The organism is Clostridium hydrogenum (assembly GCF_021432385.1).
In the GTDB taxonomy this organism is placed as follows: Bacteria; Bacillota; Clostridia; order Clostridiales; family Clostridiaceae; genus Clostridium_S; species Clostridium_S hydrogenum.
This window is the reverse complement of the sequence record NZ_JAEACT010000002.1, coordinates 2,098,600-2,156,270: the sequence shown is the minus strand read 5'-3', so window position 1 is coordinate 2,156,270 and position 57,671 is coordinate 2,098,600. Positions and strand designations below refer to the sequence as shown.

The 57,671-nt window shown below is 30.2% G+C and carries 53 protein-coding genes and 1 other RNA gene (2 of these 54 only partly in view); 50 read left to right on the top strand and 4 right to left on the bottom strand.

Features of this window, described 5'->3' with window-relative positions:
- The 3 genes in view from CUEA01_RS09760 to holA are tightly spaced (at most 2 nt apart) and all read left to right on the top strand, a layout consistent with a single transcriptional unit that may run on beyond the window.
- Positions 1–65 carry the final stretch of a hypothetical protein gene (locus CUEA01_RS09760; RefSeq protein ID WP_234121448.1) on the top strand. The gene continues 229 nt to the left of window position 1, outside the view, so 65 of the gene's 294 nt are visible here — the last part of the coding sequence; its start codon lies beyond the left edge, outside the window; it ends in the stop codon at positions 63–65.
- Entirely contained in the window at positions 62–1,807 is a 1,746-nt protein-coding gene (locus CUEA01_RS09755) for a ComEC/Rec2 family competence protein (protein ID WP_234121447.1), read from the top strand. The genes CUEA01_RS09760 and CUEA01_RS09755 overlap by 4 nt, the downstream gene beginning before the upstream one ends.
- 2 nt (positions 1,808–1,809) lie before the next feature.
- Positions 1,810–2,844: a DNA polymerase III subunit delta gene (gene holA / locus CUEA01_RS09750; RefSeq protein WP_234121446.1), complete on the top strand. Its 1,035-nt coding sequence runs from the start codon at positions 1,810–1,812 to the stop codon at positions 2,842–2,844.
- A 143-nt stretch (positions 2,845–2,987) separates the two neighbouring features.
- Here holA and rpsT read toward each other — a convergent pair whose 3' ends face one another.
- Positions 2,988–3,254, bottom strand: coding sequence for a 30S ribosomal protein S20 (gene rpsT, locus CUEA01_RS09745; RefSeq protein WP_234121445.1), 267 nt, complete (start codon positions 3,252–3,254; stop codon positions 2,988–2,990).
- Positions 3,255–3,618: 364 nt separating this feature from the next.
- Between rpsT and gpr the strand changes: the two genes are divergently transcribed.
- The 28 genes from gpr to CUEA01_RS09605 all read left to right on the top strand — a co-directional run bounded on the left by gpr (position 3,619) and on the right by CUEA01_RS09605 (position 33,195).
- Positions 3,619–4,605, top strand: a complete 987-nt coding sequence (gpr, locus tag CUEA01_RS09740; protein WP_234121444.1) for a GPR endopeptidase — start codon at positions 3,619–3,621, stop codon at positions 4,603–4,605.
- A gap of 56 nt (positions 4,606–4,661) precedes the next feature.
- Positions 4,662–5,747 (top strand): stage II sporulation protein P, encoded by a 1,086-nt coding sequence (locus CUEA01_RS09735; RefSeq protein ID WP_234121443.1) that lies wholly within the window; start codon positions 4,662–4,664, stop codon positions 5,745–5,747.
- A gap of 52 nt (positions 5,748–5,799) precedes the next feature.
- Complete coding sequence (locus CUEA01_RS09730) at positions 5,800–6,300, top strand: hypothetical protein (protein WP_234121442.1); 501 nt, start codon at positions 5,800–5,802, stop codon at positions 6,298–6,300.
- A gap of 322 nt (positions 6,301–6,622) precedes the next feature.
- Positions 6,623–7,720, top strand: coding sequence for a stage II sporulation protein P (locus CUEA01_RS09725; protein WP_234121441.1), 1,098 nt, complete (start codon positions 6,623–6,625; stop codon positions 7,718–7,720).
- Between the two features lie 419 nt (positions 7,721–8,139).
- Complete coding sequence (gene lepA / locus CUEA01_RS09720) at positions 8,140–9,948, top strand: translation elongation factor 4 (protein WP_234121440.1); 1,809 nt, start codon at positions 8,140–8,142, stop codon at positions 9,946–9,948.
- Positions 9,949–9,950: 2 nt separating this feature from the next.
- Positions 9,951–11,078, top strand: coding sequence for a radical SAM family heme chaperone HemW (gene hemW, locus CUEA01_RS09715; RefSeq protein WP_234121439.1), 1,128 nt, complete (start codon positions 9,951–9,953; stop codon positions 11,076–11,078).
- 184 nt (positions 11,079–11,262) lie between these two features.
- Positions 11,263–12,300: a heat-inducible transcriptional repressor HrcA gene (gene hrcA, locus CUEA01_RS09710; protein WP_234121438.1), complete on the top strand. Its 1,038-nt coding sequence runs from the start codon at positions 11,263–11,265 to the stop codon at positions 12,298–12,300.
- An 18-nt stretch (positions 12,301–12,318) separates the two neighbouring features.
- Positions 12,319–12,915, top strand: a complete 597-nt coding sequence (gene grpE / locus CUEA01_RS09705) for a nucleotide exchange factor GrpE (protein ID WP_234121437.1) — start codon at positions 12,319–12,321, stop codon at positions 12,913–12,915.
- 136 nt (positions 12,916–13,051) lie between these two features.
- Positions 13,052–14,905: a molecular chaperone DnaK gene (gene dnaK, locus CUEA01_RS09700; protein ID WP_234121436.1), complete on the top strand. Its 1,854-nt coding sequence runs from the start codon at positions 13,052–13,054 to the stop codon at positions 14,903–14,905.
- 179 nt (positions 14,906–15,084) lie between these two features.
- A complete protein-coding gene (gene dnaJ / locus CUEA01_RS09695; protein ID WP_234121435.1) occupies positions 15,085–16,209 on the top strand; it encodes a molecular chaperone DnaJ in 1,125 nt (374 codons plus the stop codon).
- Between the two features lie 36 nt (positions 16,210–16,245).
- A complete protein-coding gene (locus CUEA01_RS09690) occupies positions 16,246–16,422 on the top strand; it encodes a hypothetical protein (protein WP_234121434.1) in 177 nt (58 codons plus the stop codon).
- A 74-nt stretch (positions 16,423–16,496) separates the two neighbouring features.
- Positions 16,497–17,432, top strand: coding sequence for a 50S ribosomal protein L11 methyltransferase (prmA, locus tag CUEA01_RS09685; protein WP_234121433.1), 936 nt, complete (start codon positions 16,497–16,499; stop codon positions 17,430–17,432).
- A 17-nt stretch (positions 17,433–17,449) separates the two neighbouring features.
- On the top strand, positions 17,450–18,202 hold the full coding sequence (locus tag CUEA01_RS09680) for a 16S rRNA (uracil(1498)-N(3))-methyltransferase (RefSeq protein WP_234121432.1): 753 nt from the start codon (positions 17,450–17,452) through the stop codon (positions 18,200–18,202).
- Entirely contained in the window at positions 18,202–19,506 is a 1,305-nt protein-coding gene (mtaB, locus tag CUEA01_RS09675) for a tRNA (N(6)-L-threonylcarbamoyladenosine(37)-C(2))-methylthiotransferase MtaB (RefSeq protein ID WP_234121431.1), read from the top strand. Before CUEA01_RS09680 ends, mtaB begins: the two co-directional genes overlap by 1 nt.
- 51 nt (positions 19,507–19,557) lie before the next feature.
- Entirely contained in the window at positions 19,558–19,902 is a 345-nt protein-coding gene (locus CUEA01_RS09670) for a histidine triad nucleotide-binding protein (RefSeq protein ID WP_234121430.1), read from the top strand.
- Between the two features lie 119 nt (positions 19,903–20,021).
- On the top strand, positions 20,022–20,198 hold the full coding sequence (rpsU, locus tag CUEA01_RS09665) for a 30S ribosomal protein S21 (RefSeq protein WP_234121429.1): 177 nt from the start codon (positions 20,022–20,024) through the stop codon (positions 20,196–20,198).
- Between the two features lie 20 nt (positions 20,199–20,218).
- The gene (locus CUEA01_RS09660) at positions 20,219–20,668 is read left to right on the top strand and encodes a GatB/YqeY domain-containing protein (protein WP_234121428.1); all 450 of its coding nucleotides are present in this window, start codon (positions 20,219–20,221) and stop codon (positions 20,666–20,668) included.
- Between the two features lie 139 nt (positions 20,669–20,807).
- Complete coding sequence (gene yqfC, locus CUEA01_RS09655) at positions 20,808–21,110, top strand: sporulation protein YqfC (protein ID WP_234121427.1); 303 nt, start codon at positions 20,808–20,810, stop codon at positions 21,108–21,110.
- On the top strand, positions 21,100–22,233 hold the full coding sequence (gene yqfD / locus CUEA01_RS09650) for a sporulation protein YqfD (RefSeq protein WP_234121426.1): 1,134 nt from the start codon (positions 21,100–21,102) through the stop codon (positions 22,231–22,233). The genes yqfC and yqfD overlap by 11 nt, the downstream gene beginning before the upstream one ends.
- A gap of 76 nt (positions 22,234–22,309) precedes the next feature.
- Positions 22,310–24,373: an HD family phosphohydrolase gene (locus CUEA01_RS09645; protein WP_407929237.1), complete on the top strand. Its 2,064-nt coding sequence runs from the start codon at positions 22,310–22,312 to the stop codon at positions 24,371–24,373.
- Between the two features lie 3 nt (positions 24,374–24,376).
- On the top strand, positions 24,377–24,877 hold the full coding sequence (ybeY, locus tag CUEA01_RS09640; protein ID WP_234121424.1) for an rRNA maturation RNase YbeY: 501 nt from the start codon (positions 24,377–24,379) through the stop codon (positions 24,875–24,877).
- 160 nt (positions 24,878–25,037) lie between these two features.
- Positions 25,038–25,739: a diacylglycerol kinase gene (locus CUEA01_RS09635; RefSeq protein ID WP_234121423.1), complete on the top strand. Its 702-nt coding sequence runs from the start codon at positions 25,038–25,040 to the stop codon at positions 25,737–25,739.
- 70 nt (positions 25,740–25,809) lie between these two features.
- Positions 25,810–26,691: a GTPase Era gene (gene era, locus CUEA01_RS09630; protein ID WP_234121422.1), complete on the top strand. Its 882-nt coding sequence runs from the start codon at positions 25,810–25,812 to the stop codon at positions 26,689–26,691.
- Positions 26,692–26,734: 43 nt separating this feature from the next.
- Positions 26,735–27,478: a DNA repair protein RecO gene (gene recO / locus CUEA01_RS09625; protein ID WP_234122162.1), complete on the top strand. Its 744-nt coding sequence runs from the start codon at positions 26,735–26,737 to the stop codon at positions 27,476–27,478.
- 8 nt (positions 27,479–27,486) lie between these two features.
- Positions 27,487–28,041, top strand: coding sequence for a DUF4342 domain-containing protein (locus CUEA01_RS09620; protein WP_234121421.1), 555 nt, complete (start codon positions 27,487–27,489; stop codon positions 28,039–28,041).
- Between the two features lie 601 nt (positions 28,042–28,642).
- Positions 28,643–31,276, top strand: a complete 2,634-nt coding sequence (ppdK, locus tag CUEA01_RS09615; protein WP_234121420.1) for a pyruvate, phosphate dikinase — start codon at positions 28,643–28,645, stop codon at positions 31,274–31,276.
- Positions 31,277–31,766: 490 nt separating this feature from the next.
- Positions 31,767–32,480, top strand: a complete 714-nt coding sequence (locus CUEA01_RS09610; RefSeq protein WP_234121419.1) for a protein kinase family protein — start codon at positions 31,767–31,769, stop codon at positions 32,478–32,480.
- Positions 32,481–32,619: 139 nt separating this feature from the next.
- Positions 32,620–33,195 (top strand): hypothetical protein, encoded by a 576-nt coding sequence (locus CUEA01_RS09605; protein ID WP_234121418.1) that lies wholly within the window; start codon positions 32,620–32,622, stop codon positions 33,193–33,195.
- A 252-nt stretch (positions 33,196–33,447) separates the two neighbouring features.
- On the opposite strand, the gene CUEA01_RS09600 is transcribed toward CUEA01_RS09605, so the two are convergent.
- Positions 33,448–34,512, bottom strand: coding sequence for a CotS family spore coat protein (locus CUEA01_RS09600; RefSeq protein WP_234121417.1), 1,065 nt, complete (start codon positions 34,510–34,512; stop codon positions 33,448–33,450).
- Between the two features lie 349 nt (positions 34,513–34,861).
- On the opposite strand from CUEA01_RS09600, the gene dnaG reads away from it, so the two are divergent.
- From dnaG to CUEA01_RS09555, 9 genes are all read left to right on the top strand, one after another.
- A complete protein-coding gene (gene dnaG / locus CUEA01_RS09595) occupies positions 34,862–36,637 on the top strand; it encodes a DNA primase (protein WP_234121416.1) in 1,776 nt (591 codons plus the stop codon).
- 23 nt (positions 36,638–36,660) lie between these two features.
- The gene (gene rpoD, locus CUEA01_RS09590) at positions 36,661–37,770 is read left to right on the top strand and encodes an RNA polymerase sigma factor RpoD (RefSeq protein ID WP_234121415.1); all 1,110 of its coding nucleotides are present in this window, start codon (positions 36,661–36,663) and stop codon (positions 37,768–37,770) included.
- 134 nt (positions 37,771–37,904) lie between these two features.
- Positions 37,905–38,798, top strand: a complete 894-nt coding sequence (locus CUEA01_RS09585; RefSeq protein WP_234121414.1) for a PH domain-containing protein — start codon at positions 37,905–37,907, stop codon at positions 38,796–38,798.
- A 62-nt stretch (positions 38,799–38,860) separates the two neighbouring features.
- Complete coding sequence (locus CUEA01_RS09580) at positions 38,861–39,556, top strand: tRNA (adenine(22)-N(1))-methyltransferase (RefSeq protein WP_234121413.1); 696 nt, start codon at positions 38,861–38,863, stop codon at positions 39,554–39,556.
- Entirely contained in the window at positions 39,541–40,347 is an 807-nt protein-coding gene (locus CUEA01_RS09575; RefSeq protein ID WP_234121412.1) for a Nif3-like dinuclear metal center hexameric protein, read from the top strand. Before CUEA01_RS09580 ends, CUEA01_RS09575 begins: the two co-directional genes overlap by 16 nt.
- An 87-nt stretch (positions 40,348–40,434) precedes the next feature.
- Entirely contained in the window at positions 40,435–41,181 is a 747-nt protein-coding gene (locus CUEA01_RS09570; protein WP_234121411.1) for a zinc ribbon domain-containing protein, read from the top strand.
- Between the two features lie 64 nt (positions 41,182–41,245).
- An RNA gene (gene rnpB / locus CUEA01_RS09565) (RNase P RNA component class A) lies at positions 41,246–41,622 on the top strand.
- Positions 41,623–41,726: 104 nt separating this feature from the next.
- Positions 41,727–41,870, top strand: coding sequence for a hypothetical protein (locus CUEA01_RS09560; RefSeq protein WP_234121410.1), 144 nt, complete (start codon positions 41,727–41,729; stop codon positions 41,868–41,870).
- A gap of 714 nt (positions 41,871–42,584) precedes the next feature.
- Positions 42,585–43,151: a flavodoxin family protein gene (locus tag CUEA01_RS09555; protein ID WP_234121409.1), complete on the top strand. Its 567-nt coding sequence runs from the start codon at positions 42,585–42,587 to the stop codon at positions 43,149–43,151.
- A 301-nt stretch (positions 43,152–43,452) separates the two neighbouring features.
- On the opposite strand, the gene CUEA01_RS09550 is transcribed toward CUEA01_RS09555, so the two are convergent.
- Complete coding sequence (locus CUEA01_RS09550) at positions 43,453–44,550, bottom strand: GntR family transcriptional regulator (protein ID WP_234121408.1); 1,098 nt, start codon at positions 44,548–44,550, stop codon at positions 43,453–43,455.
- Between the two features lie 416 nt (positions 44,551–44,966).
- Here CUEA01_RS09550 and araD point away from each other — a divergent pair, with 416 nt between their 5' ends.
- The 4 genes from araD (at position 44,967) to tkt (ending at position 49,964) form a co-directional block, all read left to right on the top strand.
- Positions 44,967–45,671, top strand: a complete 705-nt coding sequence (araD, locus tag CUEA01_RS09545) for an L-ribulose-5-phosphate 4-epimerase (RefSeq protein ID WP_234121407.1) — start codon at positions 44,967–44,969, stop codon at positions 45,669–45,671.
- 13 nt (positions 45,672–45,684) lie between these two features.
- Complete coding sequence (gene araA, locus CUEA01_RS09540; RefSeq protein ID WP_234121406.1) at positions 45,685–47,151, top strand: L-arabinose isomerase; 1,467 nt, start codon at positions 45,685–45,687, stop codon at positions 47,149–47,151.
- A 19-nt stretch (positions 47,152–47,170) separates the two neighbouring features.
- The gene (fsa, locus tag CUEA01_RS09535) at positions 47,171–47,818 is read left to right on the top strand and encodes a fructose-6-phosphate aldolase (protein WP_234121405.1); all 648 of its coding nucleotides are present in this window, start codon (positions 47,171–47,173) and stop codon (positions 47,816–47,818) included.
- Between the two features lie 154 nt (positions 47,819–47,972).
- Positions 47,973–49,964, top strand: a complete 1,992-nt coding sequence (gene tkt, locus CUEA01_RS09530) for a transketolase (protein WP_235699827.1) — start codon at positions 47,973–47,975, stop codon at positions 49,962–49,964.
- 210 nt (positions 49,965–50,174) lie between these two features.
- Here tkt and CUEA01_RS09525 read toward each other — a convergent pair whose 3' ends face one another.
- Positions 50,175–51,098, bottom strand: coding sequence for a metallophosphoesterase family protein (locus CUEA01_RS09525; RefSeq protein WP_234121404.1), 924 nt, complete (start codon positions 51,096–51,098; stop codon positions 50,175–50,177).
- A 349-nt stretch (positions 51,099–51,447) separates the two neighbouring features.
- On the opposite strand from CUEA01_RS09525, the gene CUEA01_RS09520 reads away from it, so the two are divergent.
- The 6 genes from CUEA01_RS09520 to CUEA01_RS09495 all read left to right on the top strand — a co-directional run.
- Positions 51,448–51,777 (top strand): hypothetical protein, encoded by a 330-nt coding sequence (locus CUEA01_RS09520; protein ID WP_234121403.1) that lies wholly within the window; start codon positions 51,448–51,450, stop codon positions 51,775–51,777.
- Positions 51,778–52,418: 641 nt separating this feature from the next.
- Positions 52,419–53,618 (top strand): sugar ABC transporter substrate-binding protein, encoded by a 1,200-nt coding sequence (locus CUEA01_RS09515; RefSeq protein WP_234121402.1) that lies wholly within the window; start codon positions 52,419–52,421, stop codon positions 53,616–53,618.
- Between the two features lie 60 nt (positions 53,619–53,678).
- Positions 53,679–54,623, top strand: a complete 945-nt coding sequence (locus CUEA01_RS09510; RefSeq protein ID WP_234121401.1) for a carbohydrate ABC transporter permease — start codon at positions 53,679–53,681, stop codon at positions 54,621–54,623.
- A gap of 1 nt (position 54,624) precedes the next feature.
- Entirely contained in the window at positions 54,625–55,479 is an 855-nt protein-coding gene (locus CUEA01_RS09505; RefSeq protein WP_234121400.1) for a sugar ABC transporter permease, read from the top strand.
- Between the two features lie 114 nt (positions 55,480–55,593).
- On the top strand, positions 55,594–56,619 hold the full coding sequence (locus tag CUEA01_RS09500) for a glycoside hydrolase family 53 protein (RefSeq protein WP_234121399.1): 1,026 nt from the start codon (positions 55,594–55,596) through the stop codon (positions 56,617–56,619).
- A 22-nt stretch (positions 56,620–56,641) separates the two neighbouring features.
- Positions 56,642–57,671 carry the beginning of a glycosyl hydrolase 53 family protein gene (locus CUEA01_RS09495; protein ID WP_234121398.1) on the top strand. Its footprint extends 1,850 nt past the window's final position, so 1,030 of the gene's 2,880 nt are visible here — the first part of the coding sequence; the start codon lies at positions 56,642–56,644; its stop codon lies beyond the right edge, outside the window.

The window sequence follows — 57,671 nt, the reverse complement described above, 5'->3', positions numbered from 1 at the left end:
ATAGAGATGAAAAGTTATATGCATATACTGTTCCGGATTCACTTAATATAGATAGAGGAAGATGAATAAGCCGCTTGTTTTTTATTGTATAAGTGTTATAGTCGGTATTTTGTCATTTGTATTTTTAAAATACAATATTATTTTAGGTGCAGTAGTAGCTGCATCTTTTTTTATAATAATGTTTTTTACGCTTAGTAGAGAATTTTGTATTTTGTGTCTTTGTTTTTTATGTGTAGGGTTTATTAGTACTTATCAATATTTTAGCTTTAATATTTCGGAAGAGTGTAATATAAGCATAAGAATAGATAATAAAAATACATATTATTCTTCGGGGACTTATGGTGGAAGAAAATTTAATTTAGAAGGAAAAATAAGTACCGCCGAAACGGGCGATATAGTAGATATTAGTGGAAATTTTCATAGGAATATTGATTACGAAAATGGAATAATAGGAGATATAAAAATTACAAAAATAAAATGCGTAAAGAAAGATTTTATTTCCAAAATGTATGATTTTAGAAGGGAAATATATAAAGAATATTCATATGAATTAGGGGAAAAAAATGCAGGGTTTGTTATGTCTTTATGCTTTGGAGATACTTCATATTTAAATAATAGCTACAAAAATGATTTAAAACAATTAGGTATTATACATGCCGTAAGCGTATCTGGTATGCATATAGGATTAATATATGGAATTTTAGAGAGGTTTTTTGGAGTTTTTGCGGCAGTCATAACTTCTTTTATATATGTTATTTTTACAGGATGTCTTCCAGCAACTTTAAGATCATTTATAATGATTTTTATATTAAAAGCTTCATATAAATTATATAAAAAATATGACGCTTTATCGGCACTAGCCTTGTCAGCACTTATTATGCTTGTTGTTAAGCCATATTATATAACTAATATAGGTTTTATGCTTTCATATTTAGCTACTCTTGGAATAATTCTATTCTATAAAAAGCTTAAAAAGGTTTTATATAAGCTACCTAAAAAATTAAATGAAGATTTAAGTTTGACGTTGAGCGCTCAATTCTTTGCAGTACCTTATGCAGCAATGGTATTAAATAATTTTAGTGGAGGTTTTATTTTAGGAAATTTAATAATAGTTCCTTTTTATTCTGCAATTGTTATAATGGGAAACGTTGGATTGATTTTATGTAAGTTTAAGATTATATTTTCAATGCTTTGCAGTTTAATAAATATTATTTTAAAGTCTGTAGATGGATTAACATCAGATTTACTCTTAATTACTCCACCAATAATATATATAACAAGTTTTATGGCAATAACATTTACTGCAATATTGTGCTGTTTTATAGCCATAAGAAAGGGATATAGACAGTTAATTTATTTACCTATATTTTTTAGTGTTATACTTTTCTTTCAAAGTTATAATATAAATCCCAACATAAATTATTTGAAGTTAAATAATAAAGATGCACTAATTATAAATTACAGGGATAAATCTGTACTTATTACTGATAAAATAATAAAAGATAAAAATAGTATGTCAAGTAGGCTAGGAATTAATAAATATATATGTACGGGAAGTAAAGCTAAAATTATATATATAAGTAAAAAATATAAAATCTTAATTAAAAATTTAGATAAGGATATTTCTATTTATTACAGTGGAAAAAATATATTTAAAATTAATAAGGATAATATTATATACAGTAAAATATATTCCAAGGGATATGATATAATAAAAATGCCCGATTACAAAAAATATGAATATGCAAAAGTACGGGCTACTGCTTTTATAATTTTTGGAAGGGTTCTAGTTTTAAAGGGGGAATAGGTTTGGTCAGTTATATTGACTTTAGCAATGATATAAAAAATAGTAAATTTAAAAATGCATATATAATGTATGGCTTTAATGAGCAGCTTATAAAAGAATATATAGAAAAAATGGTTAAAAAACTTGTAAATAAAGATTTCGAAAGTTTGAATTATGAGACTTTCGATGGAAATACAGTGGATTTTTCTACAATATTCAATGCATGTGAGACACTTCCATTTATGGGCGGAAAGCGAATTGTAGTTGTTTATAGAGCAAACTTTTTAGGCGACAATTCTAAAAATGCAAATAAAAATGGAGATGACATAATAAAAGAATTAGAGAATTACATAAGTAAGATTCCAGAGCATTGCATTTTAATTATGTACTATGTTTTTGAAAATCAAAGGGAAAGGGTATCGAATAAGATAAGAAAATTTGAAAAAAAAGCATGTGTAGTCGAGTTTTCAAAATTAAAAGGAATGCAGCTTCAAAAAAAGGTAAAAGAAGTTTTTGATAATAAGGGTAAAAATATAGGTAAAACTGAACTTAGCTTTTTTTGCAGTAAGGTAGATGAAAATTTTGATATAATAAACAATGAAGTTGAAAAATTATGCTGTTATGTTGGTGATAGGGAGATAAATAAGGAAGATATAGATTTACTGATGCACCCTAAGGAAAGCAATGATATATTTAATTTGGTAGATTTTATTTCGCAGTCTAAGCCTGAAAAGGCAATAGAAGTATTAAATGAGATAATGTTTAAGGGAGAAAAAGCAAGTAATATACTTTATATGGTAGAGCGACAATTTAAGCTTATGCTTAACTTAAGAATAGGGATGGAAAAAGGGAAAAGTAAAGAGACCTTATCTAAAGAATTAAGATTAAATATATACATATGTGAAAAAATGATGGCGCAGTGTAAAAGCTTCAATGTAAATAAAATTATTAAAGCAATTGATTTGTGCTTAGCCACAGAAAAAGAACTTAAGAGTTTATCAGGTGAAGCTAAATTTAAAATGGAGCTTTTAATAATTAACATAGCAATATTAAGATAAGAAAGCTATGTTTTAAATAAGTGTGAAAATCAACACTTAGGCATCTTAAAGAAAATAACCGAAAGTTGGACTTATTATTTTTTTAAGATGTCTTATTTAAAACATAGCCTAAAAAAATAAAAACCGGGGAAACCCGGTTTTTACTATGCGCTTAAAGCGTTTAATTTTAAAGCTAATCTTGATTTTCTTCTAGCAGCTTTATTCTTGTGAATTACGCCCTTTGAAGCAGCCATATCTAAAGATACAGCAACTGTTTTGTAAGCTTTTGATGCTTCTTCAACATTTTTAGCTTCAACAGCAGCTTCAAACTTCTTTATGTAAGTTTTAAGAGCAGACTTAATCATTTTATTTCTTAAAGTCTTAGTTTCTATAACTTTTATTCTTTTTTTTGCTGATTTTATATTTGCCATTTTTTCACCACCTCAAGTTTTATACAATGTAGCAGCTTTGGGGAAATCTGCGTACGAGTAAATTCAACGTTTAACAACTGCCATTATAACATTAATAATAACTATTTTCAAGTCAAATTTGAAGTAAATTTATTTTTAAGGCATATTAAAAAAATAATAGGTCCAAATTGAGAGATAGTTTTGTGTAATGCAAGGAAGTGTAGCACGTTAATACTGGTTGTCTTAGCGTGTTATAGTGATGAAGTATTACGCAAAAATATCCGAAAGTTGTACCTATTATTTTCTTTAATATGCCTTAAATTTGTATAGTATAAAAAAATTAAGGAAAACTATATTATAACAATTATAATGTGGAGGTTATTTTATGTTTAATGTTAGAACAGATTTAGCAATAGAGGCAAAAGAAATATATTCAAAGCAAAGTAAAAATGATACCATAGAAGGGGTAATTGTAAGTAATAAGGAAGATGAAGAAATTAAAATTACAAGAGTGGATATTAAAGATGAAAAAGGAGAAAGGGCATTAAATAAGCCTCGAGGAACGTATATAACTTTAGATATACCTAAACTTACAAATTATGATCCTGAAGATGTTGAAAGAGTAAGTAGAATATTATCTAAAGAAGTAGGAGAGGTTATTAAGAATATAAAATTAGATGAAAGTATGACAACCTTAGTCGTTGGACTTGGAAATTGGAATATTACACCTGATGCGCTTGGACCTAAGGTTATTTCAAAGCTTATGATAACAAGGCATTTAAAACAGTATATTCCAGATAGCATTGATGAGGGGATAAGACCTGTATGTGGGGTTGCACCAGGTGTTTTGGGAATAACAGGAATAGAAACAGGAGAAATAATAAAAGGTATAGTTGAAAAAATAAAGCCTAATTTAATTATATGTATCGATGCTCTTGCATCTAGAAAAATGGAAAGAGTTAATGCTACAATACAAATAGGCAATACAGGTATATCACCAGGGTCAGGGGTTGGAAATAAAAGAATGGAAATAAGTGAAAGAACTTTGGGAGTACCTGTAATAGCACTTGGAGTACCTACAGTTGTGGATGCAGCAACAATGGCAAGTGATACCATAGATTTGGTTATTGATGAAATGATAAAAGAGTCGACTAGTGGAAGCAAATTTTATAATATGCTAAAAACAATAGATAAAGGTGAAAAAGAAAAAATGATACATGAGTTATTAGATCCGTATATAGGAAATTTAATGGTCACTCCAAAGGAAGTAGATATGATCATAGATACATTATCAAATATAATAGCAACAGCATTAAATATTGCACTTCAACCAGAACTTGAATTAAAAGAAATCAGCAAATATATTAGTTGAAATCACAGTAATAAATTTGCATCTCCTAAGTATATTTTAATAATGGAGGTGCTATTATGAATAAAAAATTAATATGCAAGAATAAAGTTATTGTAAAAATAAGTGTGCTTGCGCTATTGATAAATTTGTTTATATTTATGAACTCATTTAAAAATGTTAGCTTAAATGCAAGTAAGAATTACGATAAAACTAATATGTCATATATTCAGTTAATGAATTATTCAATCCCTTCATTAAAAGTAGTAAATTATAAAGAAGAAAATACAGATGAAAATAATTATTCCCTAAAAAATTTGTTGCTTCAGGTTATTGGCATTGATATATATCATCCTAAAAATGTAATATCAAAAGAATTGGCATGTTTTAGGTGGGATGAATTAGAAGAAAATCTTGCATATAATAACGATACCTCCAATAGCGTAGATAATTTTGATTTAAAAGATATAGATATATCAAAGATACCCTCTGATAGCTCAAATTCTAGCAAATCTAAGAATACAGTAGTAAATGTTTATAATCCTAGTTTAAAGAAAAAGCTTGATGAGTCAAAACCAGAAGTTTTAATATATCATAGCCATACTTTTGAAAGCTACAAGCCCTGCAAGGATGATTCTTCAGATCCAACGCAAAATGTATGTGCAGTCGGAGATGAGCTTGTTAAGGAGCTAGAACAAAATTATGGAATCGCCACAATTAACGATAAAACTGTTAACTGTGCTGATTATAATAAAAGTTATACAAGGTCAGGTGAACTTTTGGATAAATACTTGAAAAAGTACGGAGATTTTAAAATGATAATTGATATGCATAGAGATTCTACTCCCTGTGCAAATGATACTACTGTAGAGCTAAATGGAGAAAATGTATCAAAATTTATGTTTGTAATGCCTAGAAAAAATCCGCATTATAATAAAAATATGATTATAGTAAATGGACTAATTTCAATAACAGATAAATTATTCCCTAAATTGTGTAGTGGAATATACGGTTGCGATTATGGTATTAATTTTTATAATCAAGGTAAGAGTAATAATGCATTTTTACTCGAAGTTGGTTCAAACGTAAATACTTTAAACGAAGCAGAAGGCAGTGCAAAGTATATTGCAAGAGTAATAGCTGAATATTTAAATGGTAAAAAATGAATAATAAATTACAAAATAGTGCATCCTTATAATTAGGAGGTGCTTTTGTTTTATGGGGAAAAAGCTTAAAATTGCATTTTTAATTATAGTTGCAATTATCACTATATTGTGCTCATGTATAAACAATATACAGCTTAATAGAAATATATATTGCAATGACATGCACATAAAAAGAAGCGAACAAGAAGAAATGAATAGGTTGAATAATTATAATCTTGATGATATGGAAAAACATCTTGATTATTTAGAACATAAAGAGAATGAAACAGATAAAGAAGAAAGTTCTAGTAATGCTATAGATGTTCTTGAAAAAGTGTATGTGCCTAAATTTAGAATATTATTTAGTGATAATCCTATAGATTTAAGATTTGAAACAGCAAATTATAAAATCTATATTAATAATAAAATATTAGATACTATAGATGGCAAATGTAATAACATATATGATACATGTGCTTTATGCATAAACGATATGAACAGATGCATTGATGAAGTTGGAAAAGACATTTCTGCTTTTAAGGGAAAAATATACCAATACCTTGGAGTGAACTAATATAAAATTATTGAGAACCTTTATTCAGAGTACAGAGTACAGATGACAGAGTACAGTTAAGGATGATTTACCTTTCCTTACGTCAGCTAAATCTTAAACTTAAATGTTGTCAGCTTCGCTGAACAACATTGATAATATAGCGATTGCGTAAGCAATCAAAAAATAAATTATAAGATTTTCTGTAGCTTTGCTACAGAAAATCATCCTTCACTGTACTCTGTACTCTGTCAGTTGTACTCTGAAAAAAGGTTCGCAATATTTAATTAGTATGTAGTAATAAATTTGCATTTCCTAAGTATATTTTAATAATGGGGGTGCTAGCATGTATAAAAAAATGATAAACGAAGATAAAACTATTATAAAAATAAGTGTATTTGCGTTATTGATAAACTTATTTATATTTGTATGCTTTTTTAAGAATGTAAGCGCATATGCAAGTGAGAATTATGGTAAAACCAATATGTCGTATATTCAATTAATGAATTATTCAATTCCTTCATTAGAAGTGGTAAATTATAAAGAAGAAAATACAGATGAAAATAATTATTCGTTAAAAACTTTATTACTTGAGACTGTGGGTATAGATATATATCATCCTGAAAATGTAATATCAAAGGAATTAGCATGCTTGGGTGGAATAGATTTAAAGGACAAGCTTGTAGATAATGATACAGAAAATGATGTGGATAGTTTTAATTTAAATGATAAAGATGTATCTAAAAATTCTTCTGATAATCAAAATTCCGGCAAAGTGGCAAATGTATATGATCCTAGTTTAAAGCAAACATTAGATGAGTCAAAACCAGAGGTACTAATATATCATAGTCATACTTTTGAAAGCTATAAACCATGCAAAAATGATTCTACAGATCCCAAGAAAAGCGTATGTGAAGTTGGCGATGAAATTGCAAAGGAACTTGAAGAAAACTATGGTATTTCTGCGATTAACGACAATACAATTAACTGTACTGATTATAACAATAGTTATGCAAGATCAGGGGAGCTTTTAGATAGGTATTTAAAGAAATATGGAGATTTTAAGATGATAATTGATTTGCATAGGGATGCTAGTCCTAATGATTCTGCTTATTGTAAGGCTGCTGTAACTACAAAAATTAATGGAGAAGATGTTGCAAAGTTTATGTTTGTAATGACTAGGAAAAATCCGCATTTTGATAAAAATATGAGTATAGTAAATGGACTGGTTTCAATATCCAATAAATTATTTCCATCCTTATGTAGAGGTGTAGATTATTATGATTATGGTATTAACTATTATAACCAACAAAAAAGCAACAATGCATTACTGCTTGAGGTTGGTTCAAATATAAATACTTTGGATGAAGCAAAGGGAACTTCAAAGTATATTGCAAGGATAATAGCTCAATATTTAAATAGCAAAAAAGCTAATGCGAAGTAAGAGGATTTTAGCAGCATTAATGAATTTTGTTTACCAAGAACTCATTTATATGCTATAATTTATTTTGATTATTGACATGATAAAGTATATAGAGATAAATAGCTTGAAACATGGAGATTATAAATAACAAATGTATCCTTATAAATTAGAATTTGAATCAGAGTACAAAGTACAGAGTAGAGTGAAGAGTGATGTGACTTTCCCGCTGCCTAGGTAAAGCTTAAATTTAAATGTTGTAAGATTCTTTATACACCATATATGGTGTGACTGTGTAGTAATAGAAAAATAAGTTTTAAGATTTTTTGCAGCGTTAGCGGAGAAAAATCAACCATCACTCTACTCTCTACTCTTTACTCTCTACTCTAAGTTAAGTTTTAGTTTTTTAGCTTACTTATTTTACATAAATGGAGGGATTAAAAATGCAAAGTGAAAGACAAAAACATATAAGAAACTTTTGCATAGTTGCACATATAGATCATGGTAAATCAACATTAGCAGATAGACTTTTAGAGATTACAGGGACACTTACACAAAGAGAGATGGAACAGCAGGTCCTTGATAATATGGAACTTGAAAAAGAAAGAGGAATCACAATAAAATCGCAAGCAGCAAGACTGATTTATAAAAGGCCTTCAGATGGTGAAGAATATGTATTGAATTTAATTGACACCCCAGGGCATGTAGACTTTAATTATGAAGTTTCAAGAAGTTTAGCAGCTTGTGAAGGAGCTATACTTGTTGTAGATGCTACTCAAGGAATACAAGCACAAACCCTAGCTAACTGCTATTTAGCTGTGGATCATGGTCTCGAAGTGGTACCAGTAATAAATAAAATAGATCTTCCTAGTGCAAGGTCTGAAGAAGTAAAGGCTGAGATTGAAGACGTTATAGGAATAGAATCAGGAGATGCACCACTTATATCTGCAAAAACAGGACTTAATGTGGCAGATGTCTTGGAAGCTGTTGTAGAAAAGGTACCAGCGCCAAAAGGTGATGAAGATAAACCACTTAAGGCACTTATATTTGATTCATATTACGATAGTTATAAAGGAGTAGTTTGCTATGTAAGGGTTATAGACGGATGTATAAAACCTGGAACTATGGCAAAGCTTATGGCAACAAACAAAGAATACGATGTAACAGAAGTTGGAGTATTTATACCAAATTTCTTAGCTGTGAGTGAACTTAAAGCAGGAGACGTTGGATATATAACAGCATCAATAAAAAATGTTAGAGATGCAAGAGTTGGAGATACTATAACAGATGCTAAAAATCCGGCAAAAGAAGCCTTAGAAGGATACAGACCTGCTGTGCCTATGGTTTACAGTGGTATATACCCAATTGACGGTGCTAAATATGGAGAACTTAAAGATGCACTTGAAAAGCTTCAAGTAAATGATGCTGCGCTTAACTTTGAACCTGAAACTTCATTGGCACTTGGATTTGGTTTTAGATGTGGATTTTTAGGATTACTTCATATGGAAATAATTCAAGAAAGAATAGAAAGAGAATTCAATCTTGATATAATCACAACAGCTCCTTCGGTTGTATATAAGGTTACAAAGACTGATGGAACTTTGATTGAAATAACAAATCCTACAAATTTGCCGGAAAGCACAGAAATAGATTATATGGAAGAGCCAATTGTAAAGGCACAAGTTATAACTCCATCGGATTATGTTGGTGCAGTTATGGAATTGTGTCAAAATAAAAGAGGTACTTTTATAGATATGCAATATATAGAAACTACGAGAGTAATGCTAAACTATATTATGCCTCTAAATGAAATAATATATAACTTCTTTGATGATTTAAAATCGAGAACAAAAGGATATGCTTCCTTTGATTATGAATTAAATGGATACCAAAGAACAGAACTTGTTAAATTAGATATACTTTTAAATAGCGATATAGTTGATGCGCTTTCTATGATTGTTCCAAAGGAAAGAGCTTATGATAGAGGAAGAGCTATAGCAGAAAAGCTAAAGGAAATAATACCTAGACAGTTATTTGAAATACCTATTCAAGCAACTGTAGGAAGCAAGATTATAGCTAGAGAGACTGTAAAAGCAATGAGAAAAGACGTTCTTGCTAAATGTTATGGCGGAGATATTTCAAGAAAGAAGAAACTTCTTGAAAAGCAAAAAGAAGGTAAAAAGAGAATGAGACAGGTTGGAAGTGTTCAAATTCCACAAGAAGCATTTATGTCAATTTTGAAGGTGGATTAATTATGAAGAAATTAGGACTATACATACATTTGCCTTTTTGCATGAGAAAATGTTTGTATTGTGACTTTCCTTCTTATTCTTCAATTGAAAAATACATGTTAGATTACACAAAAGCATTAAGCGTTGAAATTGAGAACAAAGTAAAAGATAAAAAAGTTAGTACAATATTTATAGGTGGAGGTACCCCGAGTTATCTATCATTGGAGGCTTGGGGTATTTTAAAAAGCGCCTTAAAAAATATAAGTAAATATGAAGATTGTGAATTTACAGTTGAGTGCAATCCTGGTTCATTTGATGAAGAAAAGCTTGCTATAATGAAAGACATTGGTGTCAATAGGCTAAGTATAGGTCTTCAAGCATATCAGGATAAACTTTTAGAAAAACTTGGTAGAATTCATGATCTTCAACAATTTTTGGATGGTTTTCATCTAGCAAGGAGAATGGGATTTAATAATATAAATATAGATTTAATGTTTGCAATTCCAAATCAAACTTTTCAAGATTGGAAAGAAACTTTAAATGAAGTAGTTAAATTAAATCCAGAACATATTTCTTCATATAGTTTAATTATTGAAGAGGGAACTCCTTTTTATAATATGTATCAAGAGGGAAAGTTAAATTTGCCTGGTGAAGAAATAGAAATTCAAATGTATGAATTTACTATAAATTTTTTGAAAACTAATATGTATAATCAATATGAAATTTCTAACTTTGCAAAAGAAGGAAGAGAATGCAAACACAATATGATTTATTGGAGTATGGATGATTATATAGGATGTGGAGCATCTGCCCATTCATACTTTAATGGTAGTAGGAATAAAAACGAGAGCAGCGTGGAAAAATATATAGAAAAAGTTTTTGATAATATTGATCCATCGGTAGAAAGCTTTAAAAATTCTATTGAAGACAATATTGAAGAATTTATGTTTTTGGGACTTAGAAAAACAAATGGAATTAGCGAAGAGGATTTTAAGTTTAAATTTAGTAAAAGTATATATGATGTATATGGTGATTTGATTGACAAATACCAAAAGAAAGGCTTATTAAAGAAAGAAGAAGGCAGAATTTTTTTATCACAAAGAGGTATCGAAATATCAAATACAATAATGAGTGATTTTATATTAACATGAGATTTTAAATAAAACTGAGAAAAAATAAGCAAAACAGATTATGAAAGCGATAAATCAATTAAATGATTGAATTTCACATTTTAATTTAAATTCAAAAATATTGACAAATATAAATCAAGGTGTTATTTTATAAACATAGTCGTTAGCACTCAAACGAGGTGAGTGCTAATAAAGAGGTGATAAGATGGAAATGGAGGAAAGAAAGCTTAAAATTCTTCAGGCTATTATAAATGATTATATAAACACAGGAGAGCCTGTTGGATCTAGAACTATAGCAAAGAAATATGATTTAGGCATAAGTTCTGCAACAATAAGAAATGAAATGGCTGACTTGGAAGACATGGGCTATATAGAGCAACTTCATACGTCTTCAGGTAGAAGACCTTCTGATAAGGGTTATAGATTGTATGTTGATAAGCTTATGGAAATACCCAGAATATCACCTGAAGAAGAAATTTTGATTAAGACTAAAATAATTAATGAGGCAATTTTTGAAGTTGATAAAATCCTCAAACAAGCGATGTCATTGGTTTCAGAGATGACTAAGCTTACTTGTATAGTTAAGGCATCATCCTCAAATAAAAGTCATATAAAAGCTATACAACTTATTAAAGTAGATGTAAATAGCATTCTATGTGTAATCTTAACAGATACTGGAGCTATTAAAAATAGCATTATAAGAGTAACTAAGAATGTTAGTGCAGATGATTTAATGAAATTAACTGCGCTCATTAATGAAAGAGTTAAGGGATTAACTATAGAGCAAATAAATTTAGAAGTAATAAACAACTTAAAAACTGATCTTAGTGGTCATGAAGATATTTTTAGTTCTATAATTACAAATTTATATGCAATTTTAAAAGAATCTGATTCTTCTGAAGTGTATATGGAGGGTACAACTAATATCTTTAATTATCCTGAATTTCAGGATGTTGAGAAAGTACGAGAGTTTCTTTCACTAGTAGAAAACAATGATATTATTAGGGGATTATTTAATGGTTCAAGTGGAATTAATATTAGTATTGGAAATGAAAATCAAATTATAGAAGCTAAAGAATGTAGTGTAATTTCGTCAGTATATGGTATACAAGGTAGACCTTTTGGAGCAATAGGAGTCATAGGACCTACTAGAATTCCTTATTCAAATGTTATAAAAGTAATAACAGAAGTAGTTGAGCAAATTAATAATAATTTAAATAGATTGTATGACAATGATGAATAAAGATTAAGAGGTGAGCTTATGAAGGAAAATAAGAATGACAACATTGAAGAAAATGATAATATTGAAGAAAGTGAAGTAGAAGAAAACGAGGCATCTGAAAGTTCAGAAAATGAAACAAAAGAAGAATCTTCTAAAGAAAAGGAAATTGAAGATATGAAATTATTTGGTGCTAAACTTAAAAATGAAAATGAAAAATTAAAAAATGAATTAGATGCCATGAAGGAAAAAGTCCTTAGAATCACTGCTGAATATGAAAATTACAGAAAAAGAACTGTTAAAGAAAAAGAAGGAATATATACAGATGCTTGCAGTGATGTTATAAACGAGATGCTTCCAACTCTTGATAATTTGGAAAGAGCTGTTGCGACAGAAGGTAGCGTTGAGGATCTAAAAAAGGGAATAGATATGACTATAAGGCAGTTTAAAGGAGCTCTTACTAAGCTTGGAGTTGAAGAAATACCAGGCGAAGGACAGTTTGATCCTAATGTCCACAATGCAGTTATGCATATAGAGGATGAGAATTATGGAGAAAATGAAATAGTTGAAGTTCTTCAAAAAGGATATAAAAGACAAGATAAAGTATTAAGACACAGTATGGTAAAAGTCGCAAATTAAAATATATAAAGGGAAACTAATGTGAAACTTAATTTATGCATGTTCATAAATGACAATTTTGAAGATATTATGGTGCATGAATAAATTAATAGTTGAACTGGTTTCACCATAGGTAAACAATTAGGAGGTTTTATATATGTCAAAAGTAATAGGAATAGATTTAGGAACAACAAACTCATGTGTAGCAGTTATGGAAGGTGGAGAACCAGTAGTTATAGCTAATTCAGAAGGTGCAAGAACTACTCCTTCAGTAGTATCTTTCCAAAAAAATGGAGAAAGACTTGTAGGTCAAGTTGCAAAAAGACAGGCAATTACAAATCCAGATAAAACAATTATATCAATAAAGAGAGAAATGGGAACAGCTCATAAAGTATCAATAGATGGTAAGGATTATACACCACAAGAAATATCAGCAATGATACTTCAAAAGTTAAAGGCAGATGCAGAAGCTTATCTAGGAGAAAAAGTTACTCAAGCAGTAATAACAGTTCCTGCATATTTTAATGATAGCCAAAGACAAGCAACTAAGGATGCTGGAAAAATAGCTGGTCTTGAAGTTTTAAGAATAATAAACGAACCAACAGCAGCTTCACTTGCTTATGGTTTAGATAAAATGGATACAAACCAAAAAATATTCGTTTATGACCTTGGCGGTGGTACTTTCGATGTATCTATACTTGAACTTGGAGATGGAGTATTTGAAGTTAAATCAACAAACGGAAATACTCGTTTAGGTGGAGACGATTTTGACCAAAAAATAATGGATTACATTGCAGAAGAATTTAAAAAGGACAATGGAATTGATTTAAGAAATGATAAGATGGCTCTTCAAAGATTAAAAGAAGCAGCTGAAAAAGCAAAAATTGAATTATCATCTTCTATGCAAACAAATATCAACCTTCCATTCATTACTGCAGACGCAACAGGTCCTAAGCACATAGATATGAACTTAACTAGAGCTAAATTCAATGAATTAACTCATGACTTAGTTCAAGCAACAATTGAGCCAATGAAAAAAGCTCTTCAAGATGCAGGATTATCAATAAATGATGTAGATAAAGTAGTACTTGTTGGTGGATCAACAAGAATACCAGCAGTACAGGATGCAGTTAAAGAATTTACTGGAAAAGACCCATCAAAGGGAGTTAACCCAGATGAATGTGTTGCAGTAGGAGCTTCAATTCAAGCTGGAGTATTAACAGGAGATGTTAAAGACGTATTACTTCTTGATGTTACACCTTTAACTCTTGGAATCGAAACTTTAGGTGGAGTTGCTACTCCTTTAATAGAAAGAAATACAACAATACCTACAAGAAAAAGCCAAGTATTCTCAACAGCTGCAGATAATCAACCAGCAGTTGAAATCAATATAGTACAGGGTGAAAGAAAAATGGCTGCTGATAATAAGAGCCTTGGAAGATTCACGCTTGACGGTATAGCACCAGCTCCAAGAGGAGTACCACAAATAGAAGTAACATTTGATATAGATGCAAATGGTATAGTAAATGTTTCTGCTAAAGATAAGGGAACAGGAAAAGAATCACATGTTACAATAACAGCATCAACAAACTTAAGCGATGATGAAATAGATAAGGCTGTTAAAGATGCAGAAAAATTTGCAGAAGAAGATAAAAAGAAACAAGAAGCAATAGAAGTTAAAAACAATGCTGATCAAATGGTATTCCAAACAGAAAAAACATTAAAAGATCTTGGAGATAAAGTACCAGCTGAAGATAAAACAAATATAGAAGCAAAATTAGAAGAAGTTAAGAAAGTTAAAGAAGGAACAGATCTTGAAGCAACAAAGAAGGCTGTTGAAGATTTAACACAAGCTTTATATGCAGTAACAACTAAAATGTATCAGCAAAACCCAGGAGCAGCTGGAGATCCAAATGCAGCAGGTGCAGGTCCAAATCCAGGAGCTGGTAATGCAGGTGGAAATGATGATAATGTAGTTGATGCTGATTTTAAAGTTGACAATGACAAATAGATAAAACAGTTTAACTGCCAAAATCAATGGTACATCTAAAAAAAAGGTTTGAATTTAATTAAATTGTAAGTATAATATAAAGAGATGCAAACTTATAAGTAAGGGAACGGGTTTTGACCCTTCCCTTAATTTTTAGGTTTGAAATGGTTTATCTATAGATGAAATAGGTGGTGAAAGGGATGGCAAATAAAGACTACTATGAAGTACTAGGAATTCAAAAAGGTGCGTCTGAAGATGAAATAAAAAAAGCCTTTAGAAAACTCGCTATTAAATATCACCCTGATAAAAATAGAGGGAATAAAGAGGCAGAAGAAAAATTTAAAGAAATAAATGAAGCATATCAAGTTTTATCTGATCCTGAGAAGAGGTCAAATTATGATAGATTTGGTACTGCAGACTTCAATGGTGCCGGAGGCGGATTTGGAGACTTTTCAGGGGGCTTCGGTGACTTTGGAGATTTAGGAGATATATTTAGTTCATTCTTTGGAGGTGGATTTGGAGGAGGCAGTTCAAGAAGAAATCCAAATGCGCCAGAAAGAGGAAATGACATTGAATATACTATAACATTAACTTTTGAAGAAGCTGTTTTTGGAGCTAAAAAAGAAGTTAATATAACTAGAAATGAAACTTGTGAAACATGCCATGGAAGTGGTGCAAAGAAAGGCACATCAGCAAAAACCTGCGATAAATGTCATGGTACAGGTAGAATAAGAGTTCAAAGAAATACTGCACTTGGAAGCTTTGTTACAGAAGCAGCTTGTGACAAATGCGGCGGAAAAGGTAAGATAATTTCTGAACCATGTACAGAGTGCCATGGATCAGGTATTGAAAGAAAAAGAAGAAAAATATCTGTAAATATACCAGCAGGTGTTGACACAGGAAATGTAATACCACTTAGAGGTCAAGGCGAACATGGTAAAAATAACGGTCCTGCAGGAGACTTGTATATAAATATAAAAGTTATTCCTAGTAAGGAATTTAAGAGACAAGGATTTGATATATATTTAGATACTCATATAAGCTTCCCTAAAGCTGCACTTGGAACAGAAATAGCCGTTCCTACAATTGATGGTGATGTTAAATACACAGTTCCAGCTGGAACACAGTCGGGTACAGTATTTAGATTAAAAGGTAAGGGCGTTCCTAAAGTTAATAGCAGTGGAAGAGGGGATCAATATGTAAAAGTTATTGTTGATATTCCTAAGAGCTTAAATGAAAAACAAAAGGAAGCTTTAAAATTATACATGGAGGCCAGCGGTGAAAGTCCGAAAGAAAAAAAGTCTGGTTTTAAAAAGTTCTTCTAAAGAAATAATATAAATTAAGTGGAGGACTGAGGAAATATGAAAATAGAATTAGATGATAATGAAATAAACACAGTAAAAAACCTTATAAACACTAGAATTCAAGAACTTCGCTATGGAATGGATGAAGATGCTGAAGATAACGAAGATGAAATTAGAGGAGTAATAAGGGAATATAAAAAACTTTTAGAAAAAATAGACGAACAAACTAAATAAATGCTATAATTTATAATGCACAATGAAGAAAATTCATCTTCATTGTGCATTAATCAATATATTGGAGGAAAAATATGGAAAAAGATTGGATCGAGGTAAACATTGTAACAAGTAGTGAAGCTGTTGAAGCAGTTACAGGAATATTATATAACACTCCTGTAAAAGGCGTTTCTATTGAGGATTCGGAAGATGTTGAATTCAAGAAGAAACATCCAGGGGATTGGGATTACTTTGATGAAACTCTTTTGAAGGTAAAAAAAGGAGCTGTAGTTAAGGCTTACTATAAAGAAGATGAGCATTTTAATGAGCATTTTGAATACATAAAAAACAGTGTTAACAATTTAGGCGAATTTGGAATTGATAAGGGAGAAGGACTTGTAGTATCAAGTAAAGTTAATGAACAGGATTGGGAAAACAATTGGAAGAAATATTATAAGCCCACTAAAGTTGGAGCTAGGGTAGTAGTTAAACCAATATGGGAAGAATATATACCAAAGAATCATGAACTAGTAGTTGAACTTGATCCAGGCATGGCCTTTGGAACTGGAACTCATGAAACTACAAGAATGTGTATTCAAGCCTTAGAAAGATATGTAGATGAAAATTCTACGGTTTTTGATATAGGAACAGGTTCTGGAATACTTGCTATAGCAGCTGCCAAATTGAAGGCTAAAAGTGCTATAGGAGTAGATTTAGACCCTGTAGCAGTTGATTCTGCAAAACAAAATGTAGCTAAAAATGACTTGAAAAATATAGATATAAGACACGGAAATCTTATGGAAGTTGTTGAAGGAAAGGCTAATGTAATTGTTGCAAATATAATAGCAGAAGTAATAAAAATTTTAATTCCTGATATTAATAAATCCTTAATTCACGGTGGATATTTTATATCTTCAGGAATAATAAAAGATAGAGCGCAAGACGTAATAAATGAATTAAAGAAAAATAAATTTGAAATACTTGAGGTTAATAATCAAGGTGAATGGATTTGTATAGTTGCAAAATCATAAGGAGAGTGTTTTAAGCTATGCATAAATTTTTTGTGCCTAAAGAAAATATTATAGATAACATTGCAAATATATGTGGTGAAGATGTAAAACATATATATAAAGTATTAAGACTTAAAGAAGGCGAAGAAATAAGTATAAACAACTGCGAAGGTGAAGAATACCTTGCTAAAATAGTTGAAATAACTAAGGTGACTGTTAAGGCAGAAATACTTAAAAAACTTGAAATTAATAATGAAAGTCCACTTAAAGTATATCTTTTTCAAGGTATGCCTAAAGCAGCTAAGATGGACTTAATTGTTCAAAAGTCAGCAGAGCTTGGAGTTAGTGAAATAACACCAGTAATTATGGAAAGAGTAGTAGTAAAAAATGAAATAGGTGAATTTAAAAAACTGGATAGACTTAATAGAATTGCATTTGAAGCCGCTAAGCAGAGTAAAAGAAGTTTAATTCCTAAAGTAAATGGCGTTGTGGAATTTAAAGATATGAAAGAAAAGTTAAAAGAAATTGACTTGATACTTGTTCCATATGAAAACGAAGAAGGAATAGGATTAAAAAATGTAATAAATAAAATAGATACAAAAGATATAAGAACCGTAGCAATTATTATAGGACCTGAAGGTGGCTTTGAGGAAGAAGAAATAGAGGAATTAAAAGAAATAGGAGCTCATGTTATTACATTAGGACCAAGAATACTTAGGACGGAAACTGCTGGATTTGTATGTACAGCTTTAATAATGTATGAGTTATCTGATATGGGAGGAAAGATATAATGAAGGTTGCTTTTATTACCCTTGGCTGTAGGGTTAACTCGTATGAAAGTGAAGCTATGGCAGAAAAATTTATAAAAGCAGGATATGAAGATGTGAAGCCAGAAGAAAAGGCTGATGTATATGTCATAAATACGTGTACTGTTACAAATATGGGTGACAGAAAATCAAGGCAAATGATAAGTAAGGCTAAAAAGCTTAATCCTAATGCAGTAATTGCGGTAGTTGGATGCTATTCACAAGTTGAACCAGACAAAGTAGCAAGTATAGATGGTGTTGACATTGTTCTTGGAACTAAAAATAAAGGTGATATAGTAGAATATTTAAATACCTATATGACTAAAAAGGAACAAATAGTCAATGTAAAAGATGTTTTTAGAGATAAAAAATTTGAAGATTTAAAAATAGAAGAATATCAAGATAGAACAAGGGCTTTTCTTAAAATACAGGATGGCTGTAATAGATTTTGTTCATATTGCTTAATACCATATGCTAGAGGTGGTATATGCAGTAAAGAGCCAGAACAGGTCATGGAGGAAATCCATAAGCTTGCAGGTCATGGCTTTAAAGAAATAATACTATCTGGTATTCATATTGCATCTTACGGTGCAGATTTAAAAAATGGTTGGGATCTTGTTAGAGTTGTTGAAGAAATCGAAAAAATTGATGGTATAGAGAGAGTTAGAATTGGTTCTATTGATCCTACTTTTTTTAGTGATGATGTAATTGAAAAAATTAAAAAGATGAAGAAACTATGTCCTCATTTTCATCTATCACTCCAAAGTGGATGCAGCGAAACTTTAAAGAGGATGAATAGACATTATACTGCTGAGGACTATATGAATATAGTAAATAAACTTAGACAAAATATAAAGGATGTTTCTATAACAACAGATGTTATTGTAGGATTTCCAGGTGAAACAGAAGAAGAGTTTAATGAAACCTTTGAGTTTCTTAAGAAGATAAAACTTTCAAAAACGCATATATTTAAATATTCCAAAAGAGAAGGTACTAAGGCAGCTGATATGAAAGAACAAGTACCTGGTACTATTAAAGATTTTAGAAGTAATAAACTTATTGAACTTAATAATAAAAATGAAAAAGCCTTTATAAGTAAGTTTATTGGGTGTAAAATGGATGTGTTATTTGAAACTAATTTTGAGAACAATGATGACTTATATGAAGGATATACAGCAAATTACGTTAAGGTAGTAGCTAATAGCAATGAGAATATTTCAGGTAATATTTTAACTGTAAAGATAGAAGAAGCCAAAGAAGATTATTTGTATGGGCATATTATGCAGTAACGAAGGAAAAAAATTTTTTATGTTGAATATAATAATCAAGGAGGTGATGACATGAGTGATTGCGTTTTTTGTAAGATAGTTCAGGGGGAAATACCATCAAATAAAGTATATGAAGACGATAAAATTTTAAGTTTTAAGGATTTAAACCCTGAAGCTCCAGTACATGTGTTAATTATCCCTAAAAAGCATATTGCAAGTTTAACTGAGGTTAATGAGGAAGATGCTGAAATAATAGCACATATTTTCAAGACAATTCCTAAAATAGTAAAAGAATTGGGAATAGATAAAGATGGTTATAGAGTAGTTTCTAATTGTGGAGAGTTTGGAGGACAAAGTGTTCCACATGTTCATTTTCATTTGCTTGGAGGAAGAAGTCTCAATTGGCCACCAGGTTAATAAATCTAAATGAAATTGTTGACAGTAAAGCTTTGAGTGTTGTATAATAATTAGTGTGTTGTTTAGCCCAATTAGCTGCGTTTTGTAATATAGTTAAGCTAGCGGAGGGAGGGATATAGATGTCAGAAATTAAAGTTGGAGAAAATGAATCTTTAGAAAGTGCATTAAGAAGATTTAAGAAAAAGTGCGCTAGAGCGGGGGTTCTTTCAGAAGTAAGAAAGAGAGAACATTATGAAAAACCTAGCGTAAAGAAAAAGAAGAAATCTGAAGCTGCAAGAAAAAGAAAGTTTAAATAGGTTTGAAAGAAGGTACGTGAATGTCCCTTAAGGAAAAACTTCAGCAAGATTGGAAAGATGCCTTAAAAAGTGGCGATAAGTTTAAGGCTAACATAATTAGTATGGCTAGAGCTGCTGTTTTACAGGTTGAAAAAACTGATGGTGAAAAAGTAGATGATCCTAAGGTTGTTGAAATTTTATCAAGAGAGATTAAACAGAGGCGAGAGGCTTTAGTTGAGTTTGAAAAAGGTAATAGACAAGATTTGATTGATAAAGCAAATAGTGAAATTGAAATTCTTATGAATTACCTTCCTCAGCAATTGACTGAAGATGAAATTAAAAGTGTAATTAACGATGCAGCTGCAAGTATTGGTGCAAATAACATGAAGGACATGGGGAAACTCATGGGAGCAGTAGTTCCAAAGACTAAGGGCCGTGCAGATGGTACTTTAGTAAGTAAACTTGTAAAAGAATTTTTGAATAATAAGTAAAAAATTTCTATATAAGATCCGGATAATTCCGGGTCTTTTTATTATTTTTTGTTTTAAATATTTTAAGCATAGCGTAATTTATTGGATTTAATAGTCATAAATTAAATATGAAAGTGTTATGCGATTTGAGGGTGAAAGGGTGAAAAAATTTACAATAAATAAAATAAAACAAAAAATTGCAAAGAAGCTTGATTTTCCAAGAGACGTTGTTTTAGATATTCCCAAAGTAGATATATCTGTTGTAGGTAATGAAGAAATAACAATTGAAAATCATAAGGAAATATTGTTGTTTAATGAAAATATAATTAGTGTAAGCACAGAAATAGGAATAATAAATATAGAAGGATATAAACTTGAAATTCTTTATATTGGCAGTCATACGATAATTATATCTGGTAAGTTTAAAACCATTACTTATGGAGATGATAAAAATGAAAATTAAATTTGAGAAAATTAAAAATGCATTTATAACAATTGAGATAAGAACAAAAAAGCCAGAAGAATTTTTAAATTTGATTTATAATAGAGGAATAAAGTTAAACAAGGTCCAAAGATTAGATATAAATTTATTGCAAATAGGGGTTGAGCTTAAAGACTATAAGAAAGTAAAAGAAATATCTGAGAAAACAAGAGCAAAAATAAAGATAACAGGAAGAAAGGGAATTGGTTTTATTTTAATTAAACTTAGAAATAGGATTTCAATACTTATTGGAGGAATAATTTTTATATTTTTAACATACTATCTTTCTACATTTATATGGGGGATAGATATAAAAACTCAAAAAAACATACCTCCATATAATATAAGAGCAGAACTTAATACACTTGGAATAAAACCAGGTATAAGTAAAAAAAGCATTAACGTGTATGATTTGGAGAAAAAGCTTATAGAAAAAAATAATGATATAATGTGGGTGAGAGTCAGAATTTATGGATCACATCTTAAAATTAATGTTGCAGAAAGGCAAGAACCACCTCAAATTGTAAAGAACGATAATGCAGGTGATGTTGTAGCAAAACAGGATGGCTATATACTTAGAATATATACTAGATCGGGTACGGCAGTAGTTAAAGCTGGAGATGTCGTTAAAAAGGGACAAGTACTTATTAAAGGGCAACAAGGTAATGAAGGAAATGTGTACAATGTTCATGCCGATGGAGACGTAATTGCTGAAACTTTTAATGAAAGAATTGTTGATGTTTCTTTGACTAAGCATGTAAGAAAGAGAACAGGGAAAAAAATAGAAAATTACTATCTAGATATAGGAAATAAAAAGTTTTATTTAAAAAAAAGTGAAAATAAATTTAAGAAATATGATAAAATAGTAAGTGGAAATTTTTTTATTAAAAAAGAAGTATATTATGAAGTTTTAGATACAATAGAAAAATTAAATAAGCAAAAGCTTATAGATAATACTACCAGTGATATGTATAAAAAGTTATGTAGTGAGTTTGATAAAAGTGTAAAGATTAAAAATAAAGTGGTGGATACAAATATAAAAGGGGATATATGTACAATAAGAATTTTGGTAACTACGGAAGAAAATATTTCACAAAAACAATAATTGTAGATTTGAAGTTTGAAGCGATGTATATCTAAACGCAGCTAAATACTTATTGTAAACAAAAGGGTGAATGTATATGGAAAGTTTAAAATTAATTAAAAAAAATCAGGTTAAAAGGATTTTTATTTTAGTATGTTCTTTTTTTATTATATATAGCATACTTCTTACATCGCTTGTTACAAAAAAGTATAATTTAAATGAAGGTGATATTGCAAAAACGGATATAAAAGCACCAAGAGATGTTGAAGATAGAATTGCTACAGAAGAAAAAGTTAAGCAGGCCATAAATTCCGTTGGAGTTCAATATAATAAAAATACTCAAGTACAGGATAATGCACTTAATGATATTAATACTAATTTTGACAATATTAATAAAGTTAAAGACATGAAAATTGATGATAATGGAAAAACTCAACAGTTAAAAACTTTGCTTAGTATCAGTTTAAGTAATGATGATATAAAAAATATATTAGCTTTAAGTGATGACGATTTGAAGGGATTACAACAGACCATAGAAAAAATTATTAAGGAGATTTTTAATGGCGAAATAAAGGATGGAAATTCTAGTGATATAAAAAAAGCACAAGAGTATGCGAATAATCAGTTTGAAAATTCAAAGTACAGTAAGCAAACAGATAATCTCGGAGTTGATATTGTAAATTTGTATATAAAGCCAAATACGTTTATTGATAATGAAAAAACAAAAGAAGTAAAGGATGAAGTTGCAAAAAAGGTTTCTCCAGTAATGATTAAAAAGGATCAAATTATTGTACAGGATGGAGAACCGGTAACCTCAAATGAAATTTCTATATTAGAAGACTTAGGTTTGTTAAATAGTAAAAGTAGTTATAATTGGTATGTATATATAAGTTTAGCAGTATTAGTTGCATTAGTGCTATTTGTTCAAATATTTTATTTGTTCAAATATAATAAAAAGATATATGATAATGTTGGAAAATTGATTATGATATGTTTACTTAATGCAATTTCTTTGGGTCTAGCAAGAACTATAAGTATGATTTCACCTTTTATGATACCAATAGCTTGCATACCAATGCTTTTAACCTTACTCTCAGATTACAAGGTGGCTTTAACTGAAAGCTTATTAAATTGTATTTTTATTTCTGCAGTATGTGAATTTAATTGTGAAATTACCCTTCTTGCTATAGTTAGTTGCGTTTTAGTTTCTATAGTATTTAGAAATATGCAGCAAAGAAGTGATACAATTTACGCAGCAACTTTTATATCTTGTGTTAGTGGAGTTATGGTATTTTCAGTTGGATTTTTACTTAGTAGCAATGTAATTGATAATGTACAAAAAGCATTATTTACATTTGTTGGTGGTGTACTATCTTCTGTGCTTACAATAGGCTTTTTACCTATATTTGAAAATGTTTTTGGGGTAGTTACTTCAGTTAAGCTGCTTGAACTTTCAGATCCAAATCATCCGCTTATGAAAAGGCTTTTGATGGAGGCACCTGGTACATACCATCATAGTATAATTGTAGCTAATCTTGCAGAGGCAGCTGTTGAAAAAGTAGGTGGTAACCCACTTTTAACTAGAGTTTCTGCATATTATCATGATATTGGTAAAATAAAAAGACCATACTTTTTTAAAGAAAATCAAATTGGAATAGAAAATCCACATTCTAAAATAACACCTAATTTGAGTGCACTTGTTATAATTTCACATGTGAAGGATGGAATTGAGCTTGCAAAGGAATATAAAATACCAGAAGTTATACAAAATGCTATTCAGCAGCATCATGGAAATACGCTTGTTAAATATTTTTATCTAACCTTAAAAAATACAAGTGAAAATCCAGAAGAAATTAAAGAGGAGAATTTCAGGTATTCAGGGCCGGCACCTAGAAGCAAAGAAATAGCAATACTTATGCTTGCAGATAGTATAGAAGCAGCGGTAAGATCTATACAAGAACCTACAAAGAGTAAAATTGAAGAAATGATAAATAATATAATAAATGAAAGATTAAAGGATGGACAACTTAGTAATTGTGAATTAACTCTTAGAGATATAGAAAAAATAAGAAATGCATTTTTAAGTTCTTTGCTTGGTATATATCACCAAAGAATAGAATATCCTGTAGATAAAACATTACAGAAGAAGCAGAAGGAGTAAAATATGATTTTTATAGATAATAGGCAGACGATTATAGAAGTTAATGAAGAGATTGAAACAAAACTTAAAGAAGTTATTGATTATGCACTTAAAGAAGAAGAAGTAAATATTGAATATGAAGTATCAGTGATATTAGTAGATAACGACGAAATACGTGAAATTAATAGGGAAAACAGGAATATAGATAGTGCAACCGATGTGCTTTCTTTTCCAATGCTTGAGTATCCAGAGGGCAAGGTATTCAAGGATACTTACAATAATTTTCAATTTGATGATACATATTTAGACGATGATAAACTTGTTATTGGGGATATAGCATTATCCCTTGAAAGGGCTAAAGAACAAAGCATAGAATTCGGTCATTCTTTTTTAAGAGAAGCTCTTTATTTAACAGTTCATTCTGTATTACACCTCATGGGTTATGATCACATGGAGGAAGAGGATAAGAAAAAAATGAGGAAAAGAGAAGAAGAAATATTAAATAATTTTGGTTTAAATAGGTAAAGCTAAGTAGATTTTCCCACAGATATACAATTTGAAATGGCAAAATTACAAATTTCAAATGTACCCTGTTAAATTACAATTTGTCAGGATAAACGTGGTATTTGTAATTTCGATTTTTTAGGTAGTATCTCTATAATACTTTCAGGTTGGGATGATAAATATGAAGATGAAAAAATTAGTTGATAGTTTTAATTATGCCATTGAGGGTATAATATATGCTGTAAGGACACAACTTAATATTAGAATAGATTTTGTTTTTGCACTGCTAATTTTAACAATATGCTTTTTTACGAGTTTAACTAGAGTAGAACTTTTAATAATAACAATCACTATAACAATGGTAATAAGTGCAGAACTTATAAATACAGCTATAGAAAGTGCAATTGATTTAACGACAAATTATTATCATCCGCTTGCCAAGATTGCTAAAAATACGGCGGCTGGTGGGGTGCTTGTTACAGCTATAAATGCTGTTATAGTTGGATTTATTATATTTTGGGATAAACTTCAACCAGCAGTTAATCATGTTATATCAAAGGTTAAAAATTCAAATCCATATATGATATTTTTAACTTTAATAATTGTATGTATTTTAACATTAATTATAAAAGCTATTTTTGGTGAAGGCACACCTCTTAGAGGAGGAATGCCAAGCGGACATAGTGCTATAGCTTTTTCTGTGGCAACCATGATAACATTAGTATCTCCGGAGCCAATAGTGATAATTTTGAGCTATTTTTTAGCTGTAATTGTAGCGCAAAGTAGAGTTGATTCAGAGGTACATTCTGTTTTTGAAGTTGTAGTTGGAGCCATTTTCGGTATTTTAATTACAATGTTGTTATTTAAAATATTTCATTTATGATATAATAAATGAAATGAAAGATATGTTCCCAGAACTGTTTACCAAATTTTAAAAATATAGAGGAGGATTTATGTTTAAATCTGGATTTGTAACAATAATAGGAAGACCAAATGTTGGAAAGTCAACACTGCTTAACTATATAATGGGGGAAAAATTGTCTATCGTATCAAGCAAACCTCAAACTACTAGAAATAATATACAAACTATATTGACAGGAGAAAATTATCAACTTGTATTTGTAGATACACCAGGTATTCACAAGCCAAGGCATAAACTTGGTGAATATATGGTTAAATTGGCTGTTGACACTGTGAAGGATGTGGATTTAGTCGTATTTGTAACTACGCCGGAGGTTACAGTTCATAAAGGAGATATAGAAATTTTAAATCAGCTTCGAGAGATGAATATACCTGTATTTTTAGTTGTAAATAAAATGGATGAAACTACAGAAGAGAGATTAGCAAAAACCCTTAAAAATTACTCTGAGTTTTTTGAATTTAAAGAAATAATACCTATAGCAGCCATTAAAGGCAAAAATGTAGATGAGCTAATAAAGCTTATGGTAGAATACATGAAAGAGGGACCTAAATATTACCCTGATGATATGATAATAGATAAGCAGGAGAGGTTTATTGTTTCGGAAATTATAAGAGAAAAGGGACTTAGACTTTTATCTGACGAAGTGCCTCATGGAATTGCTATAGAAGTTACTAAAATGAAGGAAAATGAAAATGGAAAATATAATATTGAAGCAACACTGCTTTGCGAAAAAGATTCACATAAAGGAATAATAATAGGTAAAAATGGTACTATGCTAAAAAAAATAAATTCTTATTCAAAAGAAAATATTGAAAAGTTTTTAGGTAAAAAAGTTAATTTGAAATTATGGGTTAAGGTAAAAAAGGACTGGAGAGATAGTTCTTTTATTTTAAAAGAGTTAGGATATAAATAATTTTAAAAAAAAAGGTTAAAATATTAGGGAAGGAGATGATAATCTGTCTGTATTTAAAAGCAGAGGGGTAATTCTAAAAGCACAGGATTTCAAGGAAAATGATAAATTAATATGGATTTTTACAGAAAAATTGGGGAAGGTATCTGCAGTTGTAAAAGGCGCAAGAAAAAGTAGAAGCAAATACCTGCCCATAACTTTAAATTTCTGCTTTAGTGAATATGTTTTATTTAAGGGCAAAAGTATGTTTATACTAAATGAAGGACAAATAATAGAGTCTTTTCAAGATTTTTTAAATGATTTGGATATTTTAACTTATGCATCTTATCTCTCTGAATTAATTGATATTTCTATGGTAGAAGGTGAAAGTAACAGAGATTTATTTAGAGAATTTGTAAGTACATTTTATTTAATGAAAAATAAAGTTGGTGACCTTGAAATTCTAGCAAGAGCTTTTGAATTAAAACTTTTAAGATATACAGGTTATGGTCTTAATTTGGACTATTGTGCAAAGTGTAAAAAAAGAATATCATCTTCTAATTATATTAGCTATAAGTACTACGGATGTTTGTGCCAAGAATGCGAAAAAGAAGGTGGAAGAAAAATTTCACCAGCTTCATATAGTACTTTAAATTATTTAAACAAGTTACCTTTAGGAAAAGTCCATAGGGTAAGTTTAAACGCTAATGTTAAGAGGGAGATATATGAGATTTTAAGCGAATTTATAAGCAATGATTTTGCTAAAAAGCCAAAGAGTTTGGAGATACTAAATTTATTAAAAAAGGAGTGAATTTAAGTATGGAAGAAATAACCTTAGAAAAAATTGATATTATAAGGGAAAGAACAAGTGTTACATATACACAAGCAAAAGAAGCTCTAGAGGCCTGCAATGGTAATGTTATTGATACACTTGTATACATTGAAAAAAATCATAAAAATATGAAAGATCAATTTGAAAGTAGTAAAGATGAATTTGTAAATTGGATTAAGGAACTAATTGAAAAGGGAAATGTATCAAGAATAAAAATAAAGAAAGATGATAAACTCATTGCGGATATTCCTGTTAGCGCAGGTATTCTTGGAGGAGTTGTTGCAGGAATTGCATGGTATCCATCACTAGTATTAATGTTTTTAACAGCTGTTGTGACTAAAGTTACAGTTGAAATAACTAAAAATGATGGCAGCGTTGAAGTTGTAAATAAAGTTGTTAAAGATACTGTTTCTAATGTTAAAGAAAAAGTAAATGATGCCGCAGCTGAGATTAAAGATAAATTTAAAAATCAAAATCATTCAGATAGTGATGCCTCTTATCAATACACTGTAAAATTTGATGATATCAATGATGAAAAATAGTTAAGATATGGCTTAATGCCATATCTTAACTATTTTTTATGCAAATTACCCTAAAATATATTTAAATTGTAAACGTTTTTTTAAAAATTTACAATACTTAAATACATATGAAATTTAGAGTAATATAAAGCAATTTCAAAATAATGGATATTAATTTTAATAATTTAACCCAAAATAGTAAATTTTCAATATAACATATACGATTAAAATGTTATAATTAGTATGTAGATAAAATAAGTTAAATTAGTGATTTATCTACGGAGGGTTTAATTATTGTTTATAGTATAAAATACATTGTTGTTAGTTTTACTGTCGAAAGTAAACGATTTAATGCAAAAGTAATCGTCAAATTAAAGATATACCATTGTGAAACTTAAAATTTATTTGTGCCAAAATGCCATCCTTTGGGCATTATGGTGAACATAAATTTTAATAGTTGAGCTGGTATATCTACAATTAGGTATAAACCACTTAAAAACTTAGAATTAATTTATAAAGCGGCATTATAAATAATTTTTATAGTTAAAGAGGTTTATTATATAAAAGCTGTATAATTTATAAGTTAATTACGGCGACAAAACAATTGAAGGGGATGTTTACTATGGCAACAAAAAAGTATGTTTACTTATTTAATGAGGGTAATGCAGGCATGAGGAATTTATTAGGTGGTAAAGGTGCGAATCTTGCAGAGATGACAAACCTTGGAATACCTGTTCCTCAAGGTTTTACTGTAACTACAGAAGCATGTGTAAAATACTATGAGGATGGAAAGAACATATCTAATGAGATACTTGAAGAAATTAATGAACATATGAAAAAACTTGAGGAAAGTACAGGAAAAAATTTTGGCTGTGAAGACAATCCACTTCTTGTTTCAGTTAGATCAGGAGCAAGAGTATCAATGCCAGGAATGATGGATACAATACTTAACTTGGGGCTTAATGACAAAACTGTAGGTGCAGTTGCAAAGCTAACAAATAATGAAAGATTTGCTTATGACTCCTATAGAAGATTTGTACAGATGTTTTCAGATGTCGTTATGGGAATAGATAGTAAAAAATTTGAGAAAGTTTTAGATGAAGTAAAAGAGAAAAAATGTGTAAAATATGATACTGAATTAGATACTGAAGATTTAAAAAATATTCTCAATCAATTTAAGGATGTTTATAAAAATGAAATAGGAAAGGATTTTCCAGAGGATCCTAAAGAACAGCTTATAGAGGCAGTAACTGCTGTATTTAGATCATGGGATAATCCAAGAGCAATAGTTTATAGAAGGTTAAACGATATACCAGGAGATTGGGGAACAGCAGTAAATGTTCAATCAATGGTATTTGGAAATATGGGAAATACTTCAGGAACGGGAGTTGCTTTCACAAGAGATCCTGCAATAGGAGAAAAGAGAATATTTGGAGAATATCTTATAAATGCACAAGGTGAGGATGTTGTTGCTGGAATAAGAACACCTCAGCCAATTGTTAAATTGGAACAAGATTTGCCAGAGTGCTATAAACAATTTATGGATATAGCTAAGAAACTTGAAAACCATTATAGAGATATGCAAGATATGGAATTTACTATAGAACAAGGTAAATTATATTTCTTACAAACTAGAAACGGTAAGAGAACTGCTCAGGCTGCATTGAAAATAGCAGTTGATTTAGTTAATGAAGGATTACTCACCAAGGAAGAAGCAATACTTAAAGTTGAGCCTAAACAACTTGAAGCGTTATTACATCCTGCTTTTGACAAAGAAGGACTTAAAGATGCAAAAGCCATAGCAAAAGGTCTTCCAGCTTCCCCAGGTGCAGCTTGCGGAAGGGTTTATTTTACAGCTGAAGATGCTAAAGCACATCATGAAAGTGGTGAGAAGGTAGTATTAGTAAGACGTGAAACATCACCGGAAGATATAGAAGGAATGGTTTCTTCAGAAGGTATACTCACAGTTAGGGGTGGTATGACATCCCATGCAGCAGTTGTAGCAAGAGGTATGGGAACTTGTTGTGTTGCAGGCTGTGGAGCTATTAAAGTGAATGAAGAAGAAAAAAGCTTTGAGGTAGATGGAAAGGTATTTCACGAGGGCGATTATATTTCTCTAGACGGAAGTACAGGAAATGTATACGGTGAAAAAATTAAAACTTCAGCGCCAGAGGTTGGTGGAAATTTTGGAACCTTCATGGGTTGGGCTGATGAAATAAGAAAACTTAAAGTAAAGACTAATGCAGATACTCCAAAAGATGCTAGGCAGGCAGTTAACTTTGGAGCTGAGGGAGTAGGACTTTGCAGAACTGAGCATATGTTCTTTGATGAAGATAGAATACCTGCAGTTAGAGAAATGATACTTGCTAAAACTGTTGAACAGAGAAAGAAAGCACTTGCAAAATTACTTCCAATGCAGCGAGAAGACTTTACTGGAATTTATGAAGCCATGGAAGGTAGACCGGTTACTATAAGATTTTTGGATCCACCTCTACATGAATTCTTGCCAACAAATGATGAAGATATAGACGCTTTAGCTAAGGAAATGGGAATTACTTTTGATGAACTTAAAACAACTGTGTTATCCCTACATGAATTTAACCCAATGATGGGCCACAGAGGCTGCAGACTTTGTGTATCATATCCTGAGATAGCTGAAATGCAAACAACAGCTGTAATTGAAGCTGCAATAGATGTAAATAGGAGAAAAGGACTTAATATTGAACCACAAATAATGATACCTTTAGCAGGTGAAGTAAAAGAATTAAAATATGTTAAAGATGTTGTTGTTAAGACAGCCGATGAAATAATTAAAAAAGAAGGAGTTTCTTTAAAATATAAAGTTGGAACTATGATAGAAATTCCAAGAGCAGCACTTACAGCTGATGAAATAGCTAAAGAAGCTGAATTCTTCTCATTTGGAACCAATGACTTAACACAAATGACCTTTGGTTTCTCAAGAGATGATGCAGGAAAGTTCTTGAATGACTATTATGAAAGAAAAATATATGAATATGATCCATTTGCAAAACTCGACCAAGTAGGTGTAGGTAAACTCGTTAAAATGGCTGCAGAACTTGGAAGGAAAACAAGACCAGATTTAGAGTTAGGTATTTGTGGTGAACATGGTGGAGATCCATCTTCAGTAGAATTTTGCCACGATGTTGGTCTTGATTATGTTTCTTGCTCACCATTTAGAGTACCACTTGCAAGACTTGCAGCTGCACAGGCTCAAGTTAAAAATCCAAGACAATAATGGTATAATTCTAATTTGAAATTTTAATTAGAGTATATTGTGAAAACATAGAGTATTGTAACTTAACTTTACTAGTGATTTTAAGTTGCATACTCTATTTTTTTATTATTTATTTCTATATAAGTAACTTAATGATTAGATGGAACATATTATATAATTGTAAAAATAAATCATAATGATTTAAAAAGTACAGAAGAGGTGTTATTTATGGATTCTTTTATCACTGAATCATATAATGGCCATAGTTATTATAAACTAAGCTGCAGGTCAAGCTGCAGATCTAGAAGTAGATCAAGTAGCAGATCTAGAAGTAGGTCAAGAAGTTGGTCAAGTTGCAGATCAAGAAGTAGATGGAGTAGTTGGTCAAGTTGCAGATCAAGAAGTAGATCAAGAAGTTGGTCAAGAAGCAGATCAAGAAGTAGATCTAGAAGTTGGTAGGTCATATAGTCGATAACGTTATTTGAAATAAAATAGCTATAGGATTATTGATATGGATAGATATTATAAAACTGGAGAAAAGATAAATGGATATTCAATTCTAAAAATAATAGGTGAAGGTAGATATGGAATTGCATATTTGGCAAGTAATAGCAAATATGAAAAATGTGTTATAAAACAATTAAAAAAAAGAATGCTTCATGATACTAGAGAAAAATTATTTTATGAAGAGAAAATATTGAAAGCTTTAGATAGTCCTAAATTTCCTAAATTTATATCTAAATTTAATGATGGAGATAGAGAAGGCTATATATTAGAATATATTGATGGAAAAGTATTTGAAGATTTATTAACTGTAGATAAATATGAATTTAGTAGGGATGAAATTTATAAAATTGGGTGGCAACTTCTAGAATTAGTTGAGATATTGCACAACAATGGTATAGTTCACCGAGATATTAGAGTTCCTAATGTAATATTGAAAAAAAACAAAGATATAGCATTGATTGATTTTGGATTAGCGAGAATTATTAATAATAAAAGATATGTAAAAGATATAGATTATTGGTTTATCGGTGATTTTTTAATTCATCTATATTATTCATCATATAAAGTAACCGATTCACAAGATAGACCTTGGTATGAAGAACTTGATTTAAATCAGGAAGAAGAAGTTTTTTTAAAAAAGTTAATGAATATTAAGGGAAGATATAGAAATATTGAAGAAATAAAAGAACAGCTTGAAAAAATTAAAAATATAAATTGATATTGAATATAGAGGAGTTGTTGCACTAAAAAATTGTTTAACCGTAATCTTAAATATTGCGGCTGAATCAATTGTTAATGTGACATCTCCTTTTATTTATATAACAAGCATAGGAGGAATAATTGAGGAGGTATTTATTGTGTTAAATTCAATAGAGATATTAAAAATGTATCCGGAAAGCTTTAGCGCTAATTTATATACTGTCAAGCATTTTAGAATGATTGGACTTGTTAATGTAAGTATTAAATATGATTACGGAGTAGAAAGAGTGACTTTAGCATATTTTAGATCATCAGGAACTAACAGTGGTAAAATAAGGGGACTATGGTATCCTATTATTGGTATAAAAACTAGTACGGGAAGGTTTACGGAATTTACAAAATATTTGAATTTTGTTTTGGAAAATACCACAAAAAACGGAACAGCAGATAAGGGATGGATTGCGAAATCTTTATTTTTTTCAAGGAAACATTTGACTAGTACTATGGTTAGGGGGTTTTCTAATGGAAGGTATTACGAAAGCCTTTTGAAGATAGGTGAAACTTTAAGAAATTTGTATGAAACTAATAAATTTAAAGAAATGAGTTCACTAGATGCACATAAGCTAAATAGTATAGTGATGTCAGAAAAAATATATCAAGGTAATAATCATACTCAAAGAGAAAACTTTGAAAAATTTGTAGAAGGCATATTTGATGAAATTTACTATATGTAGGAAAAGATAAGACCCAAGGTAAAACTTGTTGGTCTTTATTTTTAGCACAAAATTTTTGGCATAATTTTAAAACAGAGGGGATAGAAAAACAGAGTACAAAGTACAGAGTACAATGAAGGATGATTTACCTTTCCTTGCGTCAGGTAAATCTTAAACTTAAATGTTGTTCAGCTTCGCTGAACAACATTAATGCTTTGATTGCGTAAGCAATCAAAAAATAAGTCTTAAGATTTTCTTAGTGTAGTTACTAATTTAAATGTAAGTATTAAACTTACCATTAATGTAATTAGCAAAATTTTCAGCAAAGGTTAATTGAGAACTTTTACATTTTACACTGCTTTTAAGTAAATTTATGAATGAGGATTTATTACATTTTTTTATGTTCCTATAGTAATCTTTGCATATCTTCCAAAATTTTTGGGGAAATGCTAGATAAGATAATATATATAAGTATTCATCCAAGTTAAGTACATTGATACTTTCATAAGCATTCAGTGTGTTTATAAGAATTCCATTATCCCAGTTGGTTCCATCGCGTTTCAATATTCTTCTTAAAGAATAAGATAAATCATGTACAGAAAAATCTATTTTACAATTATCGAAATCAATAACCCATAAATTATTATTGTCATCAAATATTAGATTCTTGTTAACATAATCAAGATGGCATAAGCTCTTCTTTAGATTTTCAGGATGTATTTTGTTTGAAGCTTTTAAAGCTATTTTTGCAGTGGCAATGCATTCCTCTGAATTTTCAAGAAGTATTTTTGAAAATTTATCATTTATTTTGTTTGCAATATTATAAAAGTCCAGTATTTGGTCAAAATGTTTTTTTGTAGATACATAAATGTCATCAAGCCCGTACCTAATATTACTTCCGGTAATTGGAATGAAGTTTTTGGTGAATTTATGCATTAGCGCAAGATTTTTTGTTGAAACTAAAATATCAGAAAGATTGTTATAGTCACATTTTTTACCTTCAATCCAGGGCATTAAGATAAAAAGCATATTGTTATATAGAACAAAACGTGAATTATTCTGAGTTGGTAGTATCCTAGTTACTTTTATGTTATATCTGTATAACCATTCAGCTGCGGAATATACAAAAAGTAAGTCATTTTTATTATAATATACTTTTTTTAAACAATATTTTTTTGAATCTGAAATTATGCTGTAAACAGCTCTTTGTTTATCAGTATCTTTAAATTTTATTTGTTCAATAATTGAATTTTCTAAGTTGTATTCAGGTAAAACAAATTTTTTTATTTCATCATATGGCAACAATATATGGGAAGAAGGAGGATTATTATCAATCATAGTTAGCACTTCCTAAAAATTATCTTCATTAAATATGATATTAAAAAATTTTTTATAATATACATATAAAAAAAGGATATTAAATATTTGTATAGAATAATTTATTTATGAGCAAAGAGAAGTTTTAAAACATTATTTTTGGATTTTAGAATAAAATTTACTATTAAATGGGTAAAATATAAAAGATATAAATGATAAAGAGGATTTATTAACTGGATGTAGAATCTAATAATATGCTAGGATAAAAATTTTAATATAAATTATTAAAAAAAAAAGGATTTAATGGATTTTTGTCGAATATAATCTTGCTTATAGTAAAGGTAATTATTATGTTAGGTGGAATGTTTCATTGATAAGTGAAGAGGTTATTCAAAAAATTAAAGATTTAAATGATATTGTTGATATAGTATCAGAAAAAGTAAAATTAAAAAAAGCAGGTCACAATTATATAGGACTTTGTCCTTTTCACAACGAAAAAACTCCATCTTTTAGTGTATCTCAAGATAAGCAAATATATAAGTGTTTCGGATGTGGGGAATCTGGTAATGTTATTACTTTCATAATGAAAACAAAAAATCTTCCTTTTGTTGAGGCGGTTAATTTTTTAGCTGAAAAAGTAAATATTTCAGTAGAACTTAATCAAGGAAATGATAAGAAAAATTATGAACAGAATAACAAGCTTTATAAAATTAATGTTGAGGCAGCTAGATATTTTTTTAATAACTTAAATCAAGATAGAAAAGCTAAACAATATTTTTTATCGAGAAAAATTACAGAGGCCACTATGAGAAGTTTTGGTTTAGGATATGCAAAAGATGATTGGAATAACCTGCTACATTATATGAAAAATAAGGGTTATACTGAATTGGATTTAATTAATGCAGGTCTTATAATTCAAAAAAATAATACTTTTTATGATAGGTTTAGAAATAGAGTTATTTTTCCAGTGTTTGATTATAGAGGCAGAGTTATAGGGTTTGGAGGAAGGGTTTTAGATGATTCAAAACCAAAATATTTAAATTCGCCCGAAACTGCTGTGTTCAAAAAAGGAATAAATCTCTATGGTTTAAATTTTTCTTTAAAAAATAACATTGATAGATTTTTTATAATTGTTGAAGGGTACATGGATTGTATAACACTGCATCAGTATGGTATAAAAAATGCAGTAGCATCACTTGGAACAGCACTTACAAAAAATCAAGCAAAGTTATTAAAGAGATACGCTGATAAAATAATTATATCATATGATGCTGATTCAGCAGGACAAACGGCAACTTTAAGAGGTCTTAAAATATTGAAAGAAGTTGGTTTTGAGGTAAGTATAATAAAAATACCTGATGGTAAAGATCCGGATGAATTTGTTAAAAAAAATGGCAGGGAAGCTTTTATTGAACTTATAAAAAATGCACTTCCAGTAGTAGACTATAGGTTAAATAAGGCCTTTGAAGAGGTAAATTTAAAGGACAATGAAAGCATCATAAGATATATTAGGAATGTTTCTGAAATAATTGAAGAATTAGATCCTGTTGAAAAGGATGTTTACATTAAAAGGATATCCGAAAAAACTGGAACAAGCGAACAGGCAATTTATGATTTATTAAGTGAAAAGGTTCAGAAAAGTGGTAATCAAATACAAACCATGAATAAAATGGATGGTTATGGACAAAATTTATATGTAGAATCAGCATATATTAAGTCTGAACGAGCACTTTTGAAAATTATGGCACAAAATAGAAATATGTGTGAGTATATCATGGCTAGACTAAAATGTGAAGACCTAATTATTGATAGTCATAAGAAAATCTATAACAATATTATAAGTGTAATTGAAGATCAAGTTGCAAATAGCGAGAATATATTGAAAAAAATTGAAATTATGTGCAATGAGAAAGAAAGCTATTCTGAATGGATAAAAGTTATTAGTGAAGACATAATATTTTCCGATGGTAATGAAAAAAAATTGATAGATGATTTTATTTTTAATATCAAAAAATTTAATCTAGAGGAGTCGAAAAAGGAGATTATGAAAAAAATCAAGATACTAGGAGAAAAAGGGTTGTTTGAGGAAACGCTTGAACTGATTAAGCAGAGTGAGGAATTGCAAAATAAATTAAACAATCTTTAGATTAACGGAAGGAGGTATCATTAATGAAAAATAAAAATGATGTCAGCAGTGAGGCAAAAAACGATAACAGCAAACAAAAAAGTGATAAAATGAAAGTTGTTAAAACTTTAATAGATAAAGGAAAGAAGAAGGGGACTCTTACTTATAAAGAAATAATTGATGAGTTAGAGGATGTAGATTTAAGTCCTGAACAAATTGAAAAAATATATGAAGTCCTTGAATCTATGGGAATTGAAGTTATAGGTGATATGAATGAAATTGAGGTTGAAGAAGAAGACCTTGATTTAACAATACCTGAGGGCATTGCAATTGATGATCCTGTTAGAATGTACCTTAAAGAAATTGGAAAAGTCCCATTGTTATCTCCAGACGAAGAAATAAGTTTAGCGCAAAGAATAGAAAATGGCGATCAAGTCGCTAAAAAGAAATTAGCAGAAGCTAATCTTAGGCTAGTTGTAAGCATAGCTAAAAGATATGTTGGAAGAGGAATGTTATTTCTCGATTTAATTCAGGAAGGAAATCTTGGACTAATTAAAGCTGTTGAAAAATTCGATTATAGAAAAGGATATAAGTTTAGTACTTATGCAACATGGTGGATTAGGCAGGCTATTACAAGAGCTATTGCAGATCAGGCTAGAACAATAAGAATACCAGTGCATATGGTTGAAACCATAAATAAACTTATAAGAATATCAAGACAGCTCCTTCAAGAACTTGGAAGAGAACCTCAACCTGAAGAAATTTCAGAAAAGATGGATATGTCTGTAGACAAAGTAAGAGAAATAATGAAAATTGCTCAAGAACCTGTGTCACTTGAAACACCAATAGGTGAAGAAGAAGACAGTCATCTTGGTGATTTTATACCTGATGATGAAGCACCAGCACCAGCAGAAGCAGCTGCTTTTAGAATGCTTAAGGAACAGCTTATAAATGTTCTTGATACATTGACTCCTCGTGAAGAAAAAGTTTTAAGATTAAGATTTGGATTAGATGATGGAAGAGCTAGAACTCTTGAAGAAGTAGGAAAAGAGTTCAATGTTACGAGAGAAAGAATAAGGCAAATAGAAGCTAAGGCTTTAAGAAAATTAAGACATCCAAGTAGAAGTAAAAAATTAAAAGATTACCTTGACTAAAAGTTCTCTTGCTAGAACTTCATAAAAATTGCAGAGTGTTTATGCACTCTGCAATTTTTATTTTCCGTAGATGACTTATTTAAAAAAAGGTTTTTTTATGGTATAATTTTTTATAGAAAAAAGAAGGTGAAAATTTGAAATGTATAAAACCTCATAAAAGTTTGCTTTTAATTTTATATGTAATTGCAGTGTCAATAGGTGTTAATGCATTCACATTTATAATAAGTGAATTCATAAATCTATATACTATAATTATTTTTCTTAAAGTATTCTTAATTGCATTTAATATATATCAGATATATTTTTTAATAAAATGTATAACTTTAAAATATTATTATGATAATAGTAATTTTTACATAATTTCTTGGTGGGGATTAAAAAAAGTAATAGTGCCTTTTAGTGAAATTGAAATGTATCAAAAGTCCGATGGTGAAATAAAGGGAGTTAAGTTGTATGGATATGGAAGAAATAATTTTGCTATGGGTGTGTATTTTATAGAAAATACTGGTACAGTAAATATGTTTTGTACCTCTACGAAAGATGTTCTCTATTTAAAAGCAGAGAATAGTGTATATGCAGTTTCTCCTGAAGATTTATCTGAAATTGAAAATACACTTAAAGCGAGCAGTATTTCAATGGAAAACTGGATTTATAAGAGGAATAAAAAAGTTAGTTTGAATAAAGATAAATATTTTATGATACCTTTAATAATTGTTGCAATTATAATTTTGGCAATGATTATTATACCAGCTATAGCATATTGGTATAATATTTTACCAGCTAAGATGCCTCTGAGTTTTGATGCAAAGTTTAATCCTTTAGCATATGGTACAAATAAAGAATTTGTATTTAAGCAAATGCTATATGGTGCATATAATATGATTATACTTTTTTGTATGTATTATGCTGCATATTTTTATGCTAAATATAGTAGAAAGGCAGCATATAAGTATATTTACATATCACTTGTAATTGCAGCTATTTTTTTAATAATGCAAATAAGAATTTTGCAGCTATTCCATAGGTGAAATAAACTATTTAACCTATAAGAAATACAGAGATTTATCTTTATTAAAGACAGGAGGAAAAAATGGAAATAGCATCTAGACTAAAATGTGTGGCTTTGATGGTGGGTAAATGCAATAAAATGGTAGATGTAGGAACAGATCATGGCTATTTACCTATCTACCTTATAAATAATGGAACATGTGAAAAAGCAATTGCATCAGATGTAAATTTGGGACCTCTTAACAAAGCAAAAATGAATATTAAAAAATATGCGCTTGAAGATAAAATTCAGTGCCGATTGGGCGGTGGATTTTCGGTAATAAAAGAAAATGAAGTAGATGTAGCGGTAGTAGCAGGTATGGGTGGAAATTTAATAAGAGACATAATTGAAGAAAAGATGAAAGTGTTTAAAACATTCCAATATGCAGTCCTTCAGCCAGTTCAAAATCCAGAAATACTTAGAAAATATTTATATAATAGTGGTTTTAATATTATTGATGAAGAATTGTGTATTGATGAAGATAAATATTATGAGATAATAAAAGTATGTTATGCTAAGGATTTTGTAATAAAGGACGATATATATTATGAGATAAGTGAAAAACTTATTGAAAAAAAACATCCTTTGCTTAAGAAATATATAGAATATAAAATAAATAAAAATAATACTATTATAGAGAGCATTACAGATGAGAGCGATAAAGCACTTATAAGGAAAGAAGAGTTAATTGTTAAAAATTCTAATCTTAAGGAGTTGTTATCATGTCTTTTGAAGTAAAAGATTTATGCAGTATAATTGAAGAATATGCACCTCTTAATTTAAAGGAAAGCTATGATAATGTTGGGCTTATGATAGGTGACAGCACGCAGGAGGTAAAATCTGTGCTCATGGCTCTTGATTGTACTTTAGATGTAATAGAGGAAGCTATAGACAAAGAATGCAATATGATAATAACACATCACCCACTTCTTTTTAGAAAACCATCATCCATAACAAATGAAACTCTTCAGGGACGTAAGATATTAAAGCTTATAAAAAACAATATTAATGTATACTCATCGCATACGAATTTTGATAGCGTTAAAGGTGGACTAAATGATATTATTGTAGAACTGCTTGGCTTCCCTAAAGGGAAGGTTATTGAGACTTCAAATAAAGAAAACTTAAATGATGGTATAGGAAGAATAATTGAATTAAATCATTCTCTTAGCCTTGATGAAGTATGCAATATTGTAAAAAAGCAGTTGAATTTAAAAAACATTAGATATTGTGGATATGAGAAAAAAGAAATATGTAAAATTGCCATAATAAATGGCAGTGGTCAGGACTATTTTGAGAAAGCAAAAGAAAGTGGTGCTGATTGTATAATTACAGGGGATACTTCATATCATTACGTAAGTGATTATAATGAAATGGGTATATCTGTTATTGATGCTGGACATTTTGGTACAGAATGGCCCGCTGTAAAGGTTGCTGCTAAAATGCTTCAAAATGAATTAGTAGAAAGAAAAGTTAATATTAAAATATATGTATCAAACTGTAACCTTGATCCGTATAAAACGAAGTAGATATGGTGTTTTTGCTGTGTCTACTTTTTTATTTATATAAATAAGTATATTACATTAAAAATTATTATAGCTATTGGAGGAAAAAGTATGAGTAATTTTATTGAACTAGCTTATTTACTTCAGCATAATTATGATTTAATAAAGAAAAATAAAAAAGTATTAAAGGATGGATCCCACATTTACTTTTTAAAAAAGTTAAAGAAGGAGTTTGACGATAAAAAACAAAATTATAGTGAAAAAAAGAAAAAACTTGAAGATATAAAAAATAAATACGGAATTATGGCTAAAAAACTAAATAACCAGAAGAAAGAAATAGAGGATAATGAATATAAACTTTATAATAAAGCAGGATCAAATTTAAATGTTATAAGCAAACTTGAAAAATCAATAGATAGTGGCAAACAAAAACTTAAGAAGTTTGAAGATGAAGCGGTTGAACTTTTAGAGAATGAAGAAAAAGTAAGTATGGAGCTTGAAAATTTAAGGTTAGAGCTCATAAACATAAGAAATAACTTTTATGATTATAAGCAAAAAAGTAGTGAAAAAATAGATAATGCTGAAGAACACATAAAAGTTTTAGAGAAAAAAGTTGAAGAAATCCAAAAGGATATGCCGAGTGAGCTTCTATATGAAATTAATAAGCTTCTCGAAAACAGCGATTCAGCTGTAGTTAAGCTAAATGGTTCAGTTTGTGAGGGATGTAGAATGAAGGTATCTGCTGTAACCATGGATAACATATATAAAGGTGCCCCAATTGTTCACTGTGATAATTGTGGTAGAATATTATACTATGACGCTAAGAAACAATTTGAAAAAAAGGCTAAAACATCTTAGGCATCTTAAAATATTATAAATTTATAGTTGCATTAAGTTTATAAGTGTGATATTATATTTTATGCGAGTAAGCCAGACAATCGCTGCTGCAAGTTTTGCAGGAGAGGAAAGTCCGAGCTCCATAGGGCAGGGTGCCGGGTAACACCCGGTCAAGGCAACTTGAAGGAAAGTGCAACAGAGATATACCGCCTAATATATTATCTATTATCCATTTCATCACCTTTAATATATTAGGTAAGGGTGGAAAGGCGAGGTAAGAGCTCACCAGCGCACTGGCGACTTTGCGGCTATGTAAACCCCATCTGGAGCAAGATCAAATAGGGAAGCGTTTTGGGGCGGCCCGTCCCGCTTCCGGGTAGTATCGCTTGAACCTTATGGTAACGTAAGGTCTAGATAGATGATTGTCTAATACAGAACTCGGCTTATAGGGTTACTTGCCCATTGAAAACACTAGGTTTTTGCCTGGTGTTTTTTATTTTGCCATAAACTTATATAGTATAAAATATTTTCTACTGAGTAATATAAAATAAAAGGAGGGCAATGAAATGGGTAAAAAACTAACTAGAACTAAATTAAAAATGGCTGCTATAGCTAATAATATGATGGAAGTTGGGGCTGAACTTTATAGTAATACTGAAGTTAAAAATAAGATTAATAAGAAAATACAAGATGAAAAGGAACCTAAATAGAGGTTATTTTGAAGTGGTTGGACTTCTGTATTAAAAATTTAGTGCGACATATTTTAAAAGCCTTAGATGTTTCAATTGTATGAGCAGACTCTCAGCGAGTTATTGAAACATCTAAGGCTTTTAAAGTTTTTAACCTTCTCAAAATGCTTTACTACTTAATCGTCAGTTTTTGCTCTACTATCATCAAAGGTTACTTCGTCGATGTATTGATGAGGGAAACCTAAAAGTTTTGTTGGATCAGTAGAAGCTTTGATGATAGTTATGTTTGCCATATATTTTGATTCTTTTTTGTAAAATGTCTACTATATCTTTAGCTGTTACATTTTCTTTGGGTATTGCTACCTTAGTATGAGATTCTTTTGAAAATGTTGATATGAGCTTATGACATTAATGGACTCTAAGAATTGCTCGTTTATAATTTACTACCCATTTAGATGCATCGTCCTGATGCCTGAATGGGTAGTAAGTTATAGGAGCATGTGAAAAATACAGCGGCTTTCGTTCCGAGGTACAAAACAGTAAAATATCATAGAAAATAGTACAAAAACAGCATTAATAGTCACAAGTATTATTGCTGGTTTTTTTTATATATGCATTTTGATAATATTTGTATATACAGGATAATTAAATTATAATATTAGTATACGATTGTAGCATTTGTTCAATTAGTAAGATAATGTGAACATGAGGCTATTTATAAATAGAAAGTAGTAGGTGAAATATGTGAAGATTTCCGTAATATTTGGTTCTCATAGGTTTGGGGGTACTAATCATGAAATCGAGAAAATATTGAAAAAATATTCAGATATTCATGAATTTGATTTTATACATTTAGCCAACAATAAAATAGAAGGGTGCATCGACTGTCATGAATGTGGAAAGTTTGGACAATGCATTTTACCACCTTCGAAAAATGACCACTTTCAGGAAGTATATGAAAAAATGATTGTGGCAGATGCAGTATTTATCATAACTCCTGTTTACGCAGTTATTCCATCTCGTTTAACTGCCTTATTTGAAAGAATGACAAGCGTACTTTACTATACAGGAGTAATGAATACAGATAATAACCCATTATTAAATAAAAAAGTAGCAATATTTAATTATTGCTATAATAAAATATGTGATGATAAAGAAATTAAATTAATCTTTGATAAATTTGTTATGAAAAATTACCGTTTTGATAGAAGTACATATAAATATATGAATAAATGTGAAAATCCAAATGAAAAATACTCAAATATTATTGAGTATATACAAGATACGATTATTAATTTATAATTTATGTTATGGACATGATGTTTAATTCGCATTATTCTTTTACCTAATGATAACTTACGTCAGGTAAATCTTAAACTTAACTGTTGTCAGCTTCGCTGACAACAGTAATAAAGCGATTGCGTAAGCAATCAAAAAATAAGTTTTAAGATTTTCCGTAGCAAAGATTATTAATATGCAAAGTTTTATTGCACTGCTATTGAAAGTAATTCTACTAAGTTAAAGAACCTACATGGGCTTACGCCCAAACCTCTAGCAAGTGTATCCTTCTTTGTACTCTGTACTTTATACTTTGTACTTTGGTTTAATGCTTCGCAATATTTTTACAAGTTGATTCTCTAACAATAAGCTTTGGCTCATAAAGAATAGAATCACCAGCATCAAAACTGTTGTTGTTATTAATTAATTTTATAATTAAATTAGCAGCATCTTTTCCCATTTGCTCTTTTGGATGGCTTATGGAAGTTAAATTTGGTTGCATCATTACAGCTAAATGAGAATCATCAAACCCAATTATAGAAAGTTCTTCGGGAATTTTAATATTTAAATTATTAGCAATAGTTAGAGTTATGTATGCTATTTCATCGTTATAACAAAATATTGCTGTTGGTCTTTTTTTTGTTTTTAGAGCATTTTCTATTTTACTAGGCAAAGATGAACCTATTTCCTCGGAAAGGTAGGTTAGAATCTGCCAGGGAGAAGGTGGAATATTATTGCTCTGGCATTCAGAAATAAATCCATTCATTCTGTTTATTCCTTGAGAATCATCAACTTTAAAAATACCCATTAATCTTGTATGCCCTAAAGATATAAGATGATTTGCTGCTAATTTTCCGCCTTTAAAGTCGTCTACACGAAGACTTGGTACGTTAAGTTCAGAATAAGAAGCATTTATCGTTACAAAAGGAATATTCCTAGAGATTATATTATTTAAATATCCAATATTTTGACTTGGATATGCACTTTTAGTAGGTTCTAAAATAAGGCCATCTATTTTATGAGCTAACAAATTCTTTAAATTACTATTTTCAAACATAACATTGTTATTTGTTGAAGATAGTAAAAGTGAATAAGACTCCAAATACAAAGTATCCTCCATGCCCTTTATTATGCTAGGAAAAATGTAGTTAGATATATGAGTTGTTAGCACAGCTACATTTTTAGTGTTTTTGAGATTTTCTTTGTCTTCTGCTAAATCAGATATATATATTCCACTTCCTTGTATTCGATAGACATATTCCATGGACACAAGGTCACCTATGGCTTTTCTTATAGTATGTCTGCTTACATTAAACATTTTCATTAATTCAGATTCAGTTGGTATTTTTTCATGTGGTTTAAATTTGGCTGTAACAGCCCAATTTATAATACTTTCCTCTACTTCTTCATATTTATGCTTCATCTTTTTCTCCTTAGATAAACCAGTTCAACTACCAAAATTAATTTGCATCATACTGTCCAGAAGACGGCATTTTGGTAGAAATAAACTTCAAGTTTTACGGTGTTTTATATTTATAGATAAACCAGTTCAACTACCAAAATCAATTTGCATCATAATGCCCAAAAGACGGCATTATGATGCAAATTAATTTTGAAGTTTCAAGTGGTTTATCTTTAATTAAAAAGTTTTCCTATATAGTAGTATATCAAAAGAGTGGCTGTTTAACAATGATACTGAGAAAAAATTTGTGCGTACAAATTTTAAAAAATATATTGACATTTGTAGGTATGAATATTATTATTATCTTATGAAAGCGATTAAATGTCCTAAAAATATACTTGAAATCAAATAAATTGCTGTAAAGGAAGGTTAGTGATATGTTAGAAGATTTAAAAAAGGAAGTGTTTGAGGCAAACTTAATGCTTCCAGAATATAAGCTAGTAACATTTACTTGGGGAAATGTTAGCGGTATTGATAGAAAAAATGGACTAGTAGTAATTAAACCTAGTGGAGTTGAATACACAGAAATGAAAGCAACCGATATGGTTGTAGTAGATTTAGATGGAAAAGTTGTAGAAGGAAATTTAAACCCATCCAGTGATACAGCAACACATTTAGTTTTATATAAAGCTTTTAAAAATATCAAGGGAATTGTACATACTCATTCACCTTGGGCTGTATCGTTTGCTCAAGCAGGACTTGTCATACCAGCAGCAGGTACAACACAAGGAGATTACTTCTATGGTGATGTTCCAGTGACTCGAAGGATGACAGAGAAGGAAATTACTGGAGAGTATGAAAAAGAAACAGGTAATGTTATTGTTGAAACCTTTAATAACGCTAATATTAATCCAGATTATATGCCTGGAGTTTTAGTAAATGATCATGGACCGTTTACTTGGGGTACAGATCCTAAGAATGCGGTACATAATTCTGTTGTATTAGAAGAAGTAGCAAAAATGACCTACCATTCATTACAGCTAAATCCAGAGAATATAAGAATGGACAAGTGTCTACTTGATAAGCATTTCTATCGTAAGCATGGTAAAAATGCATATTATGGACAAAATAAAAATAGATAAGGGGAAATGAAATATGTTAAAAAATGAAAAAATGGAATTTTGGTTTGTTGTAGGAAGTCAACATTTGTATGGTGAAGAAGCTTTAGCAGAGGTAAAAAAGAATTCTAAGGTTATTGTGGATGAATTAAATGAAAGTGCAAATTTGCCATATCCAATAGTATTTAAATCTTTAGCAACATCTGCCGATGAGATAAAAAAGATAATGAAAGAAGCTAATTACAAAGATGAAGTGGCTGGAGTTATAACTTGGATGCATACCTTCTCACCTGCTAAAATGTGGATTGCAGGAACAAAGCTTTTACAAAAGCCATTATTACACTTTGCAACTCAATATAATGAAAATATTCCTTGGAAGACAATAGATATGGATTACATGAACTTACATCAAAGTGCCCATGGAGATAGAGAATATGGATTTATAAATGCAAGACTTAAGAAGCACAATAAAATTGTTGTAGGATATTGGAAGGATAAAGAAGTTCAAAAAGAAGTTTCAGATTGGATGAAAGTAGCTGTTGGTTACATTGCTAGTGAAAGCATAAAAGTTGCGCGTTTTGGAGATAATATGCGTAATGTTGCAGTTACAGAAGGAGATAAAGTAGAAGCTCAAATTCAATTTGGATGGACAGTTGATTATTTTGCTATAGGTGATTTAGTTGCTGAAATGGATAAGGTTTCAGAAGCTGATATAAATAAAACTTATGAAGAATTTAAAGGATTATATATATTAGATCCAGGTGAAAATGATCCAGCATTTTATGAAAAGCAAGTTAAAGAACAAATTAAAATTGAAATTGCTTTAAGAACTTTCTTGGAAAGAGGAAACTATAACGCGTTTACTACTAACTTTGAAGATTTATATGGTATGAAGCAATTACCTGGACTTGCAGTTCAACGTTTAAATGCTGAAGGTTATGGATTTGCTGGTGAAGGAGATTGGAAAACAGCAGCTTTAGATAGATTATTAAAAGTTATGACAAATAACACTAAGACAGGCTTTATGGAAGATTACACATATGAACTTAGCCGTGGAAATGAAAAGAGTTTGGGTGCTCATATGCTTGAAGTTGATCCAACCCTTGCTTCTGATAAACCAAAAGTAATTGTTAAACCTTTAGGAATCGGAGATCGTGAAGATCCAGCTCGTTTGATTTTTAATGGTTCTACAGGACACGGTGTAGCTGTATCAATGCTTGATTTAGGAACTCATTATCGTTTGATTATAAATGAAGTAACAGCTGTAAATCCAGATGAAGACATGCCTAATTTACCAGTTGCTAAAATGGTGTGGAAACCAGAACCAAACTTTATTGATGGAGTCAAAGCTTGGATTTATGCAGGTGGTGGACATCATACAGTTCTTTCATTAGCTTTAACTGTAGAACAAGTATATGATTGGAGTCGTATGGTTGGTTTAGAAACTATAATTATTGATAAAGATACAAAGTTAAAGGATGTAATTGAAAAAACAACAAAATAAGAATTTGGGGGAATAGGGAATGAAGCTTTTTTTAGATACAGCAAATGTAGAATATATTAAAGAAGCGAATGAAATGGGAGTAATATGTGGAGTTACAACAAATCCTTCACTAGTAGCAAAAGAAGGTAGAGATTTTAATGAAGTTATAAAAGAAATCACAGAAATAGTTGATGGACCAATAAGTGGAGAAGTTATAAGCGAAGATGCAAAGGGTATGATAGAAGAAGGCAGAAAAATAGCAGCAATTCATAAGAATATGATTGTAAAAATTCCAATGACGGTAGAAGGTCTTAAGGCTGTTAAAGTTCTTTCAAAAGAAGGAATTAAAACAAATGTAACTTTAATATTTTCGGCAACACAAGCTTTACTTGCAGCAAATGCAGGAGCAACATATGTAAGTCCATTTCTCGGAAGAATAGATGATATATCAATGATAGGCATGGACTTAGTTAGAGATATAGCAGAGATATTCGAAATTCATGGAATAGAAACAGAAATAATAGCAGCCAGCGTAAGAAATCCAATACATGTAATTGAAGCAGCAAAGGCTGGAGCAGATATAGCAACAGTACCATACAATTTAATTATGCAGATGGTAAAACATCCTTTAACAGATCAAGGCTTAGAGAAATTTAAGAAGGATTGGGCAGAAGCATTTAATAAATAAGCTATGTTTTAAAAGAATGTTGATGTTTTAAATATAGATAAACCAGTTGAACTATCAAAATCAATTTGCATCAAAATGCCTAGAAGATGGCATTTTGATACAAATTGTTTTTGAAGTTTCAAGTGGTTTATCTTTAATAAAGGAGTATATTAGTATGGATATAGATAATTTAGCTATAAATACAATAAGGATTATTTCGGCAGAAGCTATTCAAAGAGCAAAATCTGGTCATCCAGGTTTGCCTATGGGATCTGCTCCAATGGCATATACACTTTGGAGTAGGCACTTAAAGCAGAATCCTAATAATTCAAAATGGGAAGATAGAGATAGATTTGTACTTTCTGCAGGTCATGGTTCAATGCTTTTATATTCACTGCTTAATATATTTGGATATAAAGATGTAACCATGGATGAAATTAAGAATTTTAGACAATTTGGAAGTAAAACACCTGGTCACCCAGAGTATGGTCATACTGATGGAATAGAAACAACAACAGGACCTTTGGGACAAGGAATATGCAATGCTGTTGGTATGGCTATAGCAGAAACTTATTTGGCAAATAAATTTAACAAGCCTAATTACAATATAATAGACCATTATACGTATGCAATTGCTGGTGATGGATGCTTAATGGAAGGCGTATCGGGGGAAGCAAGTTCACTTGCAGGTACCTTAGGTCTTGGTAAATTAATAGTCTTATATGATTCAAATAACATATCTATAGAAGGAAACACTGATATTGCTTTTAGAGAAAATGTTGCACTTAGATATGAAGCATATGGTTGGCAGGTTTTACATGTAGAGGATGGAACTAACGTAGCTAAAATAGATGCCGCAATAAAAGAAGCTAAAGCTGATAAAAATAGACCTTCAATAATAGTAGTTAAGAATATTATAGGGTATGGCTGTCCTGCAAAACAGGGTAAATCAGCTGCACATGGTGAGCCTTTGGGTGAAGAAAACTTAAAGGCTGCGAAAGAGGCACTTAATTGGAACTATGAACCTTTCACTATCCCTGAAGAAGTAAAAGCTTTTGCAGAGGAATTTAAGTTAAAAGCACAGAACGAAGAAGATAAATGGAATAGGATGTTTGAAGAATACAAAAAAGAGTATCCAGATCTTGCAAAGGAATGGGCTGTTTGGTTTAGTGATAAAATGTCAGTAGATCTTTTGAAAAATGAGGATTTTTGGAAGTTTGAAAAACCAATGGCTACAAGACAGTCATCTGGTATTATAATTAATAGACTTGCAAAACTTGTACCTAATTTAATAGGTGGATCTGCAGATTTAGCACCATCAAATAAGACACATATGGATGATAGAGGAGATTTTTCTGCTGAAGATAGAAGTGGGTCTAACATGCATTTTGGAGTCAGAGAACATGCTATGGCAGCAATTGCTAATGGAATGTATTTACATGGAGGACTTAAGGTTTTTGTAGCAACTTTCTTTGTGTTTAGTGACTATATGAAAGGTGCAATGAGGCTTTCTGCTATAATGAAACTTCCAATAGTTTATGTTTTAACTCATGATAGTATTGGAGTAGGTGAAGATGGTCCAACCCATGAACCTATTGAACAATTAGCTGCTTTAAGATCTATTCCTAATATGACTGTATTTAGACCAGCAGATTCTAATGAAACTGCTGCGGCTTGGTATAGTGCTTTAAGCAGCAAAAAAGGACCTACAGCTTTAGTTCTTACAAGGCAAACACTTCCGCTATATGAGAACTCAGATAAAAATGCATTAAAGGGTGGATATATATTAAAGGATTCTAAGAATAAAGAAAACCCTGATGTAATATTAATGGCTTCAGGTTCAGAAGTTGAACTTATTTTTAATGCAGCAAAAGAACTTGAAAAAGAAAATATAGATGCAAGAGTTGTTAGTGTTCCATCATTTGAAATATTTGAAGAGCAAAGCGAAGAATACAAAGCTTCCGTTTTGCCTAAAAAAGTAAGAGCTAGAGTTGCTGTAGAAGCTGCTTCACCCTTTGGATGGCATAAATATGTTGGACTTGATGGTGAAATAGTAGCTATGGAGAGCTTTGGTGCATCAGGCAAGGCTGAGGTTTTATTTAAAGAATTTGGCTTCACTGTAGAAAATGTAGTTAAAAAAGCTAAAAAAGTTTTACAAAATTTATAATTATTGAAAACAAAGGTGTAGTGCAAAACAAAATAATAAGTGGGAGCTCTGCATAAAAATGATGTGATTAATAGCATTTTTTTATGCAGAGCTCCCACTTATTATTTAAGTTTTTGTACTATACCTTTGTTTTTGCAAATTTTTAATAGATACTTAAGTCGTAGTCAAAGTGTAATGTGAATGGTTGTTTGCTTATAATATGCTGTCAAATTAATGCGTTTTTTCATACAATGAAATAGCTTCTCTCCACAATGTATTAGAATATGGACGAATAGTATCATTTCTCGCTTTTGCTAATTCTTCAACAAATTCTAAAAATAGAAAAGCAGTTACCTTAGCATTTTCAAATTCCATAATTGATAGTTTACACCAAAAAGGTGCAAACCTATAATAATCAGATTCTTTCAGAAATTGTACAGGCATTTTTATATCATATTGTACACGCCGTTCTATTATAGAAAATCCATTCGTATCTAGTACAGTATACGGAGCCGATGTATCAAAATCATTTGGCATACCACATGAACCAGGATTTATTAATAATTTATTATTAATTCGTGTATGCCATTGTGTATGGTAATGTCCAAATAAATAGATACCATCAGTTTTGTCAGATAAAGTATTGATAAAATTCAAATCAGTTTGAATTTTATTTTTTATATAATGCAAATACTCAGAGTGATTAGTGTAATCCATACCAAATTCATTAATGAATGTTAGACCACTTATACTATCAATAACTCCATATTCAAAATGTTGGCTTGGAGAATGAGCCATAAAAAATTTAGTATTGTCTATTTCAAAAGACAGCGTTTCAGGTAGGCTCTCAATATACTCATAGCTGCTGTTATTAATATTTTTCAGATTCCAGAATAAAGGAGCAAGTTGCTCACTTGTTCGCTGTTCATGACTAGTATAATAATAATCAACCAATCTTTGTTCTTTATTACCCTTAATAGCGTAAGAGTTATCAATTTCCTTAATCTTGGATATTACTTCATTTGGCATTGGGAATTCGCCATAATAATCTCCCAAGAAGAGATATTTATCAATATGTTGCTTTTTACAATCTTCTAACACTGCATTTAAAGCAAAGTAATTTCCATGAATATCTGAAATGATGGCATATCTCATAAAATCAACCTCGATTCAAAATATAAATTAACAACTTAAACCAATACACTAAATGATTATTTAGTTATATACATAATAAACTGTAAGGAATTACAAGTCAATAACTTTTACATGGTCTTGACATTGTGATTTTACAGGTGTCGTGGCTTGCTGTCAAATAACCTTTGGCAGCTCTTTGGTCATTTTAACTATAAAAGTATCTAAATTACAGAACATTAAGTAATAGTATTGATATAATTATTTATTTGGGTTATTATTCTAACATGGGAATATTTTGATGGACAATAGAGGGGAAATCAGCATTCGATTTATGATGGAAAAGCAATTGATTAATAAGGGAGAGTGAATTATGAAAGAAGAAAAACAAGCTGAATATGCAGGTACCTGCAGCATTATATCATTAATTTTAGTTATAATTGGATTTATAATACCAATATGGGGAGCTGGATACATAGTTCCAATAGCTTTAGTCCTTTGTGCTATTTCTTTAAAGGAAGTAATTGCAATTCCAAGCGTTATAACCTTGGTAATTGCAGTTCTTAAATTGATTATTAGTCCTACTTTTTGGGTGCATTTAATAGGAATTGGAGGATTGGAAAGCTTAGTTTTTTCTTGGGGAAGTGTGGTATGTATAATACTAAGTATATATTATTTAGCAAAAAATATAGTTTCTAGATAGTTTATAGAAGCATGTGAGAAATATAGGTATTATTTTTTTATATGGGCTTTGTTTTATAGGGTTTCTAGCAAAAGCATTTGGCAGATAATTTTTGAAACTTATTTAAAACAAAGCCTTTATATATAAATTACAGAAAAGTATATACTATAATATAAAAATGTATATTATTATAGAAAACAGTTTCTACCATATGTATAAATTTTATTTAAATGTAATAAAAATGTATTAATTACATCAAATGAGATAAAATAAGAGGTTGCACCTAAATTACATACAATATCAATTATATTAATGCAATAAAATTTAAAAAAATTATATGCTTTTATTAGAAAAATATGTATTTAATAGAAATAATTTTCTAATTTATATATATTTTGTTTGGTATAAAATCAAAAAAATGCAAATATTGAGCTTTAAGAGAATGCAATATATATACAGGAGAACCTGTTAATATAGTTGATAAATGTGATATACAGCCAACTAACATATTATGCAATGCAATATAAATTTGATTTAAAAATAAAATTTAAAATTATTTATGAAAACGTATTGCAAAAGTTAATAAGATTTGATATTATTAGATTGTAAAAAGAAAAGGTTTTCTAAAGAGAAAAGGTTTTCTAACTTGGGAGGGGAAAGAAATGAATAAAAAAGTTAAATTTTTAGCATCGATTTTAGTTGGTATAGTAACATTATCTAGTTTAGCAGGTTGCGGAAGTAGTTCGGGAAGTAGCAAGACAGGAAAAACTATTACAGTATGGTCACATTTAACACAAGCCGAAGTAAAGCAAATAACTCCAATAGCACAGCAATGGGCAAAGAAAACAGGAAACAAAGTAAACGTTGTATGTGACACAAGTGAATATTCAAATTTCCTACAAGCTGGTAATAGTAGCAAAGGACCAGATGTAATGTTTGGAGTTCCACAAGATAACTTAGGAACTTTCCAAAAAGCTGGATTATTAGAAGAAGTTACATCAAGCGATCTTGATAAATCAAAATATCCAGAAACTGCAATTAAAGCTGTTACTCTTGATGGAAAACAATATGCAATTCCATTATCAATAGAAACAACTACATTGTTTTATAATACAGATAAGGTAAAAACAGCACCAAAAACATTTGATGAACTAGTAGAGCAAGCTAAAACAGTTGGATTTCAATATTCTGTAAACGATTTGTACTACAGTTATCCATTTATAGCTGCTTACGGCGGATATACATTTAAAGATAATAATGGTACTCTTGATTCAAATAATTTAGGCTTAGCAAATGCAGGGGCAATAAAAGGTTATCAAATGATTCAAGATTTAGTTCAAAAAGATAAATTTATGTCAGCTGATATAAAAGGAGATATAGCTACTGGACAATTCCAAGCTGGTAAAACTGGATTTTATATTGGTGGACCATGGGATGTTGATGGATTTAAAAAAGCCAATTTAAAATTTGCCGTAGTGCCAATGCCAACTATTGATGGAAAACCAATGTCAACATTTGTAGGTGTTCAAACTGGATTCGTAAATGCAAGATCAAAGAATAAAACAGAAGCTATGGATTTATTGAAATACTTAGCAGCAAATACAAGCCAAATTTTATTCAAAACAGGTAATAGAATTCCAGCGTTAACATCAGAAGCAGATAAGGTTAGTACAGATCCTAATGTAAAAGCATTTGTTGATCAAGTTAAAGTAGGTACTCCAATGCCAAATATACAACAAGCATCCGCTATATGGAAAGTAAGTGACTCTTTAAATATGTTAACATCAGGAAAAATGACACCAGCTAATTATGCTCAAAAAGCAGAATCAGATGTAAAAGCTGCTATTGATGCTCAGAAATAATAAATAAAAGAGAGCATATGCTCTCTTTTATATAATTAGATTTACAAGGAGGTATTTGAAATGAAGTCTGGTAAAAAACAAAATCATAGTAGAAGTTTTTATGATAAAGTGAGACCATATGTATATTCATCACCAGCACTAATTAGTATATTTGTTTTAACCTTGCTACCGGTACTATATACTTTTTACATATCTTTTACAAACTATAGCATAAATCATATGCAAGATTATTCTCTTGTTGGATTTAGCAATTATATTTCTATTTTAACTGGACCGTTAAAAACAGTGTTTTTCCCTGTTTTAGGATGGACAATAATTTTCGCATTAATATCTACACTAGGATCTTTTATAGTTGGATTAATTCTTGCAATTATACTAAATGATTCAGATATGAAGGAATCAAAAATATATAAAGGTTTGCTTATTATACCATGGGCAATACCTGCTACAATTGCTATTATCACATGGCAAGGTTTATTAAATCCTACTTATGGAGGAATTAACGTTTTACTTAGAACCCTTCATATTATAACTCAAAATATTCCTTGGTTAACAAATCCTTTTTGGGCTAGAGTTGGTCTTATATTAGTAAATATATGGCTTGCATTCCCATACATGATGAATGTATGTACCGGAGCTCTATCTGCAATTCCTGATACATATTATGAAGCCGCAGAGATAGATGGTGCTTCTTGGTTCACTCAGTTTTATAAAATTACTTTACCAGCACTTGCATCATCAACATTCCCTTTAGTTATTTCTTCTTTTGCAGTTAACTTCAATAACTTTAATATTGCATATTTAATTACTAATGGTAACCCTGTAAGATTAAATTCTGCTTTTGCTGGATATACTGATATACTTGTATCTTTCACATATAAGCTAGCTATGCAGCAAAATAGATACGATTTGGGTGCAGCCTTAGGTGTTATAATATTTATTATCATTGGATCAATCAGTTACATTAACATGAAAAGATCAGGAATGTTTGAGGAGGTAGATTAAATTGAGTAAAGAGATATATGTAAAGAGAATAAACAAAAGAAAACTCAGAAATTTATGGCTAAAACGATTATTCATATGGCTTTTTATTGCACTAACTCTTGTTCCAATATTTTTCGTTGTAACTGCTTCTTTAGCAAAAGGTACAGGCTTTTTCCAAGCAACACTTATTCCTGCATCAGTTACATTTGACAATTATGTTAGCGTACTTAAAAATACAGATTTCTTAATATGGCTAAAGAACAGTCTTATAATTAGTTCAATAGTTGCTGTACTTCAATTAATAATGACAACTACTGCTGCGTATGCCTTTTCAAGAATGAAATTTAAATTTAGAAAAAATGGCTTAATGATGTTACTAATTCTTCAAATGTTTCCTAGTATGATGACACTTCCAGCTATAATCGGATTAGCGTACAAATTAGGATTTATGGATAACCTTGCAGCACTTATATTATTACTTGTTGGAGGAAGCGCATTCAACATTTGGTTATTAAAAGGATATATTGATGGACTTCCAAGAGAACTTGATGAAGCCGCAATGGTAGATGGAGCAGGACCTTTCAAAATATTCTGGAGCATGATAATTCCATTATCTAGACCTATGTTAATTGTAATTTTCTTATTCACTTTTATAGGAACATACAGTGAATTCCCATTGAGTAGTGCGTTATTAAAGGATACAAGTAATTATACGCTTGCTCTAGGTTTACAAAGTTTTATACGTGATAAATTCTCTGCTAACTGGACTCAATATTCAGCAGCAGCAGTAATGGCATCACTTCCTATCGTAATAATATTCATGAGTTTCCAAAAGTTTTTAGCAAAAGGACTTACTGCAGGTTCAGTAAAAGGCTAAAATTAAATTAGGAATAAATCATAATTGGATACCGTTTTGGTATCTGATTATGTTTTTATAAATGAATTTTTTTATAAAATAAGTGTAAACGTTTAATAAAGGGGGATGTTTTATATGAACAAAATACTAAAAGCTATAATTTCAACCACTACTGCTGCCTTTATTTTGGCAGTATCATCAACAATGTTTATACCAAAACAAGTTAAAGCAGGTACTTATTATAAGGGAGTGGATTTAAGTTGGCTGCCAGCTATGGAAGCAAAAGGTTATACTTTTAAAAATTCAGCTGGTGTTAAGCAAGATGAAATGACTGTTATGAAGGGGTTAGGAGTTACAGCTGTTAGATTGAGACTTTGGGTAAATCCATCAAATGATCCTTATAATGGTGGTTGCAATGAGAATCAAGTGATTCAAATGGCAAAACGTGCAAAAGCTATAGGAGCTGCTATAATGCTAGATTTTCATTATAGTGACACTTGGGCAGATCCAGGGCATCAAACTATACCCGCTGCATGGTCCAGTTATACTACAATGAATGAATTAGGTACACAAGTATATAATTATACCTATAAGGTTATGACAGACATGAAGAATGCTGGAGTTACACCTACATGGGTGCAAATAGGAAATGAAATTAACTCAGGCTTAATATGGCCACTTGGGAACACTTCTAATGGTTTTTCTAATGTAGCTTGGATAATTAATTCTGGATACAATGCTGTTAAAGCTGTAAACAGTTCAACTCAATGTATTGTACATTTAGCTAATGGCTATGATAATGCAACGTTTAGATGGTTTTTCGATGGGCTTAAAGCTGCTGGTGGAAAGTGGGATGTTATAGGAATGTCACTTTATCCAAACTCAAGCAACTATGTAACATACAATAATGAATGCTTAGCTAATATGAAGGATATGGAATCGAGATATGGAAAAAATGTAGTTATTTCTGAAGCAGGTTTTGATTCTAATGACCCTGTAAATGCTTCTAAATTCCTTAGTCAACTTAAAGCAAATGTAATTTCTGTTGGAGGAATCGGAATATTCTATTGGGAACCAGAATGTTACAATTGGAACGGTTACACTATGGGTGCTACAAATCCTTCCACAGAAGAACCAACAAGTGCTATGAATGCTTACTAAAGAATAAGGGAGAGATATTAAAATGATTAAGAAAAAAATTTTATGTATAACTTTAGCGGCGACACTAACTATGCCAGTATCGGCTTTTTGCAGTAATTCTATAAATGTAAAAGCTGATGCAGTAACAAATTATACTTCGCAATTGCAGAGTACAAAAATAAATATTCCCCCAATAAAAAATTTATCTCCAGATTTTATAAAAGGTATGGATGTTTCTATGTTAAAAGAAATAGAAGATGATGGTGGAAAATATTACGATAATTTGTTTGATGCAAATGGAAATCCAAAGTCTGAGGATTGTTTAAAGATTTTAAAGGCACATGGAGTAAATTGGGTTAGATTAAGAATATGGAATAACCCAACTGGTGCTGGTGGAGAAAACAATTTGGACACAACAATTAATTTAGCTGCTAGAGCAAAAGCATTAGGTTTAAAAGTTCTACTGGATTTCCATTATAGCGATACCTGGGCAGATGCAGGAACTCAAACAATACCATCGGCATGGACAAAAGACACAAAAGAAGCAACAGGAAGCTATACTGCTTTAGAAAATGATGTATACAACTTTACGAAAGATACTCTTACAACATTAAAAAATAATAATGCACTGCCTGATATGGTTCAAATAGGTAATGAGATTAATGGCGGAATGTTATGGCCAGATGGTCAAATTACAGGAACAAATTCTGGTGGATATGATGAATTGGCTAGATTATTAAACAGTGGATCAAAGGCTGTAAGAGAAGTACAAGACAGCAATAATAAAATTAAAATAGTGCTTCATTTAGCTAAGGGTGGAGACAATGAAGGTTTTACAAATTTCTTTGATGCAATGACACAAAGAAATGTAGATTTTGATGTTATTGGACTTTCATTTTATCCATATTGGCATGGTTCAGTACAGAGCCTTCAAGATAATGTAAATAAATTAAGCGTTAGATATCCTTCAAAGCAGTTTGTTATAGCTGAAACTGCATATGCTTTTACAAACGATGACAGTGATGGGTTTGCAAATAATTTTGGACCAGCACAGGAATTGGCTGGAGTCTTTC

Coding starts and splice junctions, on each gene's coding strand:
- CUEA01_RS09755 (WP_234121447.1), top strand. CDS start 62: ATGAATAAGCCGCTTGTTTTTTATTGTATAAGTGTTATAGTCGGTATT.
- rpsT (WP_234121445.1), bottom strand. CDS start 3,254: ATGGCAAATATAAAATCAGCAAAAAAAAGAATAAAAGTTATAGAAACT.
- gpr (WP_234121444.1), top strand. CDS start 3,619: ATGTTTAATGTTAGAACAGATTTAGCAATAGAGGCAAAAGAAATATAT.
- CUEA01_RS09735 (WP_234121443.1), top strand. CDS start 4,662: ATGAATAAAAAATTAATATGCAAGAATAAAGTTATTGTAAAAATAAGT.
- CUEA01_RS09730 (WP_234121442.1), top strand. CDS start 5,800: ATGGGGAAAAAGCTTAAAATTGCATTTTTAATTATAGTTGCAATTATC.
- CUEA01_RS09725 (WP_234121441.1), top strand. CDS start 6,623: ATGTATAAAAAAATGATAAACGAAGATAAAACTATTATAAAAATAAGT.
- lepA (WP_234121440.1), top strand. CDS start 8,140: ATGCAAAGTGAAAGACAAAAACATATAAGAAACTTTTGCATAGTTGCA.
- hemW (WP_234121439.1), top strand. CDS start 9,951: ATGAAGAAATTAGGACTATACATACATTTGCCTTTTTGCATGAGAAAA.
- hrcA (WP_234121438.1), top strand. CDS start 11,263: ATGGAAATGGAGGAAAGAAAGCTTAAAATTCTTCAGGCTATTATAAAT.
- grpE (WP_234121437.1), top strand. CDS start 12,319: ATGAAGGAAAATAAGAATGACAACATTGAAGAAAATGATAATATTGAA.
- dnaK (WP_234121436.1), top strand. CDS start 13,052: ATGTCAAAAGTAATAGGAATAGATTTAGGAACAACAAACTCATGTGTA.
- dnaJ (WP_234121435.1), top strand. CDS start 15,085: ATGGCAAATAAAGACTACTATGAAGTACTAGGAATTCAAAAAGGTGCG.
- CUEA01_RS09690 (WP_234121434.1), top strand. CDS start 16,246: ATGAAAATAGAATTAGATGATAATGAAATAAACACAGTAAAAAACCTT.
- prmA (WP_234121433.1), top strand. CDS start 16,497: ATGGAAAAAGATTGGATCGAGGTAAACATTGTAACAAGTAGTGAAGCT.
- CUEA01_RS09680 (WP_234121432.1), top strand. CDS start 17,450: ATGCATAAATTTTTTGTGCCTAAAGAAAATATTATAGATAACATTGCA.
- mtaB (WP_234121431.1), top strand. CDS start 18,202: ATGAAGGTTGCTTTTATTACCCTTGGCTGTAGGGTTAACTCGTATGAA.
- CUEA01_RS09670 (WP_234121430.1), top strand. CDS start 19,558: ATGAGTGATTGCGTTTTTTGTAAGATAGTTCAGGGGGAAATACCATCA.
- rpsU (WP_234121429.1), top strand. CDS start 20,022: ATGTCAGAAATTAAAGTTGGAGAAAATGAATCTTTAGAAAGTGCATTA.
- CUEA01_RS09660 (WP_234121428.1), top strand. CDS start 20,219: ATGTCCCTTAAGGAAAAACTTCAGCAAGATTGGAAAGATGCCTTAAAA.
- yqfD (WP_234121426.1), top strand. CDS start 21,100: ATGAAAATTAAATTTGAGAAAATTAAAAATGCATTTATAACAATTGAG.
- CUEA01_RS09645 (WP_407929237.1), top strand. CDS start 22,310: ATGGAAAGTTTAAAATTAATTAAAAAAAATCAGGTTAAAAGGATTTTT.
- ybeY (WP_234121424.1), top strand. CDS start 24,377: ATGATTTTTATAGATAATAGGCAGACGATTATAGAAGTTAATGAAGAG.
- CUEA01_RS09635 (WP_234121423.1), top strand. CDS start 25,038: ATGAAGATGAAAAAATTAGTTGATAGTTTTAATTATGCCATTGAGGGT.
- era (WP_234121422.1), top strand. CDS start 25,810: ATGTTTAAATCTGGATTTGTAACAATAATAGGAAGACCAAATGTTGGA.
- CUEA01_RS09620 (WP_234121421.1), top strand. CDS start 27,487: ATGGAAGAAATAACCTTAGAAAAAATTGATATTATAAGGGAAAGAACA.
- ppdK (WP_234121420.1), top strand. CDS start 28,643: ATGGCAACAAAAAAGTATGTTTACTTATTTAATGAGGGTAATGCAGGC.
- CUEA01_RS09610 (WP_234121419.1), top strand. CDS start 31,767: ATGGATAGATATTATAAAACTGGAGAAAAGATAAATGGATATTCAATT.
- CUEA01_RS09600 (WP_234121417.1), bottom strand. CDS start 34,512: ATGATTGATAATAATCCTCCTTCTTCCCATATATTGTTGCCATATGAT.
- rpoD (WP_234121415.1), top strand. CDS start 36,661: ATGAAAAATAAAAATGATGTCAGCAGTGAGGCAAAAAACGATAACAGC.
- CUEA01_RS09580 (WP_234121413.1), top strand. CDS start 38,861: ATGGAAATAGCATCTAGACTAAAATGTGTGGCTTTGATGGTGGGTAAA.
- CUEA01_RS09575 (WP_234121412.1), top strand. CDS start 39,541: ATGTCTTTTGAAGTAAAAGATTTATGCAGTATAATTGAAGAATATGCA.
- CUEA01_RS09570 (WP_234121411.1), top strand. CDS start 40,435: ATGAGTAATTTTATTGAACTAGCTTATTTACTTCAGCATAATTATGAT.
- CUEA01_RS09560 (WP_234121410.1), top strand. CDS start 41,727: ATGGGTAAAAAACTAACTAGAACTAAATTAAAAATGGCTGCTATAGCT.
- CUEA01_RS09550 (WP_234121408.1), bottom strand. CDS start 44,550: ATGAAGCATAAATATGAAGAAGTAGAGGAAAGTATTATAAATTGGGCT.
- araD (WP_234121407.1), top strand. CDS start 44,967: ATGTTAGAAGATTTAAAAAAGGAAGTGTTTGAGGCAAACTTAATGCTT.
- araA (WP_234121406.1), top strand. CDS start 45,685: ATGTTAAAAAATGAAAAAATGGAATTTTGGTTTGTTGTAGGAAGTCAA.
- fsa (WP_234121405.1), top strand. CDS start 47,171: ATGAAGCTTTTTTTAGATACAGCAAATGTAGAATATATTAAAGAAGCG.
- tkt (WP_235699827.1), top strand. CDS start 47,973: ATGGATATAGATAATTTAGCTATAAATACAATAAGGATTATTTCGGCA.
- CUEA01_RS09525 (WP_234121404.1), bottom strand. CDS start 51,098: ATGAGATATGCCATCATTTCAGATATTCATGGAAATTACTTTGCTTTA.
- CUEA01_RS09520 (WP_234121403.1), top strand. CDS start 51,448: ATGAAAGAAGAAAAACAAGCTGAATATGCAGGTACCTGCAGCATTATA.
- CUEA01_RS09515 (WP_234121402.1), top strand. CDS start 52,419: ATGAATAAAAAAGTTAAATTTTTAGCATCGATTTTAGTTGGTATAGTA.
- CUEA01_RS09510 (WP_234121401.1), top strand. CDS start 53,679: ATGAAGTCTGGTAAAAAACAAAATCATAGTAGAAGTTTTTATGATAAA.
- CUEA01_RS09500 (WP_234121399.1), top strand. CDS start 55,594: ATGAACAAAATACTAAAAGCTATAATTTCAACCACTACTGCTGCCTTT.